This window comes from Bifidobacterium sp. ESL0769, from assembly GCF_029395495.1.
Classification (GTDB): Bacteria; Actinomycetota; Actinomycetes; order Actinomycetales; family Bifidobacteriaceae; genus Bifidobacterium.
In genome coordinates this window covers 980,415-1,038,085 of sequence record NZ_CP113918.1, presented here as the reverse complement: position 1 = coordinate 1,038,085, position 57,671 = coordinate 980,415, and the positions used below count along the sequence as shown (strand labels likewise).

Annotated in this window: 48 protein-coding genes (2 of these 48 cut by a window edge); 9 read left to right on the top strand and 39 right to left on the bottom strand. The window is 55.2% G+C overall.

Annotation, left to right across the window (positions count from 1 at the left end; all coding sequences use genetic code 11):
- On the bottom strand, nt 1-571 hold the beginning of the coding sequence (locus OZX72_RS04190; protein WP_277159152.1) for a bifunctional shikimate kinase/3-dehydroquinate synthase. 1,055 nt of this gene lie to the left of the window's left edge; only the first 571 of its 1,626 coding nucleotides appear in the window; its start codon is at nt 569-571; its stop codon lies off the left edge, out of view.
- 104 nt (nt 572-675) lie between these two features.
- Nucleotides 676-1,860: a chorismate synthase gene (gene aroC / locus OZX72_RS04185; RefSeq protein ID WP_277159151.1), complete on the bottom strand. Its 1,185-nt coding sequence runs from the start codon at nt 1,858-1,860 to the stop codon at nt 676-678.
- A gap of 115 nt (nt 1,861-1,975) precedes the next feature.
- Here aroC and OZX72_RS04180 point away from each other — a divergent pair, with 115 nt between their 5' ends.
- Complete coding sequence (locus OZX72_RS04180; protein WP_277159150.1) at nt 1,976-2,431, top strand: prepilin peptidase; 456 nt, start codon at nt 1,976-1,978, stop codon at nt 2,429-2,431.
- A 353-nt stretch (nt 2,432-2,784) separates the two neighbouring features.
- On the opposite strand, the gene mltG is transcribed toward OZX72_RS04180, so the two are convergent.
- From mltG to OZX72_RS04115, 13 genes are all read right to left on the bottom strand, one after another.
- A complete protein-coding gene (mltG, locus tag OZX72_RS04175; RefSeq protein WP_277159149.1) occupies nt 2,785-3,966 on the bottom strand; it encodes an endolytic transglycosylase MltG in 1,182 nt (393 codons plus the stop codon).
- 25 nt (nt 3,967-3,991) lie between these two features.
- Nucleotides 3,992-4,447 (bottom strand): Holliday junction resolvase RuvX, encoded by a 456-nt coding sequence (gene ruvX, locus OZX72_RS04170; RefSeq protein ID WP_277159148.1) that lies wholly within the window; start codon nt 4,445-4,447, stop codon nt 3,992-3,994.
- Between the two features lie 6 nt (nt 4,448-4,453).
- Entirely contained in the window at nt 4,454-7,135 is a 2,682-nt protein-coding gene (alaS, locus tag OZX72_RS04165) for an alanine--tRNA ligase (protein WP_277159147.1), read from the bottom strand.
- A 214-nt stretch (nt 7,136-7,349) separates the two neighbouring features.
- Nucleotides 7,350-7,586, bottom strand: a complete 237-nt coding sequence (locus OZX72_RS04160; protein ID WP_277159146.1) for a hypothetical protein — start codon at nt 7,584-7,586, stop codon at nt 7,350-7,352.
- A gap of 2 nt (nt 7,587-7,588) precedes the next feature.
- On the bottom strand, nt 7,589-8,017 hold the full coding sequence (locus OZX72_RS04155; protein ID WP_277159145.1) for a DUF948 domain-containing protein: 429 nt from the start codon (nt 8,015-8,017) through the stop codon (nt 7,589-7,591).
- Nucleotides 8,018-8,104: 87 nt separating this feature from the next.
- Nucleotides 8,105-8,779, bottom strand: a complete 675-nt coding sequence (locus tag OZX72_RS04150) for a histidine phosphatase family protein (protein ID WP_277159144.1) — start codon at nt 8,777-8,779, stop codon at nt 8,105-8,107.
- Between the two features lie 172 nt (nt 8,780-8,951).
- Nucleotides 8,952-9,761 carry a hypothetical protein gene (locus tag OZX72_RS04145; RefSeq protein WP_277159143.1) on the bottom strand — a complete coding sequence of 270 codons (810 nt, stop codon included), beginning with the start codon at nt 9,759-9,761 and terminating at the stop codon, nt 8,952-8,954.
- A gap of 107 nt (nt 9,762-9,868) precedes the next feature.
- Nucleotides 9,869-10,660 carry a hypothetical protein gene (locus OZX72_RS04140; RefSeq protein ID WP_277159142.1) on the bottom strand — a complete coding sequence of 264 codons (792 nt, stop codon included), beginning with the start codon at nt 10,658-10,660 and terminating at the stop codon, nt 9,869-9,871.
- Nucleotides 10,661-10,665: 5 nt separating this feature from the next.
- Nucleotides 10,666-11,949 (bottom strand): hypothetical protein, encoded by a 1,284-nt coding sequence (locus OZX72_RS04135; protein WP_277159141.1) that lies wholly within the window; start codon nt 11,947-11,949, stop codon nt 10,666-10,668.
- Nucleotides 11,949-12,281, bottom strand: coding sequence for a hypothetical protein (locus OZX72_RS04130; RefSeq protein ID WP_277159140.1), 333 nt, complete (start codon nt 12,279-12,281; stop codon nt 11,949-11,951). The genes OZX72_RS04135 and OZX72_RS04130 overlap by 1 nt, the downstream gene beginning before the upstream one ends.
- Nucleotides 12,265-12,705, bottom strand: coding sequence for a DUF4176 domain-containing protein (locus OZX72_RS04125; RefSeq protein ID WP_277159139.1), 441 nt, complete (start codon nt 12,703-12,705; stop codon nt 12,265-12,267). Before OZX72_RS04125 ends, OZX72_RS04130 begins: the two co-directional genes overlap by 17 nt.
- A 99-nt stretch (nt 12,706-12,804) precedes the next feature.
- Nucleotides 12,805-13,281, bottom strand: a complete 477-nt coding sequence (locus tag OZX72_RS04120) for a hypothetical protein (protein WP_277159138.1) — start codon at nt 13,279-13,281, stop codon at nt 12,805-12,807.
- Nucleotide 13,282: 1 nt separating this feature from the next.
- Nucleotides 13,283-14,245, bottom strand: a complete 963-nt coding sequence (locus OZX72_RS04115) for a hypothetical protein (RefSeq protein ID WP_277159137.1) — start codon at nt 14,243-14,245, stop codon at nt 13,283-13,285.
- Nucleotides 14,246-14,371: 126 nt separating this feature from the next.
- On the opposite strand from OZX72_RS04115, the gene OZX72_RS04110 reads away from it, so the two are divergent.
- Nucleotides 14,372-14,761, top strand: a complete 390-nt coding sequence (locus tag OZX72_RS04110) for a phage holin family protein (RefSeq protein WP_277159136.1) — start codon at nt 14,372-14,374, stop codon at nt 14,759-14,761.
- A gap of 98 nt (nt 14,762-14,859) precedes the next feature.
- On the opposite strand, the gene rpsD is transcribed toward OZX72_RS04110, so the two are convergent.
- The 8 genes from rpsD to OZX72_RS04070 all read right to left on the bottom strand — a co-directional run bounded on the left by rpsD (nt 14,860) and on the right by OZX72_RS04070 (nt 24,662).
- Complete coding sequence (gene rpsD / locus OZX72_RS04105; RefSeq protein ID WP_277144570.1) at nt 14,860-15,486, bottom strand: 30S ribosomal protein S4; 627 nt, start codon at nt 15,484-15,486, stop codon at nt 14,860-14,862.
- Between the two features lie 275 nt (nt 15,487-15,761).
- On the bottom strand, nt 15,762-17,060 hold the full coding sequence (locus OZX72_RS04100; protein ID WP_277159135.1) for a pyrimidine-nucleoside phosphorylase: 1,299 nt from the start codon (nt 17,058-17,060) through the stop codon (nt 15,762-15,764).
- 11 nt (nt 17,061-17,071) lie between these two features.
- Nucleotides 17,072-18,025, bottom strand: a complete 954-nt coding sequence (locus OZX72_RS04095) for a sugar-binding transcriptional regulator (RefSeq protein WP_277159134.1) — start codon at nt 18,023-18,025, stop codon at nt 17,072-17,074.
- Nucleotides 18,022-18,732: a purine-nucleoside phosphorylase gene (gene deoD / locus OZX72_RS04090; protein ID WP_277159133.1), complete on the bottom strand. Its 711-nt coding sequence runs from the start codon at nt 18,730-18,732 to the stop codon at nt 18,022-18,024. The genes OZX72_RS04095 and deoD overlap by 4 nt, the downstream gene beginning before the upstream one ends.
- Before the next feature lie 198 nt (nt 18,733-18,930).
- Nucleotides 18,931-20,118 carry a phosphopentomutase gene (locus OZX72_RS04085; protein ID WP_277159132.1) on the bottom strand — a complete coding sequence of 396 codons (1,188 nt, stop codon included), beginning with the start codon at nt 20,116-20,118 and terminating at the stop codon, nt 18,931-18,933.
- A 2-nt stretch (nt 20,119-20,120) separates the two neighbouring features.
- Entirely contained in the window at nt 20,121-20,789 is a 669-nt protein-coding gene (gene deoC, locus OZX72_RS04080; RefSeq protein WP_277159131.1) for a deoxyribose-phosphate aldolase, read from the bottom strand.
- Between the two features lie 86 nt (nt 20,790-20,875).
- On the bottom strand, nt 20,876-21,622 hold the full coding sequence (gene pnuC / locus OZX72_RS04075) for a nicotinamide riboside transporter PnuC (RefSeq protein WP_277159130.1): 747 nt from the start codon (nt 21,620-21,622) through the stop codon (nt 20,876-20,878).
- A gap of 283 nt (nt 21,623-21,905) precedes the next feature.
- Nucleotides 21,906-24,662, bottom strand: coding sequence for a UvrD-helicase domain-containing protein (locus OZX72_RS04070; protein WP_277159356.1), 2,757 nt, complete (start codon nt 24,660-24,662; stop codon nt 21,906-21,908).
- Nucleotides 24,663-25,037: 375 nt separating this feature from the next.
- Between OZX72_RS04070 and OZX72_RS04065 the strand changes: the two genes are divergently transcribed.
- Together OZX72_RS04065 and OZX72_RS04060 are read left to right on the top strand one after the other, a co-directional pair.
- A complete protein-coding gene (locus OZX72_RS04065) occupies nt 25,038-25,616 on the top strand; it encodes a xanthine phosphoribosyltransferase (RefSeq protein ID WP_277159129.1) in 579 nt (192 codons plus the stop codon).
- A gap of 276 nt (nt 25,617-25,892) precedes the next feature.
- Nucleotides 25,893-27,491: a nucleobase:cation symporter-2 family protein gene (locus tag OZX72_RS04060; protein WP_277159128.1), complete on the top strand. Its 1,599-nt coding sequence runs from the start codon at nt 25,893-25,895 to the stop codon at nt 27,489-27,491.
- A gap of 270 nt (nt 27,492-27,761) precedes the next feature.
- Here the strand turns inward: OZX72_RS04060 and OZX72_RS04055 are convergent, their stop codons facing one another.
- Nucleotides 27,762-28,934, bottom strand: coding sequence for an ArgE/DapE family deacylase (locus tag OZX72_RS04055; RefSeq protein WP_277159127.1), 1,173 nt, complete (start codon nt 28,932-28,934; stop codon nt 27,762-27,764).
- Between the two features lie 200 nt (nt 28,935-29,134).
- Between OZX72_RS04055 and OZX72_RS04050 the strand changes: the two genes are divergently transcribed.
- A complete protein-coding gene (locus OZX72_RS04050) occupies nt 29,135-29,479 on the top strand; it encodes a hypothetical protein (RefSeq protein WP_277159126.1) in 345 nt (114 codons plus the stop codon).
- An 11-nt stretch (nt 29,480-29,490) separates the two neighbouring features.
- Here OZX72_RS04050 and OZX72_RS04045 read toward each other — a convergent pair whose 3' ends face one another.
- The 3 genes from OZX72_RS04045 to guaA form a co-directional block, all read right to left on the bottom strand.
- A complete protein-coding gene (locus OZX72_RS04045; RefSeq protein ID WP_277159125.1) occupies nt 29,491-30,339 on the bottom strand; it encodes an aldo/keto reductase in 849 nt (282 codons plus the stop codon).
- Nucleotides 30,340-30,378: 39 nt separating this feature from the next.
- Complete coding sequence (locus OZX72_RS04040; RefSeq protein ID WP_277159124.1) at nt 30,379-31,578, bottom strand: MFS transporter; 1,200 nt, start codon at nt 31,576-31,578, stop codon at nt 30,379-30,381.
- 126 nt (nt 31,579-31,704) lie between these two features.
- The gene (gene guaA, locus OZX72_RS04035) at nt 31,705-33,267 is read right to left on the bottom strand and encodes a glutamine-hydrolyzing GMP synthase (RefSeq protein ID WP_277159123.1); all 1,563 of its coding nucleotides are present in this window, start codon (nt 33,265-33,267) and stop codon (nt 31,705-31,707) included.
- A 443-nt stretch (nt 33,268-33,710) separates the two neighbouring features.
- On the opposite strand from guaA, the gene OZX72_RS04030 reads away from it, so the two are divergent.
- The 3 genes from OZX72_RS04030 (at nt 33,711) to OZX72_RS04020 (ending at nt 39,107) form a co-directional block, all read left to right on the top strand.
- Complete coding sequence (locus OZX72_RS04030) at nt 33,711-36,191, top strand: phosphoketolase (protein ID WP_277159122.1); 2,481 nt, start codon at nt 33,711-33,713, stop codon at nt 36,189-36,191.
- 203 nt (nt 36,192-36,394) lie between these two features.
- The gene (gene pta / locus OZX72_RS04025) at nt 36,395-38,077 is read left to right on the top strand and encodes a phosphate acetyltransferase (RefSeq protein ID WP_277159121.1); all 1,683 of its coding nucleotides are present in this window, start codon (nt 36,395-36,397) and stop codon (nt 38,075-38,077) included.
- 208 nt (nt 38,078-38,285) lie between these two features.
- On the top strand, nt 38,286-39,107 hold the full coding sequence (locus tag OZX72_RS04020; protein WP_277159120.1) for a DeoR/GlpR family DNA-binding transcription regulator: 822 nt from the start codon (nt 38,286-38,288) through the stop codon (nt 39,105-39,107).
- A gap of 166 nt (nt 39,108-39,273) precedes the next feature.
- On the opposite strand, the gene deoC (OZX72_RS04015) is transcribed toward OZX72_RS04020, so the two are convergent.
- The 7 genes from deoC (OZX72_RS04015) to OZX72_RS03985 all read right to left on the bottom strand — a co-directional run bounded on the left by deoC (OZX72_RS04015) (nt 39,274) and on the right by OZX72_RS03985 (nt 48,798).
- Nucleotides 39,274-39,999, bottom strand: coding sequence for a deoxyribose-phosphate aldolase (gene deoC, locus OZX72_RS04015; protein WP_277159119.1), 726 nt, complete (start codon nt 39,997-39,999; stop codon nt 39,274-39,276).
- Entirely contained in the window at nt 39,992-40,966 is a 975-nt protein-coding gene (locus OZX72_RS04010) for a glycyl-radical enzyme activating protein (RefSeq protein ID WP_277159118.1), read from the bottom strand. Before OZX72_RS04010 ends, deoC (OZX72_RS04015) begins: the two co-directional genes overlap by 8 nt.
- A 32-nt stretch (nt 40,967-40,998) precedes the next feature.
- On the bottom strand, nt 40,999-43,413 hold the full coding sequence (locus tag OZX72_RS04005; RefSeq protein ID WP_277159117.1) for a pyruvate formate lyase family protein: 2,415 nt from the start codon (nt 43,411-43,413) through the stop codon (nt 40,999-41,001).
- A gap of 90 nt (nt 43,414-43,503) precedes the next feature.
- The gene (locus OZX72_RS04000; protein ID WP_277159116.1) at nt 43,504-44,247 is read right to left on the bottom strand and encodes a hypothetical protein; all 744 of its coding nucleotides are present in this window, start codon (nt 44,245-44,247) and stop codon (nt 43,504-43,506) included.
- Nucleotide 44,248: 1 nt separating this feature from the next.
- Entirely contained in the window at nt 44,249-45,244 is a 996-nt protein-coding gene (locus OZX72_RS03995; RefSeq protein ID WP_277159115.1) for a carbohydrate kinase, read from the bottom strand.
- Nucleotides 45,245-45,702: 458 nt separating this feature from the next.
- Nucleotides 45,703-46,761: a class C sortase gene (locus tag OZX72_RS03990; RefSeq protein WP_277159114.1), complete on the bottom strand. Its 1,059-nt coding sequence runs from the start codon at nt 46,759-46,761 to the stop codon at nt 45,703-45,705.
- 222 nt (nt 46,762-46,983) lie between these two features.
- Nucleotides 46,984-48,798: an isopeptide-forming domain-containing fimbrial protein gene (locus OZX72_RS03985; RefSeq protein WP_277159113.1), complete on the bottom strand. Its 1,815-nt coding sequence runs from the start codon at nt 48,796-48,798 to the stop codon at nt 46,984-46,986.
- 728 nt (nt 48,799-49,526) lie between these two features.
- Between OZX72_RS03985 and OZX72_RS03980 the strand changes: the two genes are divergently transcribed.
- Nucleotides 49,527-50,756, top strand: coding sequence for an acetate kinase (locus tag OZX72_RS03980; RefSeq protein ID WP_277159112.1), 1,230 nt, complete (start codon nt 49,527-49,529; stop codon nt 50,754-50,756).
- 124 nt (nt 50,757-50,880) lie between these two features.
- On the opposite strand, the gene OZX72_RS03975 is transcribed toward OZX72_RS03980, so the two are convergent.
- The 5 genes from OZX72_RS03975 to yaaA all read right to left on the bottom strand — a co-directional run.
- Nucleotides 50,881-52,350 (bottom strand): 3-phosphoshikimate 1-carboxyvinyltransferase, encoded by a 1,470-nt coding sequence (locus OZX72_RS03975; protein ID WP_277159111.1) that lies wholly within the window; start codon nt 52,348-52,350, stop codon nt 50,881-50,883.
- Nucleotides 52,351-52,456: 106 nt separating this feature from the next.
- On the bottom strand, nt 52,457-54,268 hold the full coding sequence (locus OZX72_RS03970; RefSeq protein ID WP_277159110.1) for a hypothetical protein: 1,812 nt from the start codon (nt 54,266-54,268) through the stop codon (nt 52,457-52,459).
- Between the two features lie 227 nt (nt 54,269-54,495).
- Complete coding sequence (locus OZX72_RS03965) at nt 54,496-54,930, bottom strand: cytidine deaminase (RefSeq protein ID WP_277159109.1); 435 nt, start codon at nt 54,928-54,930, stop codon at nt 54,496-54,498.
- 314 nt (nt 54,931-55,244) lie between these two features.
- Nucleotides 55,245-56,681, bottom strand: coding sequence for a hypothetical protein (locus OZX72_RS03960; RefSeq protein ID WP_277159108.1), 1,437 nt, complete (start codon nt 56,679-56,681; stop codon nt 55,245-55,247).
- A 263-nt stretch (nt 56,682-56,944) separates the two neighbouring features.
- Nucleotides 56,945-57,671 carry the 3' portion of a peroxide stress protein YaaA gene (gene yaaA, locus OZX72_RS03955; RefSeq protein WP_277159107.1) on the bottom strand. Its footprint extends 86 nt past the window's final position, so the window shows 727 of its 813 coding nt (coding positions 87-813); its start codon lies off the right edge, out of view; the stop codon is at nt 56,945-56,947.

Genomic DNA, 57,671 nt, shown 5'->3' with positions numbered 1-57,671 from the left:
AGACGTCATAGGGTTCGATGCCCGAACCGGTGACATGGACGATGCGTTCCTGAATCATATTGCTCAGCTTCCTTGCCGCCACACGCGGCGTCGAACCATGGGTGTGCACATGCAGATTGGAGATTTCGCGGAAAACGGGGTCGCGCTCCTCATAGAGTTTCAGCCAGCGTTTGTTGGCGTCGCCATTGAGCATAGGCCGGTTGCCGCCTCGCGCGGCTCGTTCCATAGCTTCGTGTTTGTCAGCTTCCAGATAGACCAGCTTGCCACCGTCGGCGATATAGTCGGCCAGCGCGTCTCGCGTCGACTGTGTCATAGGCGCACCGCCACCCAATGCAAGCAGACCATCGAACGACTCGAGCAGATCGGCGATGACTTCCGCCTCAAGCTTGCGGAACGCGGGTTCCCCATATTTTTCGAAATATCGAGGAATCTTCATGCCCGCTTCCTGCTCGATTTCGATATCCGCGTCGGCAAAATCGACATCGAGCATCTGCGCCGCCTCGCGCCCCACGCGCGTCTTGCCGGCGCCGGGCATGCCGATGACCACGGCAAGCGGACGATGACCACTCATGATTGCTGCACCCCGTCTCTCTATCTCTCTTTATCCTAGGATTTGCTTTATTTCGATGATTTTATCTTCGAAAAATTACGCAAATAACATTGCCAAAACGCCAATCAGCGCATATGCTCCGGCCAGGAATCAAGATAATTCTGTGCGTTGCGACGGGTCTCTTCGACACTGTCGCCGCCGAATTTCTCCAGCACGAACTTGGCCAACGTTAGTCTCACCATGGCTTCGGCGACCACGGAAGCAGCAGGAACCGCGGTGGTGTCGGAACGCTGGTTGATGGCCTTGGCTTCCTCGCCTGTGGCGACATCGACCGTGCGCAAGGCACGCGGAATCGAAGGAATCGGCTTCATTGCAGCACGCACGCGAATCGGCTGTCCGTCGGACATACCACCTTCAGTGCCACCGGAACGGTTGGAATAACGCTCGATATGGCCGTTGTCGTCGACGAACATCTCATCGTGCGCCTCGGAGCCGAACCGATCGGCCTCAAGGAATCCGTCACCGATTTCGACACCCTTGATGGCTTGAATCCCCATCAAAGCACCGGCAAGCGCCGCGTCAAGCCTGCGGTCGCTTTCCACATACGTGCCTAATCCGGCGGGTACACCGTAAGCAATGACCTCCACGACGCCGCCGAGCGTATCGGCACGCGACTTGGCCTCGTCGACTTTGGCCATCATGCGCTTCTCGGCGTCCTTGTCAAGCGTGCGCACCGGCGAAGCGTCAAGCGCCTCGACATCGGCGGGCGTCGGCAAAGTGCTCGTATCTGCCTTTTCGCCGCCCAACGCAACCACGTGGGCAACAGTTCTGATACCCACCGTCTGCTCAAGGAATTTTGCAGCGACCTCTCCCAAAGCCACGCGAGAAGCAGTCTCGCGAGCGCTGGAACGTTCCAGCGCGTTGCGGGCGTCATCGAAACCATATTTGCGCATGCCAGTCAGGTCGGCGTGGCCGGGACGCGGGCGGGTCAGCGGTTCGTTGCGCCCGGTCGGCGGCAATTCGTGGTCAAGCGGATCGGCGCTCATGACTTCGGTCCACTTCGGCCATTCCGTATTGGCGATTTCGATGGTTACCGGCGACCCCAGCGTCTTGCCGTGGCGTACGCCGGTCAGAAGCCGCACTTTGTCCTGCTCGAACTTCATGCGCGCCCCACGTCCGTAACCCAGACGGCGCCGTGCCAACGCATCCACGACATCTTGTGAACGCACTTCGACGCCGGCCGGAAGCCCCTCAATCATGGCGACCAACGCCTCACCGTGCGACTCCCCCGCCGTCTGCCAACGCAACATATTCACTCCTTGCCGAACCTTGACGAATCAAGATTTAGAAAAATAAACCTTGAATTTTCCGCTTTTTCGCGCTTTCCATTCGTCAATTAATGGGTTTATGCACTATCTTACCGATATGGCCTACATTGCAGCACTCCCGAGTCTGATCTGCGGACTGGCGCTTGTCGTCGAAGACATCCGCCGTTTTCGAGTGCCCAGAACATGGGTGGTCACCGGAGTTTTAATACAACTGGTGTTCTTTATAGCGCTCTCCATCATCGAGCGGAATCCCGCCAAAGTCCTGCTTCCCCTCGGATATGCACTGCTATCGGCCGCCATCCAATTCCTGCTCTCACGCCTCAAGCCCGGAGCCCTAGGATTCGGAGACGTCACCACATCGTTCTTGGTTGGACTTGCGGTAGGCTCCTTCGGTCTGATGCCCTATCTCTATTGGTGGCTGCTCATGGGTGCCTTAGGCCTCCTCTGGATTCCCCTCTATCCCAAGCTCATCAAGCATTCATCTCACAAAGCCCCGTTCGTCCCCATAATCGTGTTCGCAGGAATTATCGCAACGCTTATACCTGCTATTTAGTTAGCCGCATTTTAGTTTTGTTTTTTACTCTCGTTTATCGGTTGGTCGTGGATTGGCGGGATATACAATATTCGGGACGCTCCTTGGCCGCTCGGCCGTGTCTTACGCCCGAACATCGCATATCCCGCCAATCCACTTATGCTGGGTATAAAAACATTCTTAGATTTCGTTAGATTTCCAACATACATGAGTGGATTTGAGGGAATATGCGATGCTGAGGCGTAAAGCTTGGCCTACCGGCCTTGAGGGTGCCGAAGCATTGTATATTCCCCCAAATCCGCGACCAACCACGTAAAGTGACGTAACAAGGCAACTGAACCACAGAATAGCCAATTAAATAAAATAAATAAAAACTAGTTGGCGTTGGGGTTTTGGGCCTTGTATTCATCGCGAATCTGGTTGAACTCGTCTTGGGTGGCGACGAACTTGGTCTCGCCCGTCTGCAGGTTCGTAGTGACGAAATAGAGCCAGTCGCCCGGGGTCGGATTCATGGCGGCCTTGATGGCTTCGTCTCCTGGTGAGCTAATTGGCGTGGGTGGCAGGCCCTTGTTGATGCGGGTATTGTAGGGGTCGGAAGCGTTGCCCAGCATCGCATCGGTGAGATCGCTCGGCTTGACATTCTCTCCGTAGGCGACCGTCGAATCCATGCCCAGCGCCATGCCTTGGTTGAGCCGGTTCATGATGACGCGCACGACCTTGCCGTAGTATTCCGGTCGGTTCACTTCGGATTCGGCGATGGAAGCCATGTTGAGGATGGTTTCGCGTTGCGCTCCAGTCGGAACTTTCAGATCGTTGAGCTTAGCCACGCGTTTATCGACAATCGCCTTCAAGATTGAGGAGGCGGTGCTGCCCTTCTTTTTGACATCGTAGACACCCGGTTCAAACCAGCCTTCGAATTTGCCTCCGGCTTCGGCGGGGAGAATCCCTTGTCCGCCGCCATTGACTACCGCATCGAACTGCGATTTATCGATTCCGGATAGCTGTGCGGCCTGCGCCACGACATCCGAGCTGCGTTCCCCGGCCTTGACCTCCAGGAACCCAGTGGCCTTGGTCTGATCGGAGAGGATTTTCACCGCATCCATTGACGACATGTGCTTTTTGAGCTGGTACATACCCGGATAAAGCGTGCTGTTGTTGGCCGCCACTGTGCTTGCGAAGGTATCCGCGTTCTTGACCACGCCCGCTTTGACCAGATGCCTGGAGATAGAGGCTACGCTTTCGCCACTTTCGATAGTGAACCAGACAGTACCTGTTCCGGGTCCTCGGTAATCGGTGGAAACCTCTTGCGAATTGGTGTTGTTGATGTGGTGCGTCACAGCTCTGATGCCAAAGAAACCACCGCAACCCACGATGAGCAAGGCCACTACGATGATGGCTGCGATAGTCATCTTTCGCTGGCGTTGCCGTTTCTTGCGCAGGCGCATTTCGTGGCGAGACGTTGGAGGGGGCTCCGGCGGCTGGGCATCAGAAGAAGAGCCGGTGGAATCAACCCACTCGGCGTTCGTGTCGAAAAGCTCGTTGAAGTCTTCTGGCATGAATTCCCTCTCCGCTTTCGCTTCGTCAGTTACGTCGGTCCAACGCCGACTGAAGGATGACAACCGCCGATTGCTGGTCGACCACTGGCCTGTGATTTCTGCTCTGGACGCTGGCTTGGCTCAACTGGTGGTGCGCGCTCACCGTGGTGAGACGCTCGTCCTGCAATACAATTTCAGGAACAATGTCTAATTGATAATCTTCGCTCTGGACGGCCGCTTCAAGTCGTTTGGCAAGGTTCGCGGCCCAACGCTTGGCTTTTTTGGCGCTTTTACCGGCTTCTCCACTCAAGAGCAGAGGCAACCCTACAACGACTTTATCGATATCGTCATGGTCGTCGATGAAATCCACCACTTCATCCAGGGCACGGAACGAATCACCGTTGGCCTGAATGTTGCCTTCGGGGTGGGCAAAGGAGAGCTCAGGGTCACTCAAAGCCAAGCCGACCCTGGCGTCTCCCAAATCCACACCCAACCATGTCATAGATTTTCAGTCCTTGCGTACGGCCTGACGCAGGGCTTTCAGCGCCTCGTCGATCTTGGAAGCATCGGCACCGCCACCTTGGGCGAAGTCAGGCTTGCCGCCACCGCCACCGCCGAGCACCTTGGAGGCCACGCGCACGAGGTCTCCGGCTTTCAAACCGGCCTTACGTGCGTCATCGTTGGTGGCGACCGCAACCATCGGCTTACCTTGTTCGTTGACGCCGGAAAGCGCGATGACTGCGGACTTCTTGTCGCCGATCTTGGCACGGATGTCCATCACGGTCTTGCGCAGCGCATCGAACGAGCCGAAGTGACCGACGTTCGAGGCCACCAGTTCCACCGGAGCATCCGCATCGGCTTCCGCCTGTGCGATCAACGCCGGCACTGTGGCTTCAAGCTGGGATTCGTAGAGCGAATTCAGGTGCTGGTCGGCTTCCTTGAGCTTGCTTTCGAGAGCGAGCACGCGGTCGCGCAGCTCTTCGGGGCGCACCTTGAGTTCGTCGGCCAGCCCAGCGACAGTCTTGTGCTGCTTGTCATTGTATTCGTAGGCCTTCTTGCCCATGAACGCTTCGATACGGCGGACACCGGAGCCCACGGATGATTCGGAAGTGATGACGAATTCGCCGATCTTGCCGGTGGCATCGAGGTGGGTGCCTCCGCAGAGCTCGCGGCTCCACGCGTCCTCGCCGATGGTCACCACGCGCACGCGGTCACCGTACTTCTCGCCGAAGAGGTGCATGGAACCGAGCTCGAGGGCTTTCTTGTAATCCATTTCGACCATGGTGACCGGCAGATCGTCGCAGGCGCGTTCGACGACGCGAGCCTCGACCTGATCGATCTCTTCACGGGTCATAGCCGTGGGCCACTGGAAGTCGAAGTGCAGGTAGTCGGGAGCGACCAGCGAACCGCGCTGGGTCGCCTGCTCGCCGAGTACCTCGCGCAATGCCTTGTGCAGCATATGGGTGGCGGTGTGGGAGCGAGCCAAGCCACGACGGCGTTCCTCGTCGATGGTGGCGTTGACCTTTTCGCCGACACTGAGCTTGCCTTCCGCCAAACGGCAGCTGTGCACGGTCAGATCCTTGATGGGCTTCTGCACGTCGTCGACCTCAAGCACGGCGCCGTCGTCGGAGATCATCTCGCCTTCGTCGGCCAGCTGACCGCCTTGTTCTGCATAGAACGGAGTGCGGTCGAGCACAATCTCGACGTTGGCCGGACCGTCGACACTCTGGACGCTGCCCTTGCCTTCCTCAAAAATGCCGAGGATGGTGGAACGGCTGGAATGGTCCTTGTAGCCGAGGAACTCGACAGGCTTTTCGAGCGTCTTCTTGAAATCATCGTAGACGCTGACGTCCACGTTGTGACGCTTTTTGAGGGCGTCGGCGCGGGCACGGGACTTCTGCTCGTCCATCAGAGCCTCAAAGCCCTTGTCATCGACCTTGACACCCTGTTCGCCGGCCATTTCACGTGTCAGTTCGATCGGGAAGCCGTAGGTGTCATGCAGCGTGAAGGCATCCTTGCCGGAGACTTCGTCATTACCGGACTTCTTGGCTTTCTTGACGGCCGTGTCGAGAATGGTCGTGCCATTCTCGAGCGTACGGCGGAATGCATCCTCTTCGCCGTAAGCCGCTTCGGCAACATCGTGGAACGTGTCATTCAATTCCGGATAGCTGGGAACCATCGCATCCTTGGAGACCGGGAAGAGTGTGGGCAGCACAGGCTCGTTGACACCAAGCATCTTCATCGAACGCACGGTGCGACGCAGGAGGCGACGCAGCACATAGCCACGGCCGACATTGCTGGGGCGCACGCCGTCGCTCATAATCATCAGCGCGGAACGCACATGATCGGCCACGACACGGAAGCGTACATCGGATTCCTGATCCTCGCCGTACTTGTGTCCGGAAATCTTTTCTGCGGCTTCAATGACAGGATAGATTTCATCGGTTTCGTAAATGTTCTGCTTGCCTTGCAGCAGGTAGGCCACGCGCTCAAGGCCGGCACCGGTATCGATGTTCTTATGCTCGAGCTCGCCGACGATGTGCAGATCGGTTTTGGACTTGACGTTGTCGACGGCGTAGTTTTCGAAGACCAAATCCCAAATCTCGATGTAGCGGTTGTCGTCGGCGCTGGGTCCGCCTTCCTTGCCGTATTTCGGCCCGCGGTCGACGTAGATCTCAGAGCAAGGGCCGCCGGGGCCGGGGCCGCCGGTGGTCCAGAAATTGTCCTCCATACCGAGGATCTCCATGTGTTCGGGGTCCATCCCCTCGTTGACCCACAGGGAGCGTGCCTCGTCGTCATCGGTGTAGGTGGTGACCCACAGCGTTTCGGGGTCGAAGCCCAGGCCGCCCTTGTCTTGCGGAGTGGTCAGCAATTCCCACGCGTAATGAATCGCTTCGGCCTTGAAATAGTCGCCGAAGGAGAAATTGCCAAGCATCTGGAAGAACGTGCCGTGGCGGGTGGTCTTGCCGACTTCGTCGATGTCAAGTGTGCGCACGCACTTCTGGTTCGAGGTCACGCGCCTGCTCGGTGGGGTCTGCTCACCCAGAAGGTAGGGAATGAAGGGCACCATGCCCGCGATGGTGAAGAGTGTCGTCGGGTTCGGCGAAATCAATGACGCCGAAGGAAGGACCAGATGGCCCTGCTTTTCGAAATAGGTTTGGAACCGGCTGGCGATTTCAGAGGTGCGCATACTTGCTGCTGCTCCTTGCTTTGTTCACAACCAAATTGTTGCGATGCTACTTGTCACATTACATTGAAAAACTTAAGTATCGGGAACCGAACTTTCGATTCCTTGCTATTACATAGTTTATTATCAAATAATATTTTTTATTACTTTATGTCTGCCGCAACCTTGATTTATGCCGTAAAAACAAATCAATGCCCGACGACAGAACCGCAAAAGATTAACCGAGCTTGTCGGCATATTGCGCATTCAACTCCTGCTCGCGCGCAAGACGCGTGGCGTTGAATTCGTCGAACAGACCGCGCAGGGAACGTTGCATCACATGGTCCTGATCGGGACCGAGGACGAACTGACGCGCCTTATCAGGCGTATTGGCACGCACATAGGCTTCGGCCTTGGAGACGGCGACCACACCGACGACCACGCCAAGCGACACCCAGAAAATTCGTTTGACCATTGTTAATCCTTGCCGCCTTTCACCTTGGCAGACGTGGCTTTGGGTTTCATGGCGCTATTCCCGGCCTGCTCCGCGCTTCTCTGACGCATGAAGCTTTGCGCAGTGGATTTCAGGGCGTAGAACGACGATGCCAGTTTAATAACCGGCTTGCCCAGGAACGAACCGTAAAGATCGGTCAACGCGCCGATATTGCCGGCTGTCGTGGAAGCGGCTGAGGAAATCTTGTTGACGTCCTCAAGCGACTTGTTGACCTGACGCACTGTGGTCACGCCCTCGTCAAGCGCCGGGATGGCATGGTCGCCGGAATCCTTGACGGTCTGCGCGAGCTGGTCGAACAGCTTGCCCAACCTGATGAGCGGATAAATCAGGAACCCTGCCAACACAGCAAATGCTATGGCGGCGATAAGCCCTGCGATGTCCCCAATACTCATGAAAGCCTCTTTCCGATGCAGTTCCTCGACATTTCAGCCATAATAAAACCCAAGATTACCCAACGCCTACGACGCTCGACCGATAAATCACTGATTGTAAGCGACGACCGCCACCGCGTTTTCGATGGGCTTGCTGGTGTCGAAATCGAGCGTTGTGACGCTGCCGTTCGCAGGTCGCTCGGAAAGGTCGTAGCCCGGCCCGGCGAAGCGGCGCATCAGGCTTAAGAGCGTGTTTCCGTGCGAGATCTGGAGCACGTCATCACCATCTTTGAGCCCGGCGTTTGCGGCGATCAAGGCAAATCCGCCTTCGACACGTTCCCAATATTCCTCGTCGCTTTCGGCGTCGTGGAATGGGTCCGCTTCCTTCAAGAAATCTCTCGTGCCTTTGAGTCCGTATTTTTCGACGATCTGGTTATAGGTCTTGGCACCGTGCGGGGCGCCGGCGGCCCACCATGCCATATTCATATCCTGGCCTTCGAAATAGCCATAGAACTGCTCGCGGAAATGCATGTCGGCGACCAACTTCGGGCGCGCGTGGCCGTTCTGCTCGTTGATTTCGAGAATTCGTGCGGCGGTCTGCTCGGCACGTGTGGTGTCGGAGCAATAGGCGGCGGCAAAGTCAAGATCTTTGAGTTTCGCTCCGGCTTTGTCGGCATCGGAGAGGCCGGATTCGGTGAGCGGAGAATTCGACCAGCCCTGCAAGCGGTTATAGCGATTGAAATAGGTCTGCCCATGGCGGACCAAATGAAGATGCAACAACATGGTTCCATTATCACACATATTGCAACTGCCTCGACAGCGACACAGAATGCAAGAAAGAAGACGGGCTTAACGAAACCGACGATTCCGTTTGTGCCACTAAGACTTTGCCCATACCAAAGTTGGGATGCCGGTTTTCATGAATTATCTTACGATAAAAAACATTCGGCTCTGTCTATAAATCGTCGCCATGCAACCAACGACGAAAACGAGTTCGACGGCTCAAAGGCTGACGCAAATCAGGACGCACGGCTAAGACGTGCATCCAGCAATCCGTTACGAACTTATTCACGTTGTCAACGCATTTTTTAGGTATGACCACGCAATTGTTAACATCGCCAGTTCTCACCGAACCACCATCGAGATGCGTAGTATGGGCTTTCGACCAAGCAGAAGGTCCCAGCACAATCGCGTGCGGAGTCACGCGCACACACTCCACATACCTCCACGGGCAACCATCCTCATAAACCTTACCAGACACCCAGCGAACCATACGCAACCTGTCTTCGGAAACTGACACGCGACACGGCGTACGCCAACCAGGATCAGATACCAGAGAATCAGTATTTAGGCCCCACATTACTTTTCTGAATTGTTGTCTGCCTTTTCTTCCCTTACTCCCGAATGCCGAAAACCACGACTGCATGGTGTACAGCATTCCCTGCATTATGACTATATGCAATAGCCGATGCGAAAACGCTGAAACTGCCGCCAGAAGCGTCAATACAACAAAACAAATCAAGAAGAATTTCTTCTGTTGAGCAATTCTGCCATTCCCTATGCCCATACACAATATTGCAATGAAGAAGACAGAGACGTATATTAAATACCAATGCCAACGACGTCCATATGCATTAGCAGCATCCACAAACTCATCCATCAATGGCACATTAAGACTGAAATCATAGTTACGCGCCATCTCTTTCCCGACAAATCCTATTGAATGTCCTTCAGACTCTTTCTGCATCTCGCTTAACGCTCCCATCACCAACTCCTGCCCGAACCGGCTCTCATCCCATTACTCAACAGCTACGCTTAAAACCATCTCACCTCTGCAATACAAAGAATATCTTCATACAAACTAAACAGCATTTATAAATCGTCGCCATGGAACCAACGGCGGAAACGGGTCTTGCGACTCAAAGGCTGACGCAAATCAGGACGCACGTCCAAGACATGCATCCAGCAATCCGTTACGAACTTATTCACGTTACCGACAGATTTTCTAGGTATCACCACACAATGGCTGACATCACCAACTCTTATCAAACCATCAAGAAAATTGAAATGTGCCTTCGACCAAGCGGACGGACCCAGCACAATCGCATGCGGCGTGACCCGCACACACTCGATCTGTTCCCACGGGCAACCATCCTTATATACCTTCCCAGACACCCACCGAATCATCTGTATCCCACCCTCGGAAACCGATACGCGACACGGCGTACACCATTCGGTGCCTTCGAAATTATGATGGGTAATCTGCCGCCACTGCAACTGGCGGAAGACCGACCGGTCATGTGCCAATGCAAACCATGTATGCCATTCGTAAAACAGACCAGACATAGTCAACAAATGTCGTACCGAACGTGACACCACCAAGGTCAAAGCAATCAAGGCCAACAGTACGCAACCGATCAAAATGAATTTGTTCTGTCCGGAATCCAGAAATTTGCCATTTGCTATTCCCAAACAACATATTGCTGCAATAAATGTAGTGGCACATATTCCAAACCACTTCCAATGCTGCCCGTAAGCGTTTGCCGCATCCACAAACTCATCCATCAACGGCGGTGTCAACATGAAATCATAGTCGCATGCTGGTTGTTTTTGTTGCGATACAAGTTGAAAATTGGCCAAAGTCTTTGAAACCTCATCAGCCACCCTTATCACCAATCCTCACCAAATAAACGATCCGCACCTTCCGAAAGCAAAAAACTTCCAACAAGACCTCCACCTGCAGCAAGCACGGGATCGAAGGTCGCATCTCCAGGCAGACTGCCCACTAGAAATCCAATATCCGCAGCAGCAGTCACCGTAGTATCCTTGACAACACGCTTCCCGCCTTTTTGCAAAGCCTGCCAGACACTACCGGATGAGGAATACGCATCACCTGTCACTTGGACTACATCGTAAACGTTATACACCGCAGTTGCTCGACCTATAAATTTTCCTAAGACTCCAGATGTTTTACCTAAGGCGGTCCATTTTTTACCCTCCTTATCACTTTTCTCAATACTTTTCAGGTCTTCTTCAAATTCTGAGGGAGCCTTTTCTTTCGGCTGCTTTGAATCATTTCCGATATGCTTGTCGACATGGAGATCTTTGCCAACCACATCTTTTTTCGCATGTTTAAGGAAATAGTCGAATGGAGCAACATTGGTCTTGAAACTTTCGGAAAGTTTGTCGATGAAAGCCTGCTTTGGATCATTTAACAGCTTTTCCATCTCCTGTGGATCATCCGAATACTTCTCTATATCACCTAAAAACTTAGGAAGTTTCAAAGCAATTTTCGTACCGTATTCTGCTATCAAATCCTTATCATTCGCAGCTGCCTCTTGTGCATGTTTATCAATGACCGACGAGTTGAACAGGCCGGAGAAGTGAGTCTCAAAATCATTAATCGCACCGACATATGAATTCCAATTATTCAGTAAAGTGTCACTGAGCCCCTTCTCCCCTGCGGCATAGAAGCGAAGTTTAGAGAGTACCTCGCAAATTGCATCCACTTCGCCATGGCCATTATCAAGACCACGCGCCGCATCAATTGCTGCTGGAATAGCATTTTCCAAAGACTCGGCAGTATTATGCACCGTCGAACAAGCCCCCTGCATATTAGCCGATATGTCACAGGCAATAACAGTTTTCTTGCTCGCTGTCCCAGACACCCAAAAGAGCACGTTGTGCCTCTTCGCAGTCAGATCACCCGTCAATTCACTACTCGCGTCATTAAGTTCATTGCGATAGGTATTGATACCATCCATGAACGCATCCAAGCTCGATCGGAGCATCAACATTTCACCGCTCTGCGATTGCGCAGCCATGCCACTGTTTGCTGAACTCAATGTATTATCCTGCAGCTTGAGGCACGAACTGATGATTTTCGCGGAATCATACATTTTTTTGACCGCTTGGGAAGCCTCACCAATCTGATCCGAATCTGCTTTGAACATCACTTTCCTCCAGCTATGCACATTCCGGCCATATCCTCATCGACCTGTTCCATCAGGACCTTTCCGCGTCCAACGCCGTCGGCAAACTCGCCGATCTGATCTGCAAGAGCATCAATAAGCACCTTGATGGACTGCGACTTGTTTCTTGCGGCATCGCCGGCTTGCCCTTGCCACTCCTCAAGATCGGAATCCACCGTATTGAACTGGCGTGCCAAATCCCTCAGATTCGACTCAATCGTTTTCACACCGCCGATGACGTTATCGGTAGCGCCTTTGTCAAGCCTGATTTCATCTTTACTTTGCGGTATCGAACTCTTACTCTGCGGTATCATGTCCCACTCCCCATTGTTCTTCGAACAGATTTTGACCAGACCCATAGGTTGTTGATTCATCTGCCGCATCGTTCACAGAGCCATCCGACGCTGGCGCCTCTCCTGTCTGCTGCGCAGCTTGCTCGGCTGACAGTTGACGCTTGCAAAACTCGGCCTCATTCTTCTGAAGAAACTCCAGAAAATCGATACCTGACAATGATTGATAACCCAAAAAGTAGACACGATCGATATCAGCACGATTGAACATCAAGCTTTCGCCTGGTTTCATATTGCCTTCCGGATAAGGAAAGCCCATATAATCCCAAAGCCTTCCGGTGTTCTCGTCGCGTTGCATCACACCCGCAATCATCACCAGGTGACCATTTTCATTGAGGTGCACCACAGAGCCAATCGGCAGCCAGTCCTTCCCCTCTAATACAGACATATCATTCCCTTCTTTCGTCTTTTAAACGGATGATCAACAAGTTATGAACTTAAAAGGTTCTCCCGTATATTCGGAACAGAGCTACCAAAATCATTGAGGCTAATTCTGCTGCAACTCGTTATCCACTTGTTGCTGAAGTCGTTGGTTGCTGGTGACTGCGGCATTTTCACTTTTAAGGTCAGATTGTGCTTTTGTAAGTGATTGGTTCAATGAAGTCAAATCTCGATTGAGCCTGGAGATGATTGCATCACACTTATCACGAACGATTTTCAGCTGCACACCATTGTTCTTGTTAAGGCTTTTTGCATGAGAGCCTGCACTTTCATCCGCCAGCCCCACGCCCACAGCAGTCCCCATATTTTTCAAATCGTTAGTCAGTGTGTTGTTTGTCGTTTCCAGTCCGGTCAATGTCCCATTCTTAAAATTCACGACGGCCTGAATACGAGACTGAGTTCCACTTATTTTGCCATTGATTTCATTGACTCGGTTTTGAGCCTGCTTTGCCGCTTCAGAATGTTGTACGGCCCTATTCCGATAAGTCGCCGATTCATTGCGAAGTTTTGCTTCACTTTCCATATCATTTCTCCATTCCTGCTAAGGACTGGCCCCACTGCGCGCGTGGTATGCCGGAAAATCGTTCTAGCAAGCTGCCTTTTTGCGCGAACTCAAAACTGATATGGGAAATGCTTTCGCCTTCCCAGACCGAAGTGTCCTCGCCCGGGTTGGCGTCGAAATCAATCACGAAAAACGCGCCGGCCCCCGGAAACACCTCCGATGCGCGCCAGGGTTGCGGGCCGATGCGCAAATCACGCAACTGAGATGATTCAGCAAGCCTTGTGCGCCGAAAATCGACACCCTGGATTGTCAAACATTGGTAGTGCCCGATTCGTATTCCCCTCGCCAGATTGACGAAAGGTTCCTCCGGCAGATTTCTGGCTTCCGCAAACTTTTCGGCATCATATAAGGATCCGCTTATTGCTCCGTTCAGCAAAGCCTTTTCGCGAGGCTCTTTGACATTCACCTTCAAGGCCACAGAGGCTTTTTTGAAGCCCTCTAAAGTGCCCGTCTCTTCAAGAAAATTACTCTCCCACTGATCTGGCCCGCCCAATCCGATGAGGTTGTAGCCAAGCTGGTAAGGAACGGTCGAAAACCTGCATAACGTGGCATAGCGGGTGCCGAAATACGCGACGTAGGTACGGATGTCGTCGTGATCGTCGTCCGGAGGCATAACACCGTCGCCCACCGCGAAAGCCGTGTCGCGAATCGGCTCGATCAGCTGCTGCAATGCGGGGCATGGAATGGCGTCGGCACCCACCAAGCCCATGGCACCGCAGGAATCCACCAACCGACGACGCATCCAGGCAAATACATCATCGTTTGCGTAACTGGCGAACGGAACGTCCTTGGCCGGCACGACATAGCGCAGGTAATCCGGGCCACCGATCATCGTATATAGCTGCTCGGAGGTAAACGCCACTTTACGCAACGAATCGAAATCCCAATCAGTATGCTTGCCGACCGAAAACGCAACGCTTCCCACGAGCAGCGACCTTTCTATCTTAATTAATAATATTTAATATAATATAATTATTTCGATTAGCGCTGACGACGTGGACGAACCACTCGCAAATGCTCTACAAACAGGCCCCTATGCCATACTGTTCTTATGACACGATTTTTCACACGCTGGATCATTCTTACCATCGCCGCTGCCGTGATGGTGTTGCTCATCCCAAGCATGCAGCCGATCGGCACTCCCCCGATTCTCGGCATTGCCGCCTTCGCGCTGTTTCTGGCCCTAGTCAACGCGGTCGTCAAACCGATTCTGAATTGGGTCACGCAGATTTTAGCCCTGCCGTTGTCCATCATGTCACTGGGATTGCTTTCAATCATTCTGCTTTTGGTCGTCAACTGGCTATGCATGCGGCTGGCCTCATGGCTGGCGGTATCGCTCTTCGGCGTGGGCGTTTATATTTCTGGCTTCTTCGCCTCGATAATCGGCACCATCATCATGTCGATCGTTTCCGCCATCGTGGATGCCATCGTTGGCGAGTGACATAACATCGACAACTTAACCGACAACGCCAAGGGCCCTGTGAGTTTGAAACTCACAGGGCCCTTGCGGTATGTCCTAAAAGGAATGGGATTCAGAAATCAGCGAGCGTAGAACTCGACGACGTACTGAATGTTGACCTCGACCGGAATCTCTTTGGTTTCCGGCTTGCGGGTGAGAGTCGCCTTGAGCGAGGCGAGGTTGACGTCCAGGTATCCGGGGACTGCGGGCAGCACATCGCGGTGCACGCCTTCAGCGGCAATCTGGAAGGGAACCATGGTCTGGCTCTTCGGCTTGACCTGGATGGTCTGGCCGGGCTTGACGCGGTAGGACGGACGGTCCACCACGTTGCCGTCGACCATAATGTGACGGTGCACGACATACTGGCGTGCCTGGGCGGTCGTGCGGGCGAAGCCTGCGCGAAGCACCAGAGCGTCGAGACGAGTCTCGAGATCGACGAGCATTGCATCGCCGGTCTGGCCCTTGGTGTGGGTGCCCTTTTCATAAGCTGCACGAAGCTGCTTCTCGGAGACGCCGTACTGGGCGCGCAGACGCTGTTTCTCACGCAGACGAACCGCGTAATCCGATTCGGTGCGGCGACGCGTGCGGCCATGCTCACCAGGAGCGTACGGACGCTTCTCGAAGATGCGCTGAGCCTTTGGAGTCAGTGCGATGCCGAGGGCGCGCGAAAGGCGCACCTGACGGCGAGAACGCTGAATGTTAGTCATTCTTCTGTTGTTCCTTTGTATTCTGTCGTTATCTGAACGGAACGCGGAATCATGCGAAACCGCGCTGAGCCAGGCCTCTCCAGTGCTTCAAGGCGCCAAGCGCCAACGACATTCACCGCTTACACGAAGAACATCGCCGACCCACTGATGGGCTAAGACTCCAGATAATGCCCGCCTTATGGCGAACACAAACTTTTATTTTACTCGCAGAGTATGGACGTGCGCCCCGTCGAGTTGGACGGGGCGCACGCAATCTGACAATCAGACCGATATCGCTACTTGATGATCTTGTAAATCATCGGATACGGCTCGGCTTTATCGCCGATCTTGATGCAGCTATAGAGCAGTTCCTTGATGTCGTCGACATCCTCGCTCTCGCTGCAGATGGTCAGCAGGGACTCGCCCTCGGAGACCTTGTCGCCGACCTTCTTGTTGAGCTCGATACCGACGCCGTAATCAAGCTTGTCGTCGGCCTTCTCACGGCCGCCGCCGAGCTTCATGCTGGCGATGCCGACCTCGTCGGCAAGCATCTGGGAGACGTAGCCGCTGGCTTTGGCCGGCAGTTCGATGCGGTACTTCGCGTGCGGCATGATGCTGTAATCGTCGACGACACGGCCGTCTCCACCTTGGGCGACGACCATGGCGCGGAACCGGTCAAGCGCCGAACCGTCTTCGATGGTGCGTTCGAGCATCGCGCGCGCCTCGTCCTCGTTGGCCGCCTTCTTACCGAGCACGACCATATAGCTGCCCAACGTGAGCACCAGCTCGAGCAAATCCTTCGGGCCCTTGCCCTTTAAAGTGTCGAGTGTCTCCTCAATCTCCAAGGTGTTGCCGACCTTCCGGCCCAACGGCTGGTTCATGTCGGAGATGACGGCCATGCATTGCATGCCCACACCTTTGCCGATCTCGACCAGCGCCTTGGCCAGTTCCTCGGACTTCGGCAGCGTCTTCATAAACGCGCCCGCGCCAGTCTTCACATCGATGACCAACGCATCGGTGCCGGAAGCGATCTTCTTGCTCATAATCGAGCTGGCAATCAGCGGAATCGAGTCGACCGTGTCCGTCACGTCGCGCAGCGCATAGATCTTCTTGTCCGCCGGGGCGATGTTGCCCGTCGCACCGATGATCGCAAGTTTTTCACGCTTGACCTGATCGATAAAGTCCTTTTCGCTGATTTCGACCTGATAGCCGGGAATGGCTTCGAGCTTGTCGAGCGTACCGCCGGTATGGCCGAGCCCACGTCCGGAAATCATCGGCACGGGAATGCCCGTGGCCGCCACCATGGCCGCCAACGGAAGGCTCACCTTGTCGCCGACGCCGCCGGTGGAGTGCTTGTCGACCTTGATGCCCGGGATGCCGGAAAGGTCAAGCCTGTCCCCCGAGTTCATCATGTCCAGGGTGAGCTGGGAGCGCTCGTGATCGTTCATGTCCTTGAAATAGATGGACATCAGCAGGGCGCTGGTCTGATAGTCGGGAATCTCCCCGCTGACCACACCGTCGACGAAGAACTTGATCTCCTCGTCGCTCAGCTCCCCACCGTTTCGTTTCTTGTCGATAACGTCAACCATTCGCATGGTTCAACACCTCAATCTTCATAAGTTAATAATTCCTGGGCTATCGCCTGATCGACGATGAATTCGTTGGCGTAGCCTGCTTTCATGACCGCACGGATGGCAGGAGCCTTCAAAATCCCTGCCGCCACCACTATCGAGTGCTTTTTGGCCTTCAAATCCGACAGCCCGATGCCGACGGTGCGGTCGTTCAGATCCTTATTGACGACCTTGCCATCCTTGTCGATGAAACGCGAGACGACATCACCCACAGCCGACTTCTTCAGCGCGGCCTTCTGCTTGGAGTTGAAGTATCCGAGCTGGAACAGCAGTGCATCGTTGCGTACGGTGCCGACGCTGTAGAGGGCGATATTGGCCTTTTTGCCGAGCTCGAGAGTCTGCTCGATGAAGCGGTCGCGTTCCACGATCTCTTTGGTCACCTTGCTGTCGAAAAACGGCGGCAACGGCAGGAAATGCGGGGTCGCGCCCAAAGCTGCGGCAAGTTCGGTCACGCTTTCATCGGCATACGTATCCTGGTAGCGGATATTGATGCCGCCCTTGAGCTGGACGACCGTGGTATCCTCCACCGGATGGTTGTTCAAATGGGTGGTGACGGAATGAATCGTCTTGCCCCAACCAAGGCCGATGATGTCACCGGGCCGAATGGTCTGCGTCAGATACTCAGCGGTATAGGCACCGAGACTGTCCAACGTCGAAATCTCGCCGTTGTAATTGTTAGGGGCCACATGGATGTTCATCTGGTATTTATCGACCAGTTGAACACCCAGATCCTCCGCGTCGACGAACGGATTGTTGATCTCGATCTTGATGACACCGGTTTCCCGTGCCAGCTTCAGAAGCCGGGAAACCGTTGGCCTTGAAATGCCGAGATTACGGGCAATCTCCGTCTGGTCGAGGGCATCCTCGTAATAAAGCCTCGCAGCGGTGATGCTTTGGGCAAGTTTTTTCCTGTCGTATCGCTCACTCATGATTGCTGATAAGCCACCTCCAGGCAAATTTCAATCATCTCGTTGAAGGTGGTCGCACGTTCTTCGGCGCTCAGCCCCTCGTCTGTGCCAATCATATCGCTGACAGTTGAAATAGCCAAAGCCTTGACATGATGCTTGGAAGCGAGCAGGTAAAGACCCGCGGCCTCCATCTCTGCGCCCATGATGCCGTAATCGGCGAGCTTGTTGATATCGAGCTCGTCATCGTAGAAACGGTCTTCGGAGAGGATGTTGCCGACTTTCACCGAGATTCCCTTGGCTTTCGCCACCTGATAGGAATCCTCAAGAAGGCCGAAGTCCGCGGTGGGCGCGAAATAGACGCCCTGGCCGAAGGTGTTGTGGATGATGGAGGAATCGGTGCTGGCGCTTTGGGCGATGAGGATGTCGCGAAGTTTGACGTCCTTGCCGAGGCCTCCGCATGAGCCGACGCGGATGAGGTTCTTCACGCCGAAGTCCTTGATGAGTTCGGTGGTATAGATCGACAGCGAGGGAATGCCCATGCCGGTGGCCTGCACGGAAACGGGCTTGCCCCTATACGTTCCGGTGTAGCCGAACGCATTGCGCACGGTGTTGTAACGCTTGGGATCGGTCAGGAAGTTCTCGGCGATGTACTTGGCACGCAACGGATCTCCCGGCATCAATACGGTTTCGGCGATATCACCACGTTGCGCATCAATATGGGTGCTCATTACAAATCTCCTTTAATTTGTATCGGCCACTTATCAAAGTGGCTAAAGATGACTAAAAATATTAATTTGGTATCAATTCCGACGTACCGCAATGCGCTATCCGTTGGAGACCGCCAATCGATACGTCGGAATCATATATCGATATATTTATTTATATATAGATACTACTTGGTCGAACTTTGTTAAGCTTCATTCAGCTTAGTTGAGCTCCGAAAGGAAGCTGGTGCCCGGCATGTCGGTCTTTACGCCGAAGTTGTCGAGAACGGTGGCGCCGTAATCGGAGAAGGTCTTGCGGATTCCCAGGCTTCCCGGATGCTTCATGCTCGGCGAATAGGCCAGCAGCGGGACGTATTCCCTAGTGTGGTCCGTCCCCTTGAAGCAGGGGTCGTTGCCGTGGTCGGCCGTAATCATCAGCAGGTCGTCATCGTGCAGGTTGTCGAGCACGGTGCCCAGCCTGCGATCGAGGTCCATCAAGGCGTTGCCGTCGCCTTCCGGGTTGCGGCGGTGGCCGTACATGGCGTCGAAATCAACCAGGTTGGTGAAGCAGAAACCCGTGAAGTCCTGCGTCATGACGTGGTCGAGATGGTCCATGCCGTCCATGTTGCTCTGGTTGTGGTAGCCTTCGTCGATGCCCTGTCCGGAGAAGATGTCATTGACCTTGCCGATGCCGATGGTCTTGAAACCGGCCTCCCGCAGCTTGTCCAGATCGGTTTCGCCCAGCGGCTTCAAGGTGAAGTCGTGACGGTTGGCGGTACGAGTGAAGTGACCCTTGCCGCTGCCAACGTACGGACGGGCGATGATGCGGCCGACGACGTATTTCGGACCGTTGACCAGGCTGCGTGCGAATTCGGAGATACGATAGAGTTCCTTGACCGGGATGATGTCCTCATGCGCCGCGATCTGCAATACGGAATCGCCGGAAGTGTAGATGATCAGGTCGCCCGTCTTCATCTGGTGCTCGCCGAGCTCTTCGAGAATCTGCGTGCCGGATTCGGGGCGGTTACCCACGATCTTGCGTCCGGAGAATTCGGAAATCGGGTCGAGGATGTCGTCCGGGAAGCCGTTCGGGAAGAAGCTCAACTGCTGGGTGACGGGAAGGCCCATCATTTCCCAGTGGCCGGACATGCTGTCCTTGCTCACCGAGACTTCTTCCATCTTGCCGAAGCAGCCGATCGGGTGCTCGGCCGCGGGCACACCCTCAATCGGGGTGTCCCTCAGGTTCGAGATGCCGAGCCTTGCGAAATTCGGCAGATGCAGTTTGCCATCAAAGAACTTGCCGATGGTGCCCAAGGTATCGGAACCTTCGTCGCCGAACTTTGCGGCATCAGGAGCTGCACCGGTGCCGATGGAATCCATTACCAAACCAAAAATGCGATTGTATTTCATGATTAGTTCTCTTCCGCTCCCTCAAGAATCTTGATGGTCGCGCTGACGCCCAAACGGGTGGCACCGGCGTCGATCATCTGCATGGCCTCTTCATAGCTGTGGATACCGCCGGACGCCTTAACACCCAGGCGATCGCCGACGGTCTGACGCATCAGCGCGACATCCTCGGCCTTGGCACCAGCCGAGCTGAACCCGGTCGAGGTCTTGACGAAATCAGCTCCGGCCTTTTCGCTAAGCTCGCAGGCGCGCACCTTCTGGTCATGGTCGAGGAACGAGGTCTCGATGATGACCTTCAAAAGCTTGCCCGAAGCGTGAACGGCATCGGCGACGGCTTTGATATCCGCTTCAACGTTGTCATCTGCACCGGCGATCAGTTCGCCGACGTTGATGACCATGTCGATTTCCTTGGCGCCGTCCTTGATGGCCTGCTGGGCTTCGAACACCTTGGAAGCGGTGCTTGTGGCTCCCAGGGGGAAGCCCACCACGCAGCAGGTGTTGATGTCGGTGCCGGCCAGCTGCTCGGTGACCAATGCGGCCCAGTATGCGTTGACGCACACGGAAGCCGTGTTGTATTGCTTGGCTTCGTCGCAGATCCTGACGATATCGGCCTTCGTGGCGTTGGCCTTCAGATAGGTGTGGTCGATGTATTTTGCCAATGTTGCTTTGTTCATTATTAATAACCTCTTATTCTTTGGATAGGGCCGCCGTATTCGTAGCTTTAAGAGGATACGACGACCCGCGAATGACAATAAATCTATCAGGCCTTCGCCACTTGGCTGTTGGCCTTGCCTGCCTTGTGCCAGACACTGAAGAACTGGCCATAAATGGCGGTGGCGGTGTACATCATCGTGCTGACGAGCATCGGCAGCGCGGACGGGCTGTAACCATCCTTGAGGGCATAGAACCAAAGAAGGACGTTGACGATATCCTCAGCAAGCCACAGGGTGTAGGTGTTGGAGACGTGCATCACGCACAGCACCGAAGCCGTAGCGCCGAAGGAAAGCACCAGCGCGTCGACCGCCGGCTGCGGATCCTTGAGGATGCGGGCGACCTGGAAGAGGATGATCCATTCGATGGCGATGGCCGCGATGGTGACCATCCAGCCCTTGACATGCAGCTTGCGCACCTTGGCGCCGAAGTCCTCGCCCCAGGTCCTCCACTTCATCATCAGCGGGATATCGATGGCGCAGGCGAAGATGAGCTGATCAACGACGCTCCACCAATGGTGGGCAAACAGATTGACGGTTACGAAGCCGAAGACACTGATCAAGCCGAGGAGCCCGTTGATAGGCGCTCCCACCATCATGTAGACGGTGCAGCCCAGGCCGACTACGGTGGCCAGATAGGTGATGACGGCCTGCCACGTGATCGGGTTGGTGACCAACAGCGCCGTCTGGAAGCCGATGCCGAAGAACCAAATCATGGCGGCGACCAGATTGATCTTCTTGAATTCAGCACCAAGCCATTGAATATAATTACCTTGGAATCTCTCTTGCGTAGGCATATACAAATCCTTTCGCCTTTAAAAGTTTTGCAACTACAATCCGGCATCTTTAACCGAACTGTCTATAGACTATCACTATTTTTACAAATGTAAAGTCTGCATTGTGAACGTTTGTTCTGACCATTCGAGGCAATATTAGGGAATAACCGACACGAAAGAGACCGAATTAAAAAATGGCCCACATTGTATACAACAATGCAGGCCACTATCCCAAACGGCTGAAACCACTTGAAAACGGGAATTCGAAAAACTAAAACAAACTCAATGCCACCCGGAAATCAATTCAAAGTTTCTCAATTGGAGCCACACGCAGCATCAGGCGCTTGACACCGTCGGAGCCGAAATCGACGGTGATGATCGAGTTGCGGCCCTTGTCTTGGGTATCTACAACCGTGCCCAGGCCATACTGGTCGTGTGTAATCTTGTCGCCGATGCTGAAATCGGAGATGTCGAGCTTGTTGTCTTTTTTGAGCGCTGAAGCCGGTACAGAACGCGAGGTGGATTTCGGTGTTGTTCTGCGCGTGGTCACCTTGCCACCGCGCGTGTGCGAACCGGAACTATATGAGGACGAACCGTACGAGGAACCGCCGGAAGAATGCGAACCATAACCTGAACGGGATGACGAACTGCGGTAGCTAGAACCGGAACCGTACAAGGAACGGGAACCCGAACGCGAGCCGCCGGACGAACCATAACCGCCGGAATGGGAACCGTACGACGATCCGGAACCATAGGAGGAACCGGAACGAGAGCCATACCCAGAACGTCCCGAACCATAAGAGGAACGGCCAGAACCACGCGAACCACCGTAGGAAGACGATGAACCTGAACCGCCGAAGGTCGAACCTGACGAGAAGCCGTCATCGTCCTCCCAACCACCGAATTCGTCATCGAAATCACTGTCGCCGGAACCGCTACCCCAGCCGGAACGCATGCGCTCGACGCCGGCCTCGCGACGCTTCCATTCGATCAGATTGTCGGGAATCTCGTCAAGGAACTGGCTGGGCATCATGTCGTTGGCCTGCCCCCACTGCGAGCGCACGGCCGCGCGGGTGACGTAGAGCCGCTGCTTGGCGCGGGTGATGCCCACGTAGGCGAGGCGGCGTTCTTCGGAAAGCTCCTGCTCGTCTTCAAGCGAGCGCGAATGCGGGAAAGTTCCCTGCTCCATGCCGGTCAGGAAGACGACCGGGTATTCGAGGCCCTTGGCCGTGTGCAAAGTCATCAGCGTGACTTTGCCCGTGTCCTCCCCCTCGCCGGGTAGCTGGTCGGAATCGGCGACTAGAGCGGTGGTCTCGAGGAAGCCGGAAAGCGTGGCATCCGGGGTCTTCTGCTCGAACTCGGCGGCCACTGACTGCAACTGCGAAAGGTTCTCGACGCGCGACTCGTCCTGCGGGTCGGTGGAACGCTGTAGTTCCTCGAGCAGCTTGGATTGGTTGAGCACTTCCGCCACGATCTCGGATGGTTTGGAATCGTGGTCGGTCGCGAACTGCATCAAGCCTCGCATCAGGTCTCGGAACTCCCCGAGCTTGGTACGTGTGCGGGTTGGCAGGTCTGGAATTTCATCCATGTGTTCGATGCCGCCCCAGAACGGCACATCGTGTGTCTCGGCATAAGCCGCGACCATGGATTCCGCACGTGCGCCAAGCCCACGCTTCGGGGTGTTCATGATGCGGCGCATGTTGACGCTGTCGGCCGGGTTGGTGATGGCCTGCAAGTAAGCGATGGCGTCCTTGACCTCGCGGCGTTCGTAGAATTTTGTGCCGCCGACCAGCTGGTAGGGAATCCCGGCGTTGATCAGTGCCTCTTCGAGCGCACGGGATTGCGCGTTGGCACGGTACATGATGGCCATGTCGGAATAGCGATACCCGTTTTCACTTCGCAAGTTGGCGATCTCGTTGGCGATCCAGCCGCCTTCCTGCTGCGCGTTGTCGGCCGCGTAGCCCACGATTGGATCCCCTTTGCCGAGCGAAGTCCAGAGCTTCTTGGGCTTGCGTCCGGTGTTCTTGGAAATAACGGCGTTGGCCGCGTCGAGGATGGTCTGCGTGGAGCGGTAGTTCTGCTCCAGCATGATGGTAAGTGCTCCCGGGAAGTCCTTTTCGAAATCCTGGATGTTACTGATATCGGCACCGCGGAAGGCATAGATGGACTGGTCGGAATCACCGACGACAGTCACCCAAGCCGGGCCTTCTCGCCCTGCGACCGGCTGGTTTCCAGCTTCCGAACCCACGGCCGGACGATTGGCGCTGTCGATGCCGGAAAGCTCGCGCACCAGCTGATACTGGGCGTGATTGGTGTCCTGGTATTCGTCGACAAGAATGTAACGGAACTTGTGATGATAGTAATCCGCGACTTCGGGATGCTCGTGTAAGAGCTCGACGGTGCGCACAATCAAATCGTCGAAATCGACGGCGTTCGCGGCGGCGAGACGATGCTGATATTCCGCATAAACAACGGCGTAGAGCGCCTCGGCGTTGTCGTAACGTCCCAGCTGATAGCCCTGCTGACCGGGTGTATAGTCCGGCGCGTAGGTCTTGAGCAGTTCCTTCCAGCCGACAAGCTTGTTCTTGTAATCGGAAATCTGGGCGAGGATGGCGCGCGGCGTATAGCGTTTCAAATCGACGTTGAGGCTGGTGCCGATGAGTTTGACCAACCGCTGACTGTCGGCGGTATCATAAATGGAAAAGCCGGAATTGAGGCCGATGGTCTTGCCGTCCCGCCGCAGAATGCGTACGCAAGCGGAATGGAAGGTCGAGATCCACATATGTTCGGCCACCGGGCCAATCAGCGTTTCCAAACGCTCGCGCATTTCGGCGGCGGCCTTGTTGGTGAAGGTGATGGCGAGAATCTGGCTGGGCCACGCGCCGAACTGCGAAAGAATCCATGCCACACGCCGGGTGAGCACGCGGGTCTTGCCCGACCCCGCACCGGCACCGATCAGCAGCGCCGGCCCGCGATACTGCACCGCCTTGGCCTGCTGTTCGTTGAGATCGCCGACCAGTTCCTCGGCGCTTCGTGCAATCAAATCCGGATCCTGTGCCACACCCATTCCCTTCGAAAAAGCCGTTTCGCGAGCGCCCTTAATCCAGCTCCGCCCGTCTGCCATAGGACTTCATTTCTATCACACACAGTTGTCATCGAAGCGCTATGCGGGAAACGAAATCAAGGAGAACCATCGGCAACGAACAAGTATTGAAAATACCAAGTTTTGAGCCAAATAAAGGGCTGAAGAAACGTTCGACAAAATTTTCGATGGTATTTATATTGTTATCTATAAATAATGAATATAAATGATATATGCAATCACTTCTGAGCCCGATTCATCTTCGTCATATGCATTGATTATGCTCAGAGACCATATATGCGCTTTGCTTGGGGCATCGGCGTAACGACCTACCGACGGAAACGAGAGGAAGATATGAAGGAACTTGAAGACAGGATTCGTCGGGACGGAACCGTCAAGCCGGGCGACGTGCTCAAGGTCGACGCTTTCCTGAACCACCAGTGCGACGTGACGCTTTTCAACGACATGGGCGCGGAATGGGCCCGCATCTTTGCCGGCAAGAAAATTGACAAGATACTGACCATCGAGGCCAGCGGCATCGGCATCGCCTGCATCGCGGCCCAGCATTTCGGCAACGTTCCCGTCGTTTTCGCCAAGAAAACCCAATCCATCAACCTCGACGGCGACCAATACACCGCGCGCGTCTATTCCTACACCAAACAGAAGGAATTCCCTGTCATCGTCTCCAAGCGCTTCCTCACCAAAGGCGAGCACGTCCTGCTGGTCGACGACTTCCTGGCCAACGGCAAAGCCATGCATGGTCTCATCGACATCTGCAACGAGGCAGGCGTGATTATCGAAGGCATCGGCATCGCCATCGAAAAAGGCTTCCAGCGCGGCGGCAAGGAACTGCGTGAAGCCGGTTACAATGTCGCTTCTCTCGCCATCGTCAAGTCGATGGACGGCGAAAAAGGCACCATCGAATTCGCCTAAGTTTTCGCGGTTATATTTAGTCTGAATCGATAATTACATCAGGCGGTTTGCATGGGATAGCTTTCCTGCGGCCGCTTTTGTTTTATTACGCATCGAACATGAATAGACCGGAATGAATCCGGACGTGCTCTTACGAAACAGAACGAATCCCTGCGAACCCGGGCGAGCCATAATGAGCATATTCCTTTGAGAAACACCCAAAACACGTCTGCCTACTGGCGGGCGTACACTTTTTGCTGTCAGCACTATCTCAATTTCATCATGAAAAGAGACCCTTTGAGCACTGATCAGCACGGCCCGCAAAATGAGGCCGAAACTTCGAATATCAATCCATCAAATGACGGAGGCACAGCTGCGCCCAAAACCGCATCGTCTTCTTCACACATGCAGGTTCCAACAGCAACACAACCTCCATCAACCGCGCAAAATGATTCCGGGCGGAAGCCGGCTTCGGGACTCGCATCCCACCTGCCATGGCGAAAACATGACGGCGGCACATCCGAACCGGCAGAAACCACACAGCCAAGATCCAGCACGCAAGAGGCCCTGACCAGCCTCGACGGCCAGATTTCCTTCTGGCGTGGCATCCCCTTCGGCCTGCAGCACGTCATGGCGATGTTCGTCGCCAACCTCGCCCCGATCTTTCTGGTCACCGCCGCCGCGCATCTGACCCCGGCACAATCCGCGATGATCATTCAGAACGGCCTCTTGGTCGCCGGCCTCGGCACCTGCCTGCAGCTCTACCCGCTCTGGCGCGTCGGCAGCCGTCTGCCGATGGTCACCGGCATCTCCTTCACCTACGTCGCCGCCGCCACCGCTATCGTCGGTAAACAGGGCTACGGAGCGCTTGTGGGAGCCGTCATCGTCGGCGGCCTGCTCGAGCTGATTCTTGGCCTCACCGCTCAATTCTGGAAGAAATACGTACCACCGATCGTCTCTGCGATCGTCGTGACCTCCATCGGTTTCTCGCTGCTTTCCACCGGTGCTTCATCGTTCGGCGGCGGTGCAGGAGCCAAGGACTTCGGCAGCTGGCAGAACCTCACGCTGGGCCTCATCTCGTTGGTCGCCTGCCTTGCCTTCCAGCTGTTGATGAAGGGCACCGTCAAGCAGCTTTCGATTCTCTTCGGTCTGGTTGTCGGTTATATTGTTGCCATTTTCTTCGGCAAGGTCGATTTCTCGGGTTTTGAGCATCTGCAAGCCGTCAGCGTCCCTCATTTCATGCCGTTCGCCCCGACGTTCGACGCCGGATCCATCATTTCCTTCGCCCTGCTCTACGTCGTCTCCTCCGTTGAAGTTCTGGGCGATACCGCGGCGCTTTCCCAAGTCGGTCTGAACCGTCTGCCCACCGAGAAGGAAACTTCCGGAGCCATCGCCGGAGACGGGCTCATCTCCACGGTTTCCGGCCTGTTCGGTTGTCTGCCGCTCACCTCGTTCGCACAGAATATCGGACTGGTGGCCGTCACCAAGGTGGTCAATCGCAAGGTCATTCTTTCCGGCGGGTTCATTCTCATCCTGGCCAGCTTTGTGCCGGCCGTCGCTCAGCTCTTCAACTCGATGCCGCAGGCGGTGCTTGGCGGCTGCACCATCATGATGTTCGGCAACATCATCCTCTCCGGCTTCCAGATGATCGCCGAGGCAGGCTTCAGCCAGCGCAACACCACCATCGCGGCGCTTTCGCTGACCATCGGCATCGGTTTCACGCAGGTCGGCGGCATCTTCGCCCAGTTCCCGCAGCTCTTCCAATCGATTTTCGCCACCAACTGCATTGCGGTCTCGTTTGTGGTAGCGGTGATTTTGAACGCCGTGCTCCCCGGCGAGGAACATTTCCTGGTCAATACGCATGCAACGTCCGAAGACAAGAACGTATCCAAATAAACGATATGTCTTTCCCAGCACCAACTGCACTATGCCCACTGGAAAAGACACAAATGCTAATAATAAATGCGTCTTTCCCTGCACTAAACGTTGCACAACTGCGGGAAAAGACGTAAATAACAAGTCTAAATACGTCTTTTCCCGCATACCAGCCTTAGTTACTGCGGGAAAAGACGCGTTTATTATATCTAGCGATAATCAAACGGCAAATAACAGACCGACAATCTAGCCATGTATGCAAGGTTACCGGCCGACCACAATTATACCGTATTACTTCTTGATGCCCATGTACTCGTTGATGATGTCTTCGTAAATGCCGATGAAGTCGAAGTACATCTGCTTGGGCAGGCTCTCGTTGACGCAGTGCATCGTGTCATTGCCCGGCCCGAACATCACGTAAGCGGTGTCCTTGGGGCTGTCGAGCAGGAGCACACTGCCGTCGGTGCCGCCGGAGACGCCGAACATCGGAATCTCGGCGGGCTTGCCCTGCTCCTTCAAGTGGCGCTCCCCCACTGACTTGACGATGTCGACGAGCTTGGCGTCCTTCGGCCCGATGACCGGGATGATATCCATGCCCACCGTGTAGGAAACCTTCGCCTTGTGGCTCTCGTTGAACTTGGCAACCTCGTCGTCGAGAATCGCGAGGATCTCCTTGTTGCTGAACTCGGGGATGATGCGGATATTGATTTCGGCGCTGGCGGATTCGGGGATGGCGTTGACCTGCTGGCCGCCACGGATGACGTCGATATTGTAGACGGTGTCGCCAAGATCCGGGTTGCTCTTGCCCGCGGCCGCGGCCTTGATGCGCTTGGAGATGACATCCAGGAACTCGAGCAGGTTCTCCACGGCGTTGATGCCAAGCGCCGGAGTGGAGCTGTGCGCTGCCTTGCCCTTCATCGCGATGTTGAGATTGAGCTCGCCCTTGGTGGCATAAACGATGTTGTAGCCGGAAGGCTCACCGACCAGCAGCGCTTCGACGCCCTTCATATAGCCTTGCTTCTCGAGTGCTTCGGCGCCCGGCATGCCGACCTCCTCGCCAGCGGTGACCAGGAAGCGCACGGTGCCGTGCATCTGATCCTCGTGCTTTTTGAGGTTGAGCATGGCAAAGACCATGGCGGCCAGCCCGGCCTTCATATCGGTGACGCCGCGGCCGTAGATCAGATCGCCATCCTCGGTGACCTCGAACGGGTCGGTCTTCCAGCCTTCCTGCTGGGCGGAAACGGTGTCCATGTGCCCGGTGATACCGAGAATCGGCTCGCCGTGGCCGAGTTCGGCAACAAGATTCGCACGGGTCGGATCTTCCTCGAGCGGCAGCACCTTGCACGGCACGTCGGCAGAGTCGAAGATCGCCTTGATCTCGTCGGCGACGACCTTCTCGTTGCCGTTCTCGGTATGCAGCCCGATGAACTTTTTCAGCAGGTCCATGGCTTCGTTTTCATTCATATTTGTTCCTTTCGAAGGTGACGGATCATTCCATTCCATTTAATCACGCTTTCGCGTCTTAGATATTTCCAAGCGGAAAATAATGTCAGACAAAACGACACTCGCCGGATTCAACTCCTCTCGGAAAACGCTTTGCATTTCCATGGGTGTACACTTCATGAGTTGTTGATACCCCAAAAGAAAAAGTTGGTGATATTTCCATGGAAATCGGATCGCTTGCCGAATGGGCCACAGCCGTCGCCGAGACCGCCGCAGTATTGGTCGCTTTGTTCCTTCCCTATTTCGAACGCCGTCGTGCCGACAGGAAAAGCACAAGAAACCTCAAAATCATGCTGCAGGGCATCGTCAGACGCGCCGTGGCAGACAACGATCCGAAATCCTTGGATACTTTCATCAACGTCTCATCGTTCACCGATGCCGGCGAACGCGACAAAGAGACGTTGGACGTCGCCCGCCAAATACTCGAGCTGTTCAAATCCGATAACGCAGACATCGAACGACGCAACCGCGAAATCGATTCGCTGCTTGGCGAGATTCGCCCATAATACGTTTGGGTTCAGCGCTGGCTGGGATTGTGGTTGTCGGGATTCGGGTCGTCGAACGCGTTAAGCCGTTGCATATCCTCGTCGCTGATGGTGAAATCGACCTGCGTGTTGGCTTCGATATGGTCGCGATGCGTCGCCTTAGGTAGCGGCAGCACGCCGTTCTGCAGGCAGAAACGAATCGCGAGCTGAGCGGTGGAGACCCCGTACTTTTCGGCCATTGCATTAAGCTCCGGATTATCCAGCAGTCCGCCGGTGGCCAGCGGCGAATAGGCCTCGATCAACAGTCCGTGTGATTGTGCGCACGTCCTGTTCCTCGGCTCGGTGGCACCGACGTAATATTGAATCTGGTTGACGGCCGGCGTCACTTCGGCGTGATGAAGAATGTTCTTCAAATCAAGATTATCGAAGTTCGACACCCCAATCGCGCGCACCCGGCCGGAAGCGTAGATTTTCTCCATTTCACGCCACACGGCGAGGTTCTCCTCGTCCATGCGCATGTGCCCGGCGTGGCTCCACGGCCAGGGCGCGTGAATGAGATAAAGGTCGAGCGTCTCAAGGCCGAGATTTTCCATGGTCGCTTCGAAATGCGGCAGCACCCCATCGGCCTCTTTGACCTCGGCCGGAAGCTTCGAAGTCACGAAAATCTTGTCGCGGTCGATCCCCGACTCGCGGATAGCACGCCCGACGCTACGCTCATTGCCGTAGACGTAGGCGGTGTCGATATGACGGTAGCCGGCGTCCAGCGCCATACGCACGGAATCGTAGGCCACGTCGCCGTCGGGAATCTGCCAGGTGCCGAACCCGATCTTGGGGATGCGAACGCCATTGTTGAGCTTATAGGTATCGGTAAGAATCGTCATTGCTTCTGCCTTTCAGTTTCGCTGTGCAACCGATGCTATTCAGTCTAGCCCCTCGTAGATATCACGATGGCGGATGATGACCAGGCCGGCGGCGAACATCGTGATGATGACCACGAGAACCAGCAGGATGATGGGCGTCCACGTATGCAATAGTCCGTTCAGGGCTCCCAGCGCCACGGGGCCGATGGCGGCGAAAAGATAGCCTCCGGATTGAGCCATTCCTGACAGGCGCGCGGTGTCGGCGGCCGAAGTGGTGCGCTTCTGGAAGAAGACGATGCAGATGCTGAACGAGGCGGCCGTCGCCAGCCCCATACATACCGCCGAAACCACGTTGAGCGGCAGGTTCGCGCCAGGTATGAGGATCCCCAAAATCCCGAGCGCAAAACCTCCCCCGGCGATACCGTTGACAATCGCCAGCCCGTGCTTGCGTTCGGCGATGAGTGGCACGGTCATGGTCAGCGGCATACCGCTCAACTGGAAGAGCGTGGCGAGGTTGCCCGCGACCACGGCGCTGAAACCGACAGCTTGCCATATCGACGGCAGCCAGGTCAGCAAAGAGTAATACAGCATCGATTGCATGCCGAAATAGGCCAGAATCACCCATGCCAGCCGCGAACGCCATGGTGTCCTGTCGACGAGCGGACGGCCATCGTTCTTCACTTCGACGCTGGTCTTGTCTTTCGGCCCGGAAATCCAAATCAGCAACCAAGCAGCAAGCGCGATTGGCCCCAGCAGAGCGAACAGGCCCATGCTGCTCTTGATGCCGATATGGGAGGCGATAATGCCGGAAGTCGCGGTGCCCAGCGAGGCGACCAGCACCTGCGCTGTGGTATAGAGCGTCGTCTTGCCGGCTATGCTTTTTGGAAAGCGTTCCTTGATGACCGCAGGCAGAAGCACGTTGCCACCCGCGATGCCGATGCCGAGCGCCGCAGTGCCGATCAGCAGTGCCCATACCGAGGGAATGATGCGCAGATAGCTGCCGGCACTCAGCACCGTAAGCGCCATCATCAGCACTTTCACGCTGCCGTGGCGTGCACCGGCCTTGCCCATCAGAGGTGAAGCGAGCGCGAAGGCCAGAAGCGGGATGGTGGTCAGAAGCCCGGCAAGTGAGGTCGGCAAACCGATTTCGGCTTTGAGGTCCGGCAACAGCGGCGGCATCATGGTGATCGGCATACGCAGGTTCGCCCCGGCCAATACCAATCCCAGAATGACCAACCCCGTGCGTTCGCGCCTGCTCACCGCTATCCCCTTCCAGTTTTTATAGATACCTTATTATTTATTGCACACAAATCAATGATGCCCTTACGCCGAAACGCAGGGCATCATTTTCGATTCTCAGCGATTACGCAATGAGAACGACCGACGTCACTCCCACTCGATGGTGGCCGGCGGCTTGGAAGTGCAGTCGAGGACCACACGGTTGATACCGCGGCATTCGTTGGTGATGCGCGTGGAAATCGTGGCGAGCACGTCGTAAGGCAGACGGTACCAATCGGCGGTCATCGCGTCGTCCGAGGAGATCGGACGCAGCACGATCGGCGAGCCGTAGGTGCGTTCGTCGCCCTGCACACCCACGGAATGGACGTTGGCGAGCAGAACCACCGGGCACTGCCAGATGTCGCGGTCGAGTCCGGCCTGGGTCATCTCCTCGCGGGCGATGGCATCGGCCTCGCGCAGCAGGTCGAGGCGTTCGCGGGTGACCTCGCCGATGATACGGATGCCGAGACCCGGGCCCGGGAACGGCTGGCGCCACACGATGTTGTCGGGCAGGCCGAGCTTGGTGCCGATGGCGCGCACCTCGTCTTTGAACAGGCTGCGCAACGGCTCAATGAGTTTGAACTTGACGTCATCGGGCAGACCGCCGACGTTGTGGTGCGACTTGATGTTGGCCGCTCCGTCACCGCCGCCGGACTCGACGACGTCGGGGTAAAGCGTGCCTTGCACCAGGAACTTGACTTCCTTGCCACGGGCGCCGGCCTCTTCCAGAACCTGCTGCTGGGCCTTCTCAAAGGTACGGATGAACTTTTCGCCGATAATCTTGCGCTTGCGTTCAGGCTCGGTGACACCCTTCAGAGCGGTCAGGAACTCTTCGGAAGCATCGACTTCAATGAGACGAATGCCTGTGGCCTCCACGAAATCATGGCGGACCTGCTCGGCCTCGCCCTTGCGCAGCATACCGTGGTCGACGAAGACGCAGGTGAGCTGATCGCCGATGGCCTTATGCACCAACGTCGCCGCGACCGCGGAATCCACGCCGCCCGAAAGTCCACAGATGACCTCGGCGTCGCCGACCTCCTCGCGAATCTTACGAACCTGCGTGTCAATAATATTGTCGGCGTCCCAATCGCTGGGCAGGCCGGCGCACTGATGAAGGAAAGTCGAAAAAAGCTCACTGCCAAGCGGAGTGTGCTTGACTTCGGGATGCCACTGCACGCCGTAGAGCTTGCGCGACTCGTCCTCCATCGCAGCGACGGGGGCGCCTTCGGTGTGCGCCAGAACCTTGAAGCCTTTCGGCGCCTCTTCAACGGCAACCCCGTGGCTCATCCACGTGGTCTGATTCGCAGGGGAACCTGCAAGAACGCCTTCGGCGTCGTCAATCACGGCCTCGGTCTTGCCATATTCGCCAAGCGCTGCCTTGTCGACTTTGCCTCCCAGTTCATTGGCCATTACTTGGAAGCCATAGCAAATGCCCAGCACCGGCACCCCGGCCTCGAAAATTTTCTTGTCGATCTTCGGAGCACCCGGTTCATAAACCGAAGCGGGGCCGCCGGAAAGAATGATGGCCTTCGGGTCCTTGGCCAGCATCTCGTCCACCGGCATGGAATGAGGCACCAATTCGGAATAGACATGCGCCTCGCGCACGCGCCGCGCGATAAGCTGGGCGTATTGCGCTCCGAAGTCAACGACAAGCACTGGACCTTTTGCCATGGATTCTCCCCTATAGATATTTCGGTATGAAACTGATGTAAAGTAGTGTCCATTCTCGCGGTTCAAGGCGACAAAATCAAGTGTTTGTGCGGTGGATGCGGAACAAACAAAAAACAACATCACAAAAAACAACACGCCGCGTGAATTTTCTGTGAATCGAACATCGAAAAGCGTTGGTACTCGGGAGTTTATGGCTCAATTCCAACGTTTGTAAGTCGTTTTTTTACGTGCGAAAATCTAACATATTTTTTGTAGAATACAACATTATTTCACAAAAACATTCCAAGAGTGCACATAGGTGCAAAAAAACGTCCAAAAGTCTGAGTCGCCACGTAAAATCTACAGCGATTGGGCAAGAACCCTGAACATCAATTCTAACAAAGGTTTGAGCCCGAAGAAAATAATCAATTGCACACAATGTGTACAGGAGTACAGGAGCATAAATGACTAGTCCTGTTATTGGCACCCCATGGAAGAAGCTCGGCAAGCCGGTTTCTGATGAGGCTCTCGAAGGAGTCGACAAGTATTGGCGCACCGCCAACTATCTTTCCATCGGTCAGATTTATCTGCGTAGCAACCCTCTGATGAAGGAGCCCTTCACCCGCAAGGACGTCAAGTATCGTCTCGTGGGCCACTGGGGCACCACCCCTGGCCTGAACTTCCTGTTCGGCCACATCAACCGCCTCATCGCGGATCATCAGCAGAACACCGTGTTCATCATGGGTCCCGGCCACGGCGGCCCTGCAGGCACCTCGCAGTCCTATCTCGACGGCACCTACACCGAGTATTATCCGAACATCACCAAGGATGAGGCCGGACTGCAGAAGTTCTTCCGTCAGTTCTCCTACCCGGGCGGCATTCCTTCCCACTACGCTCCGGAGACCCCGGGCTCTATCCATGAAGGCGGCGAGCTCGGTTACGCGCTGAGCCACGCTTACGGCGCCATCATGAACAACCCGAGCCTCTTCGTCCCGGCCGTGGTCGGCGACGGCGAAGCCGAAACCGGCCCGCTGGCCACCAGCTGGCAGTCCAACAAGCTCGTCAACCCGCGCACCGACGGCATTGTGCTGCCGATCCTGCACTTGAACGGCTACAAGATCGCCAACCCGTCCATTCTTTCCCGTATCCCCGATGAGGAGCTCCACGAGTTCTTCGAGGGCATGGGCTATGAGCCTTACGAGTTCGTCGCGGGCTTCGACGATGAGGACCACATGTCCATCCACCGTCGTTTCGCCGACATGCTCGAAGAGGTCTTCGACAAGATCTGCGACATCAAGGCCAAGGCGCAGACCGACGACATGGATCGTCCGACCTACCCGATGATCATCTTCCGTACGCCGAAGGGCTGGACCTGCCCGAAGTACATCGACGGCAAGAAGACCGAAGGTTCCTGGCGCGCTCACCAGGTGCCGCTGGCCAGCGCCCGCGACACCGAGGCCCACTTCCAGGTCCTCAAGGGCTGGATGGAATCCTACAAGCCGGAAGAGCTCTTCGACGAGAAGGGTGCGATTCGTCCCGAAGTCACCAACTTCATGCCCAAGGGCGAACTGCGCATCGGCCAGAACCCGAACGCCAACGGCGGCCGCATCCGCGAGGATCTTAAGCTCCCCGATCTCGACGCTTACGAAGTCAAGGGCGTCAAGGAGTTCGGCCACGGCTGGGGTCAGCTCGAAGCCACCCGTCAGCTGGGCAACTACACCCGCGACATCATCAAGATGAACCCGGATTCGTTCCGTATCTTCGGACCTGACGAGACCGCATCCAACCGTCTGCAGGCGGCTTATGAAGTCACCAACAAGCAGTGGGACAACGGTTATCTTTCCGAGCAGACCGATGAGCACATGGCTGTCACCGGCCAGGTCATCGAGCAGCTCTCCGAGCATCAGATGGAAGGCTTCCTCGAGGGCTACGTCCTCACCGGACGCCACGGCATTTGGAGCACCTACGAGTCCTTCGCCCACGTGATCGACTCCATGCTCAACCAGCACGCCAAGTGGCTCGAAGCCACGGTTCGTCACATTCCGTGGCGCAAGCCCGTCGCTTCCATCAACATGCTGATCTCTTCGCACGTGTGGCGTCAGGATCACAACGGCTTCTCCCATCAGGACCCGGGCGTGAGCTCCGTCCTGTTGAACAAGACGTTCAACAACGATCACGTTGTGGCCGAGTACTTCCCCGCCGATGCCAACATGCTGCTGGCCGTCGCCGAGAAGGCCTTCAAGTCCACCAACAAGATCAACGCCATCTTCGCTGGCAAGCAGCCTGCCGCCACCTGGATCACCCTCGACGAGGCTCGTGAAGAGCTGAAGAAGGGTGCTGCCGAGTGGAAGTGGGCCTCCACCGCCAAGAACAACGACGAAGCGCAGATCGTGCTCGCTTCCGTCGGCGACGTCCCCACTCTGGAGATCATGGCCGCCAGCGAGAAGCTCAAGGAGTTCGGCATCAAGTTCAAGGTCGTCAACGTCGTTGACATCCTGAAGCTGCAGAGCCCCAAGGACAACGACGAGGCCCTCACCGACGACGAGTTCACCGAACTCTTCACCGCCGACAAGCCGGTCCTCTTCGCATACCACTCCTATGCTCACGACATCCAGTCCATCATCTTCAACCGCCCGAACCACGACAACTTCAACGTTCACGGTTACAAGGAAGAGGGCTCCACCACCACGCCTTACGACATGGTGCGCGTCAACGACATGGATCGCTACGAGCTGACCTGCGAGGTGCTCCGCACCCTCGACGCCGACAAGTACGCCCACGAGATCGACAAGCTGGAGCAGTTCCGCAAGGACGCCTTCCAGTTCGCCGTCGACGAGGGCTACGATCACCCGGATTACACCGGCTTCGTATACTCCGACGTGAAGAACCAGGACGCCAAGGCAACCGCCAAGGCCGCCATGAGCACCGGCAGCGACAACGAGTGAGCTAACGTTCATTCGACTACGCTCCAGGTAGTCACGTAATAATAAAAGGGACATCGGGTTTCGGCCTGATGTCCCTTTTATTATCTGATTTACCCATTGGTTTGCCGAAAGCCGTCTACGTCACACCATGGCCTAAAATGGAAACGATCGATATCGTAGTTGATCGAAAAGATCGTGCGCAACATGCACAAAGGAGTTACATCGTGACAAACGAAGTCATTTATATCGCCAGCCCCGAAGGCAAGAACGGCCGTAATGTGGTGGCCTACGGCGTGGTCAAGGCGCTTGCCGCCAAAGGCAAGACCGCCGTGTTCCGTCCAGTGGCTTGCAAGAAGGAAACCTTCACCGCCGAACTGCTCAAGGCTGCCAATGCCGGCCAGTCCGTCGAGCAGGTGCGCGGCGTGTGCCCGAAGTGTGCCCGCCGCGACAAGAGCGGGGCCCGCGGCGATATCGTCGCAGCTTACAGCACAGAACTCGAACGCACGAACCCGGATTCGATGGTCATTGTCGGCAGTGACGGTTCTGCTGTCTTCGACCCGGAAGCGTTCACATTCAATGCCGATATCGCCTCCGACCTCAAGGCCAAGACCTTCCTCGCCATCTGCACCATTCCGCGCAACGGCGAACAGGTGAAGGCAACGGTCGAAACCTGCACGGCCGAAGTCGAACAGGCTGGCGGCAAGGTCGCCGGCATCTTCGTCACTGGTTGCACGCCTGAGAAGGCCGCGGATGCCAAGGAAGCGCTGAAGGACTTCCCCGTTCCGGTCTGGACCATTCCGGCCGTTGATTTCCCGTCGGACACCGATTCTGATGCCGCCGAAAAGGCTACCAAGGCCTTTGCCGACAACGCCCCGGCCGATGAAATCGTGGCAGCCGCCGGTACGCCGTTCGACGCCCCCACCACTCCGTACGCTTTCCAGAACGAACTGTTGGCGAAGGCCAAGGCCGGCAAGAAGACCATTGTGCTGCCAGAAGGCTCGGAAGACCGTATCATCAAAGCCGCCGACTACCTGCTCGAGCGCGGCATCGTCGACCTCATCATCGTCGGCGACAAGGACGCCATCCTCGCCCGCGGCAAGGAGCTGGGTCTCAACTCGCTTGACAAGGCCAGCTATCAGCCAATGGACGACGAAGAGGTCCTGAAGCCCATGGTCGCCAAGCTCTGCGAGCTGCGCGCCAAGAAGGGTATGACCGAGGAACAGGCCCGCAAGCAGCTGACCGACCCGAGCTATTTCGGCACCATGCTGGTCGTGCTTGGCAAGGCCGATGGCCTGGTCTCCGGCTCCATCAACTCCACCGCCAACACCGTGCGCCCGGCGCTGCAGGTCATCAAGACCAAGCCTGGTGCCTCGCTAGTTTCCGGCGCGTTCCTGATGTGCTTCAAGGACCATGTGGCCGTCTTCGCCGATTGCGCCATCAACCTCAACCCGAACGCCGAGCAGCTGGCCGACATCGCCATCCAGTCCGCTGACACCGCCCGCGCCTTCGGCGTGGACCCCAAGGTGGGCATGCTCTGCTACTCCACGCTTGGCAGCGGCAAAGGCCCGGACGTCGACTTGGTCGAAGAAGCCACCAAGCTCGTCCACGAGAAGGCTCCGGATCTGCCGGCCGTCGGCTCCATCCAGTTCGACGCCGCCTGGTCTCCCACCGTGGCCGCCACCAAGGCCAAGGGCAACGACGTGGCAGGCCATGTCAACGTCTTCGTCTTCCCGAGCCTGGCCGCCGGCAACATCGCCTACAAGGCCGTGCAGCGCACGTCCGGCGCCATCGCCATCGGCCCGGTGCTGCAAGGTCTCAACAAGCCCGTCAACGACCTCTCCCGCGGTGCCCTCGTCGAGGACATCATCAACACAGTGGCCCTCACCGCCGTGGAAGCCCAACAGTAAACAGCCAACGACAGTGTTGATCAAGCAACCGGGATATATAAAGCGACCCACAGATCTTATAAAAGATTGACGATTCTTTACATGTCCCGATTGCTTTTATGACACTTGCCGGGGAGGACAAACAATCAGAGAAACGTCCATCCAGCTTCCGAAAAACGATTACGGCTTTTCCGCCTCAGCCATAACAAGGCCGAAGAAAAAAGAAGGTATGATGCAGGGAAACCAACGAGAGGACATCGGCGCGAGGCATGTCCAGATTCAGCATTTGCTGGCGGAAAATGGTCCTACCAAGGTCAAGGACATCGCGGAACAACTGCATTTTTCGGATGTCACTATCTACCGGGACATCAAGAAGCTCGAGAAGGAGGGCATTCTTCAGCTCGACAATGGTATAGTCGTGCTTTCGCGGTCTTTCACCAGCGAGATACCACCTTCTTCAAGATACGAAAGTAACCTGGCAGCCAAGGAGATTATCTGTACCAAGGCCTCTGAATTCATCCGCCCCGACTCGACCATCATCCTCGATGATTCGTCGACGGTATTGCCTTTGCTGGATTTCATCAAAAAGAAAGCTCCGCTGACCGTCATCACCAATTCCGTCTTTGCGGGCGAACAGCTGATGAGTGCCTCCGGCATACGCCTGTATATGACCGGCGGCCTCTATTATCCTTGGGCCAACGCCTTCCATGGCCATATGGCAATTCACGCCCTGCAATCGCTACAAGCCGATATCTGTTTCATATCCACGACTTCCGTCACCAGCCGCGGCGCCGCCGATTCCTATGATGCCACCGCCGAACTGAAGTCGACTATGCTTTCAATATCGGAAACCAAGATTCTTCTGGCCGACAGCTCGAAATTCAGCAAGCGCGCACTGTACATCGCCGGCACCTTATCCGATTTCGATTACATCATCACTGACAAGACACCTGAAAACATCAGGCCTGAACAGTTGATTGAAGCCCATACCCAACTGATCACAGTCGGCCCTGAAACCGATAGCGACAAGACAAACAAGCAATCACAATAACTCTTGCCTTACCGCATCGAGACAACGATGAATACGAAAAGGTGGGAATCCATAAAGATTCCCACCTTTTGCTTTGGATTGGTGGCCCAAAGGCAACCATCAATTACTTCACGTCGATGTATGAGCCTTGCAGCCGCCAATACGGTAATTCGCTGCTTTCAGTTTTCTATTCTGCAGCACCCGACAGCACCTTCGGCGTGGAAGTGCAGTTGAGGCCAATACGGTCGACACCAAGATCAATAAGCGCCAGGAAATGCTCACGGGTGCGGATGTGAGCCGAAGCCTTGACCTTGATACGCCCGTTTGCGGCGTTCATGACCTTCTTCATCACTTCGACCGAACCGCCTACCGTCGGGCCGCCGGTATAAAAGCCAGTGGAGGTCTTGACGAAATCGGCGCCGGAAGCAATCACCGCTTCGGTGGCTTCGACAATCTGCTCGTCGGAAAGCGCATCCGTCTCGATGATGACCTTGGAAACCACCCCGGCCTGCCGACAGGCATCGACGGCACCACGCAGTTCCTCACCAGCCTCGGCCGCATGCCCGGAACGGACCATGCCATAGTTGATGACCATATCCAGATCCGTCAGACCTTCATGACGGCAATATTCCTTGGCCAATTGCGTCTTGTCTTCGGCAGTCCCCTGCCCGAAGGGAAAATCGCAGACGACCGATAGACCTGTGCTCGTGTTCTCCACAATAGGAGCCGCAAAATCAAGCGATGCAGGGTTAACGCAGACCGATGCCACCCCGAAGTCGACACCGTCGCGCGTGATCTGCCTGATCTCGTCTTCAGTGGCTTCGGGACGCAGAATCGTATGGTCGATATATCTGGCCAATTCCGCCTTCGTCATCTCTTGCGCAGGTTTGCGTTGTGTTGTTCCTTCAGTCATTTTTACTCCTTTTTGTAACTGAAAAATCTTGACGTATCTCCGCCTTGTGCCCGTCGGACAGGCCTTTGGGAAAATCCGTGCTCATACCGTGACGACGAATCTCGCCACGAATTTCTTCCATGCTTTGATCACTGGGCGGGTCGAGCTTGGCAAAGTCGTAAGCCCTTCCCAGTCCTGTATATTTCGAAGTGCCCAAACGGTGGAATGGCAGCACATCGTAGTATTTCACCCCGGCATCGGTGAGGAATTCGATCATGTCCTCGACCTGACCGTTCTCCATGTTGACGCCCGGTATCAGCGGGGACCTCACGCAGAGCCGTTCCGGATCGTAACGGGCCATCCAACGGATATTGGCCAATGAAGTCTCGTTGGAATGTCCCATATACTTCCGGTAGGTTTCCGGGTCGGTGGAGGTCAGGCTGCAGATGAACAGATCGATGTTGTCGCTTACCTCGACAATCGATTTCAAAGGCACACCGGCAGCCGTTTCGACCGCGGTATGCAGACCGTGCTCTTTGCACAGCCCTGCCGTCTCATCGACGAATCTGGCCTGTACCAACGGCTCCCCTCCGGAAAAAGTGACACCTCCCTGCCCGCTTCTGCGATAGAAAGGCATGTCCCGCAAGACCTTTTCGGTGACTTCCTCGGCGCTCTGCATATCGCCGACGATCTTCAAAGCCCCTGTAGGGCACGCCTTTACCCATTCGAGTTGCGACGGACGTATCCGTTCACGGTGCAGCACCAATTTTCCATTCTGCATCTCGACTTCACCGTTCTGCGCCGCTTCAACGCAAAGACCGCATTCGATGCATTTCTTCGACGAGAACATCACCTGACGATACGACTTGATGCCTTCCGGGTTGGCACACCAGGTGCACGAGTAGGAGCAACCCTTCAGGAACACCACGGTGCGTATGCCCGGTCCGTCGTGAATCGAGAACCGCTGGATATTGAATACTCGTCCCATGGACGGATGGTCCGTTGCCAATTTCTTACCTCTCAGATGCTTTCATTGACGGTTCGCGAGATGATCTCGTTTTGGATGTCACGATCCAACTCCACGAAGAACGCCGAATATCCGGCCACGCGAACCACCAAACCACGGTAGTTCTCAGGGTGCTTCTGCGCGTTGATGAGCGTCTCGGAAGACAACACGTTGAGCTGGATATGGACACCGCCGATATCGAAGTAACCGCGAATCAGATCGACGACCTTCTGGCGATCCGTCGCATTGCGAATCAGAGCCGGGACGAACTTGATGTTAAGGCATACGCCGTTGAGCGCCTGCGTCTGGTCCCAGCTCGCCACGGACTTCATCTCGGCTGTCGGCCCTTCGACATCTTCACCTTGCTTGGGCGAGATGCCACCGTCGGCCAACGGTGTCAAAGCCTTACGACCACTGGGAAGCGCACCGACTTGACGGCCGAGCGGCGTGTTCGAGGAAAGGCAGAACAGGCCGGGAATATAATGGCCGCCGCCCGGGCTCTTGAAACGACGCACAGAATCGGAGTACTGCTTGGCCACGTACGCGACCATCTCATCGGCCTCGTCGTTGTCGTTGCCGTACTTCGGAACGTTTAGGCAACGCTGTTGGATCACCTTGTCGGAGAAGTCGGTCTCAAGAGACTTGACAAGTTCCTCACGGCTCATCTTCGACTCGTCGAATACCAGCTGCTTCATGACCAGCAGCGAATCCGCCACATCCGAAAGACCCACGCCGTTGACGCCTGTGGCATCGTAGAGAGCACCGCAATCAGTGCAGTCATGGCCGGATTCAAGGCATCCGTCGATTAGAATCGAAGAATAGATGTGCGGAGTCTGGCGCTTATGAAGCGTCGCCATCGTGTTAAGCGAGCAGACCATCAGCGAAACGAAGTAGTCGACCTGCTCGCTGTAGGCCTTCTTGACGTCGTCGAAGGTGTTCATATCGGCGAAATGGCCAGTATGGGGTCCGAGTTGCTGGCCGGATATCGGGCATTTGCCGTCGTTGATCGCCAGTTCGAGGCACTTGGCAAGGTTGAAGTAGCAGCTGTTGGTGCGTGCCATGGTGTTACCTTGGCCGGTCGGTTCCACGCAGCCGACCAACGACCAGTCACGTGCCTCTTCGAGGCTCATGCCATGTTCGCGCATCAGAGCAGGGATGATCCGTTCATCGTTGAAGAACGGGTCCTTGCCTCCCTCCTTATGGCCAAGAATCCGGAGAACCCGGTTCACGAACTCGTCCGGGGTCTTCTTGCTGACTCGAATGCCTACGTTCGGCTCGGAATTAAACACGGCCTCTTCTGCATCCAGGCACAGATACGACAAATCATTGACTGCGTCGTTGCCATCCTTGTCGACACCGCCGAGGGTGATGCCGATGGTGGTGGCGAAGCCGCCGTTGTTGCGTGCCGACGAATAGGACTTGGCCTTGATCAGGTCCATGTGCTTGACCCACAACGCCTGGATGATGGTCGAAATCTCGTCCTTGGTGAAGGTTCCGTCCTTGAGATCCTTGACATAGAAGGGGTACATGTACTGATCGAAACGCCCACCGGAAATCGCGCCGCCGTTCTGGGCGCAGTAATCGATGAGCAGCGTGAACCAATAGGATTGCGCCGCCTCGAAGAAATTGCGCGCCGGACGATACGGCACCTGAGCGCAGTTGCTGGCGATGAGTCTCAGCTCTTTGGCACGTTCCGGGTCGTCGGTCTCGTTGGCCATACCAGTCGCCAAGTCCGAGAAGCGCTGCTGGAAGACTCGTACGCCGTCCACAACGACCTGAACAGCCATGTAGAACGCACGTTTGTCGGAATATTCCAGATCCGTCGGATCAAGCTCCGCGAGTTTCTTGGCCGCAAGACGCTCTGAACCCTCGAAGCCTTCGTTGATGATCCGCTTGATGTTGGGCTGATAATGTCCGTAACCAGACGAAGCCCTGCTTAGAGGATCAAAGGGACGGTACGGCGAGTCTAGAATATCGGTGATCTGCGAAGGCAAAAGGTTACGGGCCAAGGAGCTCGTGGAATAGCCTTCCCACTTCGGGAAGATGTCATCGACCAGATAATCGATTTCCTTGGGCGAAATCTGTAGGGTATCGACCTGGCGAACCGGCATCTTCTCGAGCTCTTCGCGCGAAAGGCTGCCGAATTCAGGATAGATGGGTGCAGAACGAAGTGTGGAACCGTGGTTACCTACAATCAGTTCGTTATCGCCGATGAAAATCGTCTTCTTCATCAGCAGATCCTTCAACGCATATGCGCGGCGAAGCACTTGTGGCAATCCGACGGTCTTCTCATAGCTTTCGGTAACGATTCCGGCACGTTCGACGTCGATTCTCGGTTTGACTGAACGTATCTCGTCGTTGAGAATCTCCGTGCGCTTAGGGGCAAGCAAACCTATTTTGCCCTTGGTTTTCATCATTGTGCTGGTCATGATGACCTCCTTTTCAATCGTCATATAACCAATGTCGCTATGGCTTTATCTCCTCTTTAGGCCGATAAAGCCATAGCAAGTAAAGAAGCTTTACTGTGCGAGGGCGGCCTTCTTGATGGGCTCGTTGTTCTCACCACGGACCCCAAGGAGCTTTTCGGTGACATGCTTGCTGAACCAGTCCACACTGGTGCCGATGAAGAAGCCCATGATGATCGTGCCGACGCCGAGGATGCCGATGCCGAGGTTGAACTTGATCAGGATACCGGCGATGATGATCGTGATGATGTCCTGGCAAGTGCGGAACACGCGGTAGCTAATCTTCGGGAAGTGACGGTGCAGGCTCGGAGCGATGCCGTCATACGGGCAGGCGCCGAGGTTCGGACGAATCTGCAGAGAGACGCCGAGACAGAAGAAGAACAGGCCGATAACCAGATGGATCGCGAGAATCCACCAAGAGAACGTCGGATTGTAGAAGTGATGGTAGATCGTGGTGAACGTATCGGTAAAGAACCCGACGAGCGTCATATTGGTGATCATGCCGAAGCCGAAGATCGAACGGTCGAAAGGAATCACGATCAGTATGAACAGAATCGTGTTCACCAGAGGCACCATCCACGTGTAGGCGATGCCCGTAAGATGGGAAAGCGACATCAAAAACGCCGCATACGGGTCGACGCCCACGAAGCCGACATTGCAGACGCCGATGCCGATGGAGACGATGACAACACCGACAAGATTGATAAGGATTCTGCGCAACAACGAATAAGGCTTCAGCGTCCACTGCTCACGGTCGGTGACCAAAGTCCACCAATGCATCTGTTTTATGCTTTTCATCTCACTCGCTCCTCTCGTCGATCGTCTGGCTCTCGTTGCGTTCCTCGACCTCGGCCGGGTACGGCATCGCTTCGACGGCGCCGTATCCTTCCACGCACAGCGATGCGGCGGCGTTGGCGAAACGGACCATCTCGTTGAGCTCGTCCTTCTTCAGGTCGCACAGATCGCAATGATGCAGGAGCGTGTAAAGGAACGCACCCATGAAGCAGTCACCTGCGCCGGTGGTGTCGATAAGGTTGGTGCGGAATCCGTTGATGCCGTGTTCCTCGCCATCCCATGCCCAGGAAGCGCCTCTGGCATCTTCCGTCATGATCAACAGACGCACACCCTTGGGATTGACCAGGCGGGACACGGCTTCCAAATCGCGGGTGCCGAACACGACATCGAAATCTTCAACGGAACCCTTGAGAATCGATATGTTGCTCATTTCCTCATTCAAGGCGTCGATCAGTTTTTGAGGCGACTTGTGGACGGTCGGACGATAGTTCATGTCGATGGCCACGGGGATATTGCGCTTCTTGGCTTCGGAAAGCAGGACATGCGCCGTGCGTCCCAAGGGAGCGTCGACGAAACTCACACCAGCCACATACAGCATGCGGGTATTGAGAACCTTGTCGAGATCCAATTCATCCATATTCACATTGAGTGAAGCACTGCCGTCGACGGCGAAGCTGAAGCTGCGCTCACCATTGAAAAGACTGACGAACACATGCGAAGTGAACAGATCGGAATCGGTCAACAACGAACTGCAATCCACACCGTTGCTCTGCAGCTCCCTGCGCAGGAACCTTCCCATGAAATCGTCACCGACCTTGCCGACGAACGAGGTATTCGCACCAAGTCTCGCAGCGGCCACAGCAACGTTGGATGCCGTGCCTCCAAGGTTCATCTCATAGCAACGCTGCTTGGAAAAACCACGCCGGAAAATCGGGGTGTAATCGGCATTGATATCTCCAAACGATACCAAATCCTTACGCTCTTCTGAATTATTCTCCATATTCAGCCTCCTTGCCTAACTTCTTTTAATCTCTAATGGGACGATTCCGAAAGGAACCGCCAGCTATCAAGCTCATTCCCAATTTAAAGTCCGGCAAAAGAAATTCCCAACAAGAAAGCTGTCCTCCTTATCGCCTTATTTAAGGGTTTACTCGACATTAAAGGAAAAACATAAGCAATTTTTTTCACGCAATGTGTGTATTTTTTCATGACCATGAAAAAACAAATAAAATTTCGAACACACCCCACGGCAGAGCCAATGTTACAAATATGAAAGTCTTTGAACTTAGAACAGATGAAAATCAGAAAATCCTGTATAAAAATTCGTGAACAGGAAAACGCAGCCAAGCACAAACAAGGGGTTGCAGGGAAACCAATAATAGGTTTCCCTGCAACCCCTCTTTCGCATTTCGCGCCTTCGAGCATGAACTGCCGTCAGTGCCGATACGCCTGTCAGACTTATGTTTTACATCGACCTCTGTTGAAGAGCGCACGGGTATCCGTCCTGCGCGAGAACATGCTCCACCATGCCACCGGCGAGCCGTCGTAGTGCCACGAAGGCGGTACGAGCAGCTTGTAGTTGCGGTGCATCGCCCATAGCGACCCGATCAGCAAAACGGTAACCCCGGTGATTCCCGCCAGGAGCACGGCGTCCTGATCACCGCGATAGTAAGGAACCTTATTGGGAAGGTTGCCTCTTTTGGCGGTGATGACCAACCGTTGCGTGTTGATGCCGTAAGGCGTACAGGTCATCAATGTGAGCAGGTCCTGCCCCGGTACCACCTTGTAAAGATGTACGTCGGTGGGATTGACGACATTGATGTCGCTGACACGGTAACCCATTGTGCGGTTGAGCGTCTCGATGTAGATGATGTCGCCCTTTTTGAGCTCATTGAGTCGAGTAAACAGTTCGGCGTCCACCATGCCGCGGTGGCCGGTGAGCACACTGTTTGTCGATTTGCCGCCCACCGGAAGGCTCGTGCCGTAAAGATGGCCGATACCGACCTGCAGGATAGCCTTGGAGGTGCCATGGTAAAACGGCAGTTTCAGAGAAATCTTGGGAATCTTTACGGTACCCATCACCCCGTTTGTCGTTTTCAGCATCGACTGATAGTCCTTGTCGCGCTTGGAAATCGTGTCTTCGTCGGGATCGTCGATGAACGGATCGATGGCTTCACCCAGCTTGTGCTGACCGGAATCAACTATACGTTGGTTGTATTGAACGGCGCTGCGATATTCCTTTTCGACGTGTCCACGCCGCCATTGGGCCATTTCCCGAGCCGCCTCGACAGAGGCGATGCTCTCATTCCTAGCCCTGATCATTCTGGCCGCCGGAGCCCAAAGGAACACAATCACAGTGAGCAGTATGAAAAGATCGCGCAAGGCCCTGAGAACAGCTCGATAGATGGCCGCCGAACGGTTGCGAGGACAACGCACGGCGGCTTCAAAGGGCTGAAACCCAAGCGGCAGCTCGGACTGATCCGTCTGCTTTGGCCCTTCGGTTTTCCTCTCGTTCATTGTTGCCTCGCATGGAATCAAAAAGAAAGATCCATTACCCATTCCGGCTCATCATTGAGAAATCTACTTCGCTCTCACGAACCGGAAATCAAACCTTATCGCCATTGCACCGACCGAACGGTTGACTGTCCGCCATTGCTTGAAACCATGTTTAGACCAGTATTCAAACCGGTTTCCGAAAGCATGTTTAAAGCGGCAGCAGCCAATCGCACAGTCATGATGTCAGATTCTCTTGCTGTTGAGCACGCTGCGACGATGCAACACAGTGAACACAACGGCTGCGCTGCCGAACAAAAGGCCCAGCACAAGTAGCAGCAGGAGACCCATGCCACCTGTCAACGGCAGGTTGGTGAGCGAATCCACGTTATCGATCCTCACGTTGAAGTTGGTGGACTCCACCTGGCCGCCATCAGCCACGCTGTGAGGCTCGCTCCCCACAACGTTTTCGGTATCGACACTGGCCAGATCCCAGATATCCGCATGGAACACGAACTTGGTGTCTTTGGGGTGGCCCGATACGTTGGCGTCGGTAATCTCAACCTTGAAGCTCGGCTTGACGCTCTGCAATACATTGGTCGGGGCGGTCTCTTCGACGAACGAATACTTGTCGGCCTTGAGACCATCGATCTTCAATGTGTCATAGGCTGCAGCGCCGACGATAGCCGTGCTGCTGGTGCTGGTGTCATAGGTGTATTCGCCTTCGGTGGCGGAAATCGCGGTGTCTGTTTTGAACGTCAAAGCATGGGCGTGAGCGGAATCCTCCGTATCGTCGTAGACCTTGAACGTCGCGCCTTTGGTCGGCGTTTTGGTCGAACCGTCGTTGAAAAAGTCACGGATGGTGACCGAGTAGCTGACGGCTTCGCTGGAGCTGTCGTCGGTCAGCGGCGTTTCCGTCGTGCACCCGCTAGCCGTGGGATCGCTGGCGCAGTCAGTGCCGGTGTTCCTGCCAGAATGCACGATCTTGGCCTGGTTGATCATCGACTTGCTGGCATCCTTGACCATCATCTTGTAGGTGACCACGATTTGCAGTCCTGGTGTATAGTCTTCAATGCTGTTGTTGGTGAAGAGGATATGGAAGTCCTTGCCTCCGTTGATTCCCGCAGTTTCATCCTCGGTAACGGTGTATTTCCCCGTACCGACGCCACCCCCGCCGATCGTGATCGCAACGCTGCTCATGTCCAGTTCGAGACCGGCTCCAGGCATATCGACAATCTCGAAGTAATACTTGTCGTATCTTGTCCAAAGCGGCACGTTGGTCGTAATCTTATAACTCAATTCCTGGCCATTGACGGCAGTGCCGCCAATCAGAGACTTGTCAACAGTGACGGTATCGGTCTTGTCGTTGATCTCACCGATCTTGGTCCCGTTAAGGGTGTTATTTTCACCGATAGTGGTGCCGACCAGCATCGGAATCGAATCCGAATGACCGGGTGTTCCGACGGGCGGCATAGCCGTTACATCCTCGACCAAATACATGCCGATCGACAGATGCGAGAACGTGACCGTGGGGTTGGGTGATGAGGAGGAGGCGGTCTCAGGCGGATTGAAGTTGTAACGAGACGTATGGATTGTCGTGTCAAGCTGTTGGACGAAATCACGGAGCGTGCCGGTATAAGGGAATGCGTTCGAAGTCGCATCGGAATTATGCGTGTTGCTGCTATCGGTGAATCCCAACCAATGGGTACCGACCCAGCTGATGACATTGCCGGTGTTCGGCGCAGAGCTATCCGCCGCGTGGGCAGCCGTCCCGACCGCAGTATCTACAGTGCTGACACCGGTCGAGTCAAGAGAGATGCCGGTAAGCTGCGTGCCGTCCGTGGCCGCGTGGGAGTACTTTCCTACTTGCACCACAGCGTAGGAATGGCCAGGGGTTGCGTTCTTGACCGTGATCGTGCCGAATTTATTCGTTGTGGTGCTCAGATTGACAGCCGTCGTTTCCGCCGTTGCGGAGCCGACACCCACAATTCCCAAAGCCAGCATCGTCGCCGCGGAAAGTACCACGCCGATGACGCTGCATATCCTTTTGTTCAAATTCATTTTCTTCCTTCTTAGTAGGCCACGCCTTGTTCAAGTCAGGGTCGAAGGTCACCTTGCATTCGGCCTTGGCAATAAACGGGACATGCCAATTCCTGTCTTTTGGTCACTGAACAAATTGTGTTGATTCAGCCCCCTCTGTTCAACGACGAATACAGCAAGTGCGTGTGTTGCTTGGTCGGTATCCCCGATGACAGACGATTTGGAATAGGAACGAGCCGGGCTGTTTGCATAAATACGGATGGATAGCAATTGAGGCACATAAGCTTTAGCGCCTTCCCAAACGGCGCTATGCCCAGCTATTTGTGTGAATTCATGCCCTCCCCCAAGAGCACATCGACCAACCGAATATGCAAATTCCCAAGCCTTCCCCCAAAGGCCATGCATCCGGAGACGCCATCCGCCTACATCGCGAATATCACCGGCATATTCGTCACCTTTTCGAAGTGACGTAAATTATAGTAAACGAAAATTGGACAAAAAGTTAGATATTAATCCTTACGTTAAGCAATTTCTTTTTATTTGTATGGCGATTTTGGCGGGTTTTCAACGAATTACATTTCTCTATAAGCATATATCCGATTGAACGGCTTTCAAGAGGTTCTTTTTTGCGACAGCTTTCGACCTCTGGAATCCTTACGGACGCTTTGTAAGAACACGTGAGTAAAGTGGTGTTGCGGTAGCCGTGGTAACTTCCACGGGTCAATTTATCTATATGGAGGATGCACACAATGGCGAAAACCGTCCTTGTCATCAATTCCGGTTCCAGCTCAATCAAATACCAGCTGGTGGATCTCGAAAACGGGTCAGCTCTTGCTAGCGGCCTCGTGGAGAAGATCGGCGAACCTATCGATGGCCATTACAAGCATGAATACAATGGTGAGAAGCACGAGCTCGAAGAGCCGATCAAGACCCACGCCGACGGCCTGAAGCGCGTTCTCGGCTTCTTCAAGGAATACGGTCCCGACCTTCAGGAATCCGGCATCGTCGCCGTCGGCCACCGCGTGGTGCAGGGCGGTTCCGTCTTCCCGCAGCCGGCGCTCGTCAACGCCAAGACCATCCAGCAGGTCAAGGACCTGGCCGTGCTCGCGCCGCTGCACAACGGCCCTGAAGCCACCGGCGCCGAGGTCATGGAACAGCTGCTGCCCGACGTGCCGCAAATCTTCGTCTTCGACTCCTCCTTCTTCTTCCAGCTTCCGAAGGAAGCCAGCACTTATGCGCTGAACAAGGAAGTCGCCGAGAAGTACAAGATTCGCCGCTACGGCGCCCACGGCACCAGCCACGAGTACATCGGCGGCGTCGTCCCGAGCGTCGTCGGCAAGCCTGCCGAAGGCCTCAAGCAGATCGTGCTGCACATCGGCAACGGCGCTTCCGCCTCCGCGCAGATTTCCGGTCGTCCGATCGACACCTCCATGGGCCTGACCCCGCTCGAGGGTCTGATGATGGGCGGACGTACCGGTGACATCGACCCGGCCGCCGTCTTCCACCTCATCCGCAATGCCCACATGAACGTGGACGAAATCGACGAGCTCTTCAACAAGAAGTCCGGCATGACCGGCATGACCGGCTACGGTGACATGCGCGAGGTCGATCGCCTCATCAGCGAAGGCAACGAGGATGCCATCCTCGCCATGGACGTCTACATCCACCGCATCGTCGGCTACATCGGCAACTACACCGCGCAAATGGGCGGCGTGGACGTGATTACCTTCACCGCCGGCGTCGGCGAGAACGACAACAACGTGCGCGCCCGCGTCTGCGAGCGTCTCGCACCGTTCGGCGTAAAGCTCGACAAGGAGAAGAACGACGCCCGTTCCAAGGAACCGCGCATCATCTCCACCCCCGACAGCTCCGTGATCATCGCCGTCATCCCCACCAACGAGGAGCTGGCGATCGCCCACAAGGCCGACAAGATCGCGACCGAAGGCAAGGATAGCTACGGCAACGTCTTCCAGAAGTGATTTCGCTTCGTTTCGTTTTCGCCAGATTCTGAAATCCTGCGAAAATAACATATGAGACGAAAAGGCCGGAACCAAATGAAATATTCGGTTCCGGCCTTTTCGTATCTATCTGCGGATGGTATCGCTAACTTTCAAGCATCTTGTGCCACATACCCGGAAAATCGGGAATGGTCTTGCGAGTGGTGGCGATGTTGCGGATGCGGATGCCGGGGACCGCCAGGCCAATCATCGCGGCGAACGTGGCTATGCGGTGGTCGGCGTAGGTTTCCATGATTTCGCCGTGCAACTGATTATGTGGCACCGGCGTGATGGTCAGCCCGTCCGGAAGTTCCTCAGCTTTGGCGCCGATTCTGGTGATTTCCGTAACGAGCGCTGCCAGGCGGTTTGTCTCATGACCGCGAAGATGGCCGATGCCGACAAGCTCGCTGGGACTGTCGGCCAATGTCGCCAACGCGGCGATGCTCGGGGCGATCTCTCCTGCCGCCGACATATCGAATCCCTTGCCAAGTCCGCGAATCGGGCCGTCCATCGAGACCGTCAACGTTCCGTTTCTGGGTACCGAAGCCAACGTTTGAGGGTTGCGCACGTCTGCCATGACCTCATCGAACGGCCTGCCATCCAAGGTGACGTTTGCACCCATTTTCTGCAGAATATCGGGAAGCAAGCCACCCGGCTGCGTGGTGGTGGTCGGCCAGTTCGGCACACTCACCGTTCCACCGGCAATCATCGCGGCTCCGAGGAACGGGGCGGCATTCGACAGATCCGGTTCCACCACTACCCCGTCAGGCAGTTGCAACGAACGGTGAGGCTCAAGCCAGTGGCCGATTTCAGGCATTTCGGCCTGCCCGCCAGCGCCGCTGACATCGGCCATCGTCATACAAATATGCGGCATACTGGGAAGCTTGCTTCCAGTGTGCCATAACTCCAAGCCGTGCGATAATCGTGAGCCGATTAACAGCAGACTGGAAATGAATTGCGACGATGACGACGAATCAATGGCCACGGATGAAAGCTGTGAAACTGAAAAACCAGCAGCACCAGAAGAGGAGCTCGAATCCACATAATCCTGCTCGTTTTCATCGCTTTCCCACGCTTCCGGCGGCGTAATGGTGAACGGAAGAAAACCGGGCTTCCCTTCGTATTCGACATACGCTCCCAACTGCCCAAGCCCGTCGAGCAGCGGATGCATCGGCCGTGCATAGGCCTGTTTGTCGCCATCAAAACGCACCGGACCGTCGGCGAACAGCGCCAGACCAGGAACAAAACGCATCACCGTTCCGGCAAGCCCGCAGAAAACGGTGACATTGCCAGCGAATCGGCCGTTCGTAGGCGGAGTGACCGTCACACGAGTCTCTTCTGTCTTATCGAATTCGACACCAACCCCAAGCGTCCGCAAGGCACCGGCCATCAACTCGGTGTCACGCGAACGCAGCATGCCCTCGATCGTGACGGGCCGGCTGCCCAGCGCCGCCAGAATCAGATAACGATTGGAGAGCGATTTGCTACCGGGAATGACGACGGTGGCGTCCAATGGCTGTTCGGCCGTCGGTGCAGGCCATGGATCCGGGAAATCAGAGGTTTCAACGCTTGTCATAGTGAAAATTTTAGTGGAACTCCCCTACACACCTAACGCACCGGATGACGCCGACAGCGTCGACCGACACCAGCAGTGCAGAACAGCACCAGCCGCACCAGCCGCGTCATTTCTGCTTTTCACCCTGTTCGAATCTCCAGAGGGCCAGTGTCGCATGGGAGTTCTCGCGCAAATCGTCGAAGTGCTGTTTGTAAGTGTGGAATATCCTGTCGCGCTTGCCTTCTTGGTCGTACATCAGCTGATGGTTCAACTTATCATATTCGCCTTTGTGCTTGGCCATTGCCTCATCAGGAGATCCCAAAGCTTTCATTTTGTCTATGATACGTAGATTGGCATTGAAATTGGCATTCAAATCGGCAACCAATTTCTGCATGTATTTGTCGTCTTTATTGCTGTCTTTAAGCGGCTTCAACGTAGTTTTGCACGTGGTGATGCCATTGGTATAAGCCGAATATGTCGGGTCATAGTTGTCGGGCAGGGGGACTTTGACGCATACGACACTGGCATCGGAAACCGCGAGCAGCGTCTTCGAATATTGCTGGATCTGCACCTTGTCTTTCTTATAGGCCTTCAGATAATCGTTGATCCACTTGTTGTCTTCTTCATTGTAGGTGGGGAGCAGATTGACGAACTGTTGATTGGCTTGGTCGGCCAAGTTGACGGCATTGTTGATATCGTCGATATCATCGCTTTCCAAATTGCCGAAACCGCTGGAATTGCAGTTCATGGCAACGCCGACCATGTAATACCATCCTCTGACGACCTTGCTCAAGGCGTCGCCGACTTGCTTCTGGTCTTTAGTGCCAAGGGACTTTCCATACGCCGAAACGAATGCCTCCTTCGCATTGTCGGCCTCATCCTTCGCATCGTTGACCGTCTCAGCCGTCAGATAGGAACGGTCAAAGGCCCAGTCCACATGCAGCGCCTCGCATTCCTTGGTCAAGTTCTTGCCGTAATCCGAGAAATAATCCAACATCTTGTCTGAAACGTCGATGCTTTTGTTGAGCTTCTGGACCTGCTTCAAGGTCGCTTTGTCATATTCTTTGTCGGTGCCGATGGCGGCAATCTTGTTGACGGCCTGTTCACTGGTGTCCAACACAGCACTGACGGAGCCGACGAACGTTTTCGTCGCCGGATCGCTCGACGCCGCAAGCGGTTTCATCTTGGCTCTGCACGTGGCCATCTGGGTTCGGTAATGGTCGATATTCGATTGTTCGTCCTCCACGTAATCCCAGAAAGTACAGGCTTTGTTAGCCGACGAAACGGTCTTCGCGTTATCGATATAGCCGTTCACAATCGCCTTTTCGGCATCGGTGATCTTGGCATAGCGTTCAAGCTGAATCTTCACCTCGGGGCTTTTCATGGAATCAAAGGCCGCGAACTTCGCATTGTCCCTGTCGGTTTTGGCGACGAGCGACTTGAGCTTGTTGATGTCCTCATCACTTACCTTATCGTTCAGGGTCAGGCTCGACAGATTGTCGGTGATATGAACATGATCGTCTTGAATAGCTATTTTGGTTTTATCGAAAGGCGAGAGTTTTGCATGGCCATCATCACCTCGGTGGCTGAAGCTTTGCGCTATGATGACGACAATCACCAGAAGCACGCCGAGAACCAGAGCGAAACCGTGCCCGCTTTTCGTATCACTTTTCGCGCTGGCCGAATGACGGTTCCGTGGTTCCGCCTTGACGATGTAGTCCTGACCCGAGAAAGGTTGTGCAGCCGAATCGGCGGCTACTTCGCCAGTCTTGGCCTGTTGCGTACGGTATCGAGACTCGGCGGTTCTGCTGGAAGGTGAGACGCCTGAGTTGACGTCCTGCCATGGTTCGGCATCAGCAACCTGATCGATGTAATCGTTGTGATCGAATGGAAGTTGTTCCGCTTGATCAAACGGTTTCTGAGCATCGTTTTTTGCCATATTCAAGCCTTCCCCGGATTTCGACAGCCTGCCGTCTCTTCTCGTAAATTATCATAAAAGCAAATCTCTCCTACCCAAACATAATATACCCAGCGAATCCAACATCACAACGACAATAAACGTTGCCGAAACACATAATCCCCGCCTGCGAACGCATATTGTTCGCAAACGGGGACAAAGAAAAACCAGTGCATACCACAGAGGCACTAGTTCAAAAGCGATATAGACTAGTCCAGATTGGCACCAGTGAAGGCAAGCGGCAGAACCTCGTCCAGCGTATTCTCGATGTAGTCGTCTGCGCTCTTCGCCATGATGATGTCGAACGTTTTCAAATCACAGAATTCCGCCATCACCTGCCTGCACACGCCGCAAGGTGAGCAATAGGTGCGCTCCGTGGCTTCCACACCTTCCGGATTGCCGACGATCGCGATGGCGGTGAACTTCCTCTCACCCTCGGAAATCGCCTTGAAGAACGCCGTTCGTTCCGCGCAATTCGTGGCGGTCAGGCCGGCGTTCTCGATGTTGCACCCCTGGTAGATCTTCCCGTCCGCGCAAAGCAACGCGGCACCCACCCTGAAATGCGAATACGGGGTGTAAGCGCGCTGCTGAACATCAAACGCCTTTTCAATCAATTGCTTCTTGTCTATTTTCTGATCTGCCATTGCTCATCCTTTGATTGCGACTATCGTACGCGAAATCGGCTATCAACGTTGATTGAAACCGTTCAGCACGATGATTTCCGTTTAATTATGAAACGGAACGACGACATGCGCACGAGTCCGATAATCGCGAGGCAAATATGTTCTAAAACTTGAGCCGGCTCGTTTAGCGAGATGCCGACCGTTATCCGACCTTAGCTAATGGTCAAAATCGGATAACTGCCGGCATCTGATATTGCATTACAGAAAGATGGCATTCACATCCACGCCGACGTTTACACAACGTGAACGTCAAGGACGAAATCCATCCCTTTACGCTAGAGCAGAGAACCCTTCTTGGCCCTCGCACCATCGTTGACAACAGTTTGGAGGTTTTTCAAGCTCCTGGTCGGATCGGTCTTCGAAACATCTTTCGTCACCGCTTGCTGGAAGGTCGCGGCATCATCCGTGGGAGTCGGAATATTGTTGAACTGGTCGACCAATGCATTGAGCTGGTCGATCTGGCTGTTCGACTTCATTGCGTTCGGGTCGCCCATGGCCTCCATCTGCTTCAAAATGGCGTTCTTCTTGTTCAGGTAATCCTGCAGGCTCTGCACGAAATTAGCGACCGGCTTGTTGGAGATCTTGCCCTCCGACTGGATCTTGGCCGAGCACTGAGAGAAGAACGTGTCGTACTGGTGGTAGAAATCGTTGCCGACCGTGCTGCCACCCGTCGGGTTGGTGCAGGACTGCTTGATGTCCGAAAGGCTCTTCATTCCCTTGAACAGGTCGTCCATATACGAGTCGAACCCTGCGGCTTTGGGAGCATAGACATCATACGCGCTCTTGACCTTCTCGTCTTTCATGACCTTCAGGTTCTTGAAATCGGCATTGGCCTGTTCGAATTTCTTCTTGTCGGCATTGAACTGGGTGGTGCCCGCGTCCTTCATCCCATCCGTACTGGCTTCAAGAGAATTGGTGACGAAATCGGTGGTCATCGCTGTCAGATTATGATCCATGATGGCGATCTCGTCCTGGGCTGCCTTGTAATCCTTCTCCTTCGGGCCACCGATTACCCCGGCGACGTCCAAACCGAGGACAACGGCTACGACAACCACAATAACGACGACTGCGGTGACGATGGCGATAACCGCTTTGTTGCTTTTCTTGGGCACGGCACCAGGAGCACCGTTCACACCGTTCGGCATGGCCATACCGTTCACGGCTCCAGGGGCACCAGGGTTCTGAGCTCCCTGCTGCCAATTCTGCTGCGTTTGGGAAGGAGCAGGGAAAGCGCTATTTGAAAAAGGAACATTACCGTTGTTGGGCATTTGCTGAGCTTGATACTGACCGGCAGCCGGCTGGGCCGGATATTGCCCGGCTTGTGGCTGGCCCTGCATGGGAGCGTTCTGAGCGTACGGGCCCGACTGCGGATACTGTGGCATGGGCTGGTTCGGGTTCGTCGCTCCGGGCTGTCCGGCATAGGAACCGGCCCCCTGCTGGACGAAGTTGGCGTTCTGCCCGTTGCTCGGCTGCGGCGGCTGCATAGGCTGACCGTTCGGCGTCGGAGCAGCGCCTACAGCAGGATTGACATTGGAAGTTGAGGCTGCTGCGTCTGAAACAGGATTTGCTGCACCCGCAGCAGCCCCGCTGGAAACGGGATTCATTCCGGAACCTTGCGGAGCCTGCTGATTCATCCCATCATTGGAAGTCGAACGTTCCGAATCTTGCTGCGACCTCAATTCGTCGTCGTTCATATTGTCATCATTAGCCATATTTTTTCTTCTTTTCGATTGTAAACAGCGGCATGCCTTAGCCTCATAAACGGCGGCAATAGCATCTCCACATCTTACACAACATCGTTATCAAAGATGACAAATTTCTTAATTTTTATAATATCTCCCAAAAATCCGTCTATCGATGCACCTTAAGCAGACAGCAACCGTTCCCTGCTGACAAATGTCATTGCAAACATATTTCGCCGATTTCTCCGATAAATGCCCGGTCGCACCAAGCAAGACACAGCACAAACCGCGTTTCAGAGGCCAGCAGGCACCAACGTCAGATGGCGAATATTGCCGATACTCTCGATGCTGACTGTGCCAAGGGTGCGGGCGGTCTCGTCTACAGATCCGTTCGGAGCATCAAGCAGGGCCCGAGTGAGCAGACCTCGGTAGTGCTTGGCCATGTGGGAGATGGTTTTGTTTTGGGAATTGGCGATACGAACGTCCCACCACGCGCCATTATCGTTTGACAAAGCCGGCTTGGTGACACGATAAAGTTCGGAACGCAAGTCGACCGTGACGTCAGCGTCGCGTACGAAGCCGGGTACCGACGATTCTTGGACTTTCGTATCTCCGACCATATTATTATTTTTTGTTTGGCAGGAAATCTTTGAATCTCCGGTAAAGTCACTATTGGGGCTCCAGCCCGCAAATTGCTTGCGCCAGAACGATTTCAGCGGGCCGATGCCGGGAAGCGATACGTTCATCGAAAGGCGATAGGCAGGTATCAAATCCTCACCTTTGGTCACACCGAACAGGCCTGAGAAAATCAACACGTCATCATCTTTGCGCAACTGCGCCGCTTCATACAGCACGCCTGTATAGACCTCACGGGCCGGTGCACAGGGTGCGGAAAGAATGTCGCGCTGGGCAACGATCTCTTGCGCGCCTTTTGCTCCTACTTTCAGGATTTTCGCCGCATCCTCACGATTCGACACTTCAATCAACGTCGACAAAACCGTTTCTCTGGCATCGTTGAAT

What these genes read in the sequence shown, in the direction of transcription:
- aroC (WP_277159151.1), bottom strand. Translation starts at nt 1,860, where the DNA reads ATGTTGCGTTGGCAGACGGCGGGGGAGTCGCACGGTGAGGCGTTGGTC.
- OZX72_RS04180 (WP_277159150.1), top strand. Translation starts at nt 1,976, where the DNA reads ATGGCCTACATTGCAGCACTCCCGAGTCTGATCTGCGGACTGGCGCTT.
- mltG (WP_277159149.1), bottom strand. Translation starts at nt 3,966, where the DNA reads ATGCCAGAAGACTTCAACGAGCTTTTCGACACGAACGCCGAGTGGGTT.
- ruvX (WP_277159148.1), bottom strand. Translation starts at nt 4,447, where the DNA reads ATGACATGGTTGGGTGTGGATTTGGGAGACGCCAGGGTCGGCTTGGCT.
- alaS (WP_277159147.1), bottom strand. Translation starts at nt 7,135, where the DNA reads ATGCGCACCTCTGAAATCGCCAGCCGGTTCCAAACCTATTTCGAAAAG.
- OZX72_RS04160 (WP_277159146.1), bottom strand. Translation starts at nt 7,586, where the DNA reads ATGGTCAAACGAATTTTCTGGGTGTCGCTTGGCGTGGTCGTCGGTGTG.
- OZX72_RS04155 (WP_277159145.1), bottom strand. Translation starts at nt 8,017, where the DNA reads ATGAGTATTGGGGACATCGCAGGGCTTATCGCCGCCATAGCATTTGCT.
- OZX72_RS04150 (WP_277159144.1), bottom strand. Translation starts at nt 8,779, where the DNA reads ATGTTGTTGCATCTTCATTTGGTCCGCCATGGGCAGACCTATTTCAAT.
- OZX72_RS04145 (WP_277159143.1), bottom strand. Translation starts at nt 9,761, where the DNA reads ATGGGAGCGTTAAGCGAGATGCAGAAAGAGTCTGAAGGACATTCAATA.
- OZX72_RS04135 (WP_277159141.1), bottom strand. Translation starts at nt 11,949, where the DNA reads ATGTTCAAAGCAGATTCGGATCAGATTGGTGAGGCTTCCCAAGCGGTC.
- OZX72_RS04130 (WP_277159140.1), bottom strand. Translation starts at nt 12,281, where the DNA reads ATGATACCGCAGAGTAAGAGTTCGATACCGCAAAGTAAAGATGAAATC.
- OZX72_RS04125 (WP_277159139.1), bottom strand. Translation starts at nt 12,705, where the DNA reads ATGTCTGTATTAGAGGGGAAGGACTGGCTGCCGATTGGCTCTGTGGTG.
- OZX72_RS04120 (WP_277159138.1), bottom strand. Translation starts at nt 13,281, where the DNA reads ATGGAAAGTGAAGCAAAACTTCGCAATGAATCGGCGACTTATCGGAAT.
- OZX72_RS04110 (WP_277159136.1), top strand. Translation starts at nt 14,372, where the DNA reads ATGACACGATTTTTCACACGCTGGATCATTCTTACCATCGCCGCTGCC.
- rpsD (WP_277144570.1), bottom strand. Translation starts at nt 15,486, where the DNA reads ATGACTAACATTCAGCGTTCTCGCCGTCAGGTGCGCCTTTCGCGCGCC.
- OZX72_RS04100 (WP_277159135.1), bottom strand. Translation starts at nt 17,060, where the DNA reads ATGCGAATGGTTGACGTTATCGACAAGAAACGAAACGGTGGGGAGCTG.
- OZX72_RS04095 (WP_277159134.1), bottom strand. Translation starts at nt 18,025, where the DNA reads ATGAGTGAGCGATACGACAGGAAAAAACTTGCCCAAAGCATCACCGCT.
- deoD (WP_277159133.1), bottom strand. Translation starts at nt 18,732, where the DNA reads ATGAGCACCCATATTGATGCGCAACGTGGTGATATCGCCGAAACCGTA.
- OZX72_RS04085 (WP_277159132.1), bottom strand. Translation starts at nt 20,118, where the DNA reads ATGAAATACAATCGCATTTTTGGTTTGGTAATGGATTCCATCGGCACC.
- deoC (WP_277159131.1), bottom strand. Translation starts at nt 20,789, where the DNA reads ATGAACAAAGCAACATTGGCAAAATACATCGACCACACCTATCTGAAG.
- pnuC (WP_277159130.1), bottom strand. Translation starts at nt 21,622, where the DNA reads ATGCCTACGCAAGAGAGATTCCAAGGTAATTATATTCAATGGCTTGGT.
- OZX72_RS04065 (WP_277159129.1), top strand. Translation starts at nt 25,038, where the DNA reads ATGAAGGAACTTGAAGACAGGATTCGTCGGGACGGAACCGTCAAGCCG.
- OZX72_RS04055 (WP_277159127.1), bottom strand. Translation starts at nt 28,934, where the DNA reads ATGAATGAAAACGAAGCCATGGACCTGCTGAAAAAGTTCATCGGGCTG.
- OZX72_RS04050 (WP_277159126.1), top strand. Translation starts at nt 29,135, where the DNA reads ATGGAAATCGGATCGCTTGCCGAATGGGCCACAGCCGTCGCCGAGACC.
- OZX72_RS04045 (WP_277159125.1), bottom strand. Translation starts at nt 30,339, where the DNA reads ATGACGATTCTTACCGATACCTATAAGCTCAACAATGGCGTTCGCATC.
- guaA (WP_277159123.1), bottom strand. Translation starts at nt 33,267, where the DNA reads ATGGCAAAAGGTCCAGTGCTTGTCGTTGACTTCGGAGCGCAATACGCC.
- OZX72_RS04030 (WP_277159122.1), top strand. Translation starts at nt 33,711, where the DNA reads ATGACTAGTCCTGTTATTGGCACCCCATGGAAGAAGCTCGGCAAGCCG.
- OZX72_RS04020 (WP_277159120.1), top strand. Translation starts at nt 38,286, where the DNA reads ATGATGCAGGGAAACCAACGAGAGGACATCGGCGCGAGGCATGTCCAG.
- deoC (WP_277159119.1), bottom strand. Translation starts at nt 39,999, where the DNA reads ATGACTGAAGGAACAACACAACGCAAACCTGCGCAAGAGATGACGAAG.
- OZX72_RS04010 (WP_277159118.1), bottom strand. Translation starts at nt 40,966, where the DNA reads ATGGGACGAGTATTCAATATCCAGCGGTTCTCGATTCACGACGGACCG.
- OZX72_RS04005 (WP_277159117.1), bottom strand. Translation starts at nt 43,413, where the DNA reads ATGACCAGCACAATGATGAAAACCAAGGGCAAAATAGGTTTGCTTGCC.
- OZX72_RS04000 (WP_277159116.1), bottom strand. Translation starts at nt 44,247, where the DNA reads ATGAAAAGCATAAAACAGATGCATTGGTGGACTTTGGTCACCGACCGT.
- OZX72_RS03995 (WP_277159115.1), bottom strand. Translation starts at nt 45,244, where the DNA reads ATGGAGAATAATTCAGAAGAGCGTAAGGATTTGGTATCGTTTGGAGAT.
- OZX72_RS03990 (WP_277159114.1), bottom strand. Translation starts at nt 46,761, where the DNA reads ATGAACGAGAGGAAAACCGAAGGGCCAAAGCAGACGGATCAGTCCGAG.
- OZX72_RS03985 (WP_277159113.1), bottom strand. Translation starts at nt 48,798, where the DNA reads ATGAATTTGAACAAAAGGATATGCAGCGTCATCGGCGTGGTACTTTCC.
- OZX72_RS03980 (WP_277159112.1), top strand. Translation starts at nt 49,527, where the DNA reads ATGGCGAAAACCGTCCTTGTCATCAATTCCGGTTCCAGCTCAATCAAA.
- OZX72_RS03975 (WP_277159111.1), bottom strand. Translation starts at nt 52,350, where the DNA reads ATGACAAGCGTTGAAACCTCTGATTTCCCGGATCCATGGCCTGCACCG.
- OZX72_RS03970 (WP_277159110.1), bottom strand. Translation starts at nt 54,268, where the DNA reads ATGGCAAAAAACGATGCTCAGAAACCGTTTGATCAAGCGGAACAACTT.
- OZX72_RS03965 (WP_277159109.1), bottom strand. Translation starts at nt 54,930, where the DNA reads ATGGCAGATCAGAAAATAGACAAGAAGCAATTGATTGAAAAGGCGTTT.
- OZX72_RS03960 (WP_277159108.1), bottom strand. Translation starts at nt 56,681, where the DNA reads ATGGCTAATGATGACAATATGAACGACGACGAATTGAGGTCGCAGCAA.